The sequence below is a fragment of the Streptomyces sp. NPDC043726 genome (genome assembly GCF_056436565.1).
Map to the genome: position 1 here is coordinate 374,397 of NZ_JBWKCI010000009.1, position 56,266 is coordinate 430,662.

A 56,266-nucleotide genomic window follows, 5' to 3' on the forward strand; every position below is an offset into this window, starting at 1 on the left:
ACGAGCCGGTCGACGAGGACGAGCCGGTGGACGAGGACGAGCCCGTCGACGAGGACGAGCTGGAGGACGAGGAAGAGTACGAGGACGAGCCCGAGGACGACTACGCCGACAGCGGGAGCCGCCGATGACGGTCCCCGGCCGGCTCCCCGAGCCCTACGGTCAGGGCGGCAGCGCCAACCTCGCCGACATCCTGGAGCGCGTCCTCGACAAGGGCGTGATCATCGCGGGTGACATCCGGATCAACCTGCTCGACATCGAGCTGCTCACGATCAAACTGCGTCTGATCGTCGCCTCCGTCGACAAGGCGCGGGAGATGGGCATCGACTGGTGGGAGGACGATCCGGCGCTGTCCTCGCGGGCCCGGCGCGATGAACTCGCCCGGGAGAACGCCGAGTTGCGCGAGCGGCTGGCCCAACTGGAGCCCGGCCGCGGGCAGGAGGAGGTCTGATGCCGGGACTGCGCTATGTGTATGCCGTCTGCCGGCCCTTCCGGTCGGCCCTGCAGTCGCAGCTGACCGGGGTCGCCGGACTGCCCCCGAGGCAGCTGACCCACCACGGCCTGATCGCCGTCTACAGCGTGGTGCCGGAGCGGGACTTCGCCGAGGAGCCGCTGCGCTCCCATCTGGAGGACCTGGACTGGCTCACCGCGACGGCCAGGGCCCACCAGACGGTCATCGACGCGCTCACCGCCGTCACCACCCCGCTCCCGCTCCGGCTCGCCACCGTCTTCCGGGACGACAGCGCCCTGCGCACGATGATGGAGTCCCGCGAGGCGTACTTCCTGCGCACCCTGGACCGGCTCCAGGGCCGCGTGGAGTGGGGCGTCAAGGTCTACGTCGAGGCCGAGCCGAAGGACACCGCCGCACCCGTGGATAAGCCCGCCACGGGCCGGGACTATTTGCGCCGGCGGGCCCAGCAGACGCGTTCCCATGAGCACAACTGGCAGCAGGCCATGGAATTCGCGGGGCGGCTGCATGCGACCCTTTCCTCCTATGCGGAGGATTCCCGGCTGCACAATCCGCAGAGTTCTGAGCTTTCCGGCGCCTCGGGACAGAACGTGTTGAACGCCGCTTATCTGGTGCCCCGCGGAGAATCCGAGGAATTCGTGGAACTGGTGGACCGTACGAAGGACGAGGCCCCGGGAATGCGGGTGGAACTCACCGGCCCCTGGGCCGCGTACTCCTTCACCGGAGAAGAGACGGGGAACGAGACGGAGGGGACGGGGGAAGAGAGGCTGTGACCGTCATAGAACGCCGTGAGGTCGCCCTGGTGGACCTCCTGGACCGGCTGCTGGCCGGCGGGGTGGTCATCACGGGCGACATCACGTTGCGCATCGCCGACGTCGACCTCGTGCGCATCGACCTGAACGCGCTGATCAGCTCGGTGAACGCCAATGTGCCCTCGCCCTTCGGGGACTCGCCCGTCGGGGGGCCGCAGTGAGCCCCAGGGAGCGGCTGGACCTCGACCCCGACACCGTGGAGCGGGACCTCATCAAGCTGGTGCTGACCGTGGTGGAGCTGTTGCGCCAGCTCATGGAGCGCCAGGCGCTGCGCCGCTTCGACGAGGGCGATCTCAGCGAGGAGCAGGAGGAGCGGATCGGGCTCACCCTGATGCTGCTGGAAGACCGGATGACCGAGCTGCGGGAGCGGTACGGACTGCGGCCCGAGGACCTCAATCTGGACCTCGGGCCGCTCGGGCCGCTGCTTCCCCGGGAGTAAGCCTCCCGGGTTCGTCACCACCTGTACCAGCGGCCCCTGCCCCCGGCGGCAGTGGTGCCGCGCATCAGGAATCCCAGCAGCCAGAGGACGAGAACTGCCAGCGCAATCCACCAGAGCACTTTCACCGCAAATCCGGCACCGAACAGAATGAGTGCCAAAAGCAGAACCAGCAGAACAGGAACCATAGTGTGATACCTCCTGCTGGCCGAGTTGCCGGAATTCCTGAATTCAGGCCTCCTTGCGGCACAGAATTTCTCCGTGCAGGACGCTGAACCAGCCGTCCGCCCGCTCGCCCCAGGCCCGCCAGGCGTCCGCCACGGCGCGCAGCTCCGCCTCGGTGGCGTGGCCGCCCTCGACGGCCCGGTCCGCGTACGTAGGCCGAGGCGAGCGTGCGGTCCGCCCACAGGCCGCTCCACCAGGCCCGCTCCTCGGGGGAGGCGAAGGTCCAGGTGGCCGAGCCGGCCGTGATGTCGGTCAGGCCGGCGTCGAGCGCCCAGGACTTCAGCCGGCGGCCCGCGTCCGGCTCCCCGCCGTTGGCGCGGGCCACCCGCCGGTACAGGTCCAGCCAGTCGTCCATCCCGGGGGACGCCGGGTACCAGGTCATGGCCGAGTAGTCCGAGTCGCGGACCGCGATGAACCCGCCGGGCCTGGCCACCCGTCTCATCTCCCGCAGCGCCTGGACCGGGTCCCCGACGTGCTGGAGCACCTGATGCGCGTGGACGACGCAGAAGCTGTCGTCGGGGAAGTCCAGCGCGTGCACGTCGGCGACCGCGAAGTCGACGTTGTCCAGGCCCCGTTCGGCCACAGTTGCCCGGGCCTGCTCCAGGATGCCGGGGGCCCGGTCGACCCCGGTGACCCGGCCGTCCGGCACCAGCGCCGCCAGGTCGGCGGTGATGGTGCCGGGGCCGCATCCGATGTCCAGGATCCGCATGTGGGGCTTGAGCGAGTCCAGCAGGTAGGCCGCGGAGTTGGCGGCGGTGCGCCAGGTGTGCGAGCGCAGCACCGACTCGTGGTGCCCATGGGTGTAAACGGCGGTCTCGCGCGGCTGCGACATAGCGTTCCCCTCGTCTCGTCGTCGTGCCGCCACCGTACGCGCGCATGTCGAATAATGAGACCTGCGTTTTGCTATCTGGACTGACGGAGTGTCAGTGTCCGGGTAGCGGCCGGTACACCGTGAGCGCCTCGGGCAGCTTCTCCAGCGTCACGTCGCCGTCCACCTCGGTGACTTCGCCGTCGTAGGCGAGCAGCGAACCCGGGCCGACGTCGGCGAGGCGGAGTCGGCCGACCTGGACCGCCGCGTGGGCGGGGGAACGGGTCAGCGGGCCCGCGACGGCCGCCGCGAGCAGCCGGAGCGCGGGGCGCCGGCCGCCGTGCACCACCCGTACGTCCAGCACGCCGTCCGCGAGGTCCACCCGGCGGCCGGGTGTCAGGCCCATCCGGTGGTAGGTGCCGTTCCCGGCGAACAGGAGCCACAACGGCCTCGGTGAGCCGCCCAGTTGGGCCTCCAGGGGATGCCGGTCGGCGCGCAGGACGCGCACGGCGGCGAGCACCCCGGCCGGCCAGCCGCCGATCCGGTGCGACCAGCGGTCCCGCTCGCGCACCAGCTCCGGGTACACACCCAGGCTGCAGGTGTTGAGGAAGACGCCCCGCCGCGCACCGGAGCGGAACTGGCCGACGTCCACCCGCACCGCGTGGCCGTGCACCAGGGCCCGGGTCAGATCGCGCACGTCCTCCACGCCCAGGTCGTAGGCGAAGTGGTTGAGGGTGCCGCCGGGCAGCACCGCGAGCGGCAGCCCGTGCCGCAGGGCGACCTCGGCGGCGGCGTTCACCGTGCCGTCCCCGCCGCACACCCCGAGCACCCTCGCGTGCGCCGCCGCCTTCTCCAGTTCCGCCCGTACGTCGCCGGGCTCGCACTCCACGACCTCCGCCTCCGGCAGGACGTCCAGCAGGGTGCGCACCCGGTCGGCGGTGCCCGAGCCGGTGTTCGCCACCATGACCAGGCCCTCGCCCTCGGTCAGCGACGGGACCTCGGCGCGCGGCCGGGCCGGCGGGCGGAGCTGGGCGCGGGTGGGCACCAGGCCCCGTACGGCGTACGCGGCGCACGCGCCGAGGGCGGCGCCCGCCAGGACGTCGCTCGGGAAGTGCACCCCGGTGTAGACCCGGGACAGCGCCACCGACCAGGCGACCGGGGCCACCACGGCCCCCCAGGCCGGCGACTCCAGCGCGACACCGGTCGCGAAGGCGGCCGCCGACGCGGAGTGCCCGGACGGGAAGGAGGTGGTGATCGGCTGCCGCTTCAGCTGCCGCACATGCGGTACGGCGTCCAGGACCGGCCGCGGGCGGCGCACCGAGCGCTTGCCGAGCGTGTTGATGGTCAGCGAGGCGAGGCTCAGCGAGGCGAGTCCGCGCACGGCCGCCCGGCGGGCCCGCGGGGTGCGGGTCGCCGCGATCAGGGCGCCGGTCGCGAACCACAGCACCCCGTGGTTGGCGCTCCGGCTCAGCCGGGGCAGCACGCGCTCGGCGCCCGGCCAGTGCTGCTCGGCGGCGAACTCGAACAGCTTGGAGTCGAGGGCGAGGAGCCGGTCCCGCAGCGCGTGGCGGCCCGGTGTGGGCAGGGTGAAGTCGACATCTGGGCTCATGCCGTGACGGGTACCCTGAAGTGGCTGTTTCCTTGCCGCTCTCGTCCCCGGAGGGCCTGAATGCGTCTGCTCCTCGTCCGTCACGGCCAGACCCCCACGAACGTCGACTACCTGCTGGACACCGCCGTCCCGGGGCCGGGTCTGACCGCGCTCGGCGAGGCCCAGGCGGCCGCGCTGCCCGAGGCCCTCGCCGACGAGGACATCGAGGCCCTGTACGTCTCCACGCTGGTGCGCACGCAGCTCACGGCCGCGCCGCTGGCCGCCGCGCGCGGCCTGGAGGCGATCGTGCGGGACGGCATCCGGGAGATCTCCGCGGGTGACATGGAGATGCTGCCGGGCCACACCGAGCAGGGCGAGCTGTACATGCGCACGGCGTTCTCCTGGGCGGCCGGGGACACGGGCCTGCGGATGCCCGGCGGGGAGAGCGGCGAGGAGGTGCTCGCCCGGTTCGACGCCGTGGTCGCGGAGGCGGCGGCGAGCGGTGCCGGGACGGTCGCGATGGTCAGCCACGGCGCGGTCATCCGGACCTGGACGGCGGCCCGTGCGGACAACGTGGACATCGCCTTCGCCGCCGCGCACCGGCTGGACAACACCGGTGTGGTGGTCTTGGAGGGCTCGCCGTCCGACGGTTTCAAGGCGCTGTCGTGGGCCGGCGCGAGCGTGGCCCCGGCCGGCGAGGGCGGTCCGGCGGGCGAGCCGCTGGAGGACGCCGGATAACGGTTTGCCCTGGTCCGGGGGTGACCCGGAGAATGCCACCCCATGGGACATCTCGAAGCGGCGCACCTGGAGTACTACCTCCCCGACGGGAGGCCGCTCCTCGGCGATGTGTCCTTCCGGGTCGGCGAGGGGGCCGTGATGGCCCTGGTCGGCCCGAACGGCGCGGGCAAGACGACCCTGCTGCGGCTGATCTCCGGTGAGCTGAAGCCGCACGGCGGTTCGGTCACGGTCAGTGGCGGTCTCGGCGTGATGCGCCAGTTCGTGGGGTCCGTACGGGACGAGACGACCGTACGGGATCTGCTGGTGTCGGTCGCGCCGCCCCGGATCCGGCAGGCCGCGCAGGCCGTCGACACCGCCGAGCACGGGATCATGACGGTCGACGACGAGGCCGCGCAGCTGAGGTACGCGCAGGCCCTCGCCGACTGGGCCGAGGTGCGCGGGTACGAGGCCGAGACGCTGTGGGACATGTGCACCATGGCCGCGCTGGGGGTGCCCTACGAGAAGGCGCAGTTCCGGCAGGTACGCACGCTGTCCGGCGGTGAGCAGAAGCGGCTGGTGCTGGAGGCGCTGCTGCGCGGCACCGACGAGGTGCTGCTGCTGGACGAGCCGGACAACTATCTCGACGTGCCGGGCAAGCGGTGGCTGGAGGAGCGGCTGAAGGAGACCCGCAAGACGGTCCTGTTCGTCTCCCACGACCGGGAACTGCTCGCCCGCGCCGCGGAGAAGATCGTCTCGGTGGAGCCGTCGCCGACGGGGGCGGACGCGTGGGTGCACGGCGGGGGATTCTCGACGTACCACGACGCCCGGCGCGAGCGCTTCGCGCGGTTCGAGGAGCTGCGGCGGCGGTGGGACGAGAAGCACGCTCAGCTGAAGAAGCTGGTGCTGACGCTGCGGCAGGCGGCGGCGGTGAGCCATGAGATGGCGTCGCGGTACGCGGCGGCCCAGACGCGGCTGCGGAAGTTCGAGGAAGCGGGACCGCCGCCGGAGCCGCCGCGGGAGCAGGACATCACGATGCGCCTGAAGGGCGGCCGTACGGGCGTCCGGGCGGTGGTGTGCGAGTCCCTGGAGCTGACGGGTCTGATGAAGCCGTTCTCGCTGGAGGTCTTCTACGGCGAGCGGGTCGCGGTCCTCGGCTCCAACGGCTCCGGGAAGTCGCACTTCCTGCGCCTGCTGGCGGGGGAGGAGGTGGCGCACACCGGCGCGTGGAAGCTGGGTGCGCGGGTCGTGCCCGGGCACTTCGCGCAGACCCACGCGCACCCCGAGCTGACGGGGCGCACGCTGCTGGACATCCTGTGGAAGGAGCACGCGCAGGACAAGGGTGCCGCGATGTCGCGGCTGCGCCGCTACGAGCTGACGCAGCAGGCGGAGCAGACCTTCGACCGGCTCTCGGGCGGTCAGCAGGCGCGGTTCCAGATTCTGCTGCTGGAGCTGGAGGGCGCGACGGCGCTGCTGCTGGACGAGCCGACGGACAACCTGGACCTGGAGTCCGCGGAAGCCCTTCAGGAGGGCCTGGAGGCCTTCGACGGCACGGTCCTGGCGGTGACCCACGACCGCTGGTTCGCGCGTGCGTTCGATCGCTTTCTGGTCTTCGGCAGTGACGGCCGGGTCCGGGAGACGACGGAGCCGGTCTGGGACGAGCGGCGGGTGGAGCGGGCGCGCTAGCGGGCGCCGCCCCGCACGGAGGCCCGGGGCCCGGGATGTTCGTACAGTGGACTCAGGAACGCGAGATCCACCGTCCCTCCCGGACCTCGGTCAGGGACACGACGAGCGGGGTGCCACGATGACCGGAGTCGACCCCAGCCGGCTGGACGACCAGCAGCTCATGAAGGAGCTGGAGACCATCCACCGCACGCGCCACGACGCGCTCCTGTACGGCTCGAACGACGCACTGCGGGCCCACAACGAACGTATGGCCCAGCTGGAGGGCGAGTACCTCCGTCGCAACCCGCGCCGCCCGGTCGTCGCCGGCCGTACCCGCGAGGGTGCCCGGGACCGCGGCTCCGGAGAAGCCGCGACCCCGGACACCCCGGGTACCTGATCCTTCCGGCGCCGTCAGCGGCGCAGCGGAGCCCTGTCCCAGTGCCGGTGGGCCGCGATCGCGGCCACGAAGGTCCGGCAGAAGTCCTCGCTCGCGGTGCCCGGTGAGGTGTCGGTCACCACACCCCGATCGGCGACCACCTGGTGGAACCCGGTCGACACGTCGAGGCCCTCCGGCTCCAGCGACGACAGGATCACCACGCCCGAGCCGAGCGCGCCGACCGGCTTGCCGTGCCGGTACGCGTCCCGCACGAAGCGCAGCACGTCCGGGTCGGTCGCGGCGGGCGGTGTGCCCACCGGGCCGCCGGGCAGCAGCACCGCGTCGTACAGCACCGACGCCATGGTGGGCAGCGCCCGGTCCACGGCGAACCGCTCGCCGTCCGCGCTCGCGACGGTGCCGTCGGCGGGCGCGAGGGCCTCGACGACCGCGCCCTCGGCGGCGAGCGCCTCGCGCACCGACGTCAGCTGGTCGGCGTCGACACCGTCGGTGACGAGAGCCGCGATCCGCCGGGTGCGGATGGAGCCGTCGCCGCGCTGCCGCTCGATGCTCAGCGCCGGGGAGAGCACCTTGTTCGTGCCCTCCTCGGCCCCCGACGGCGCCGCGACCCCGACACCGCGCGCCACCTCGGACGCCAGCTCGCCGTTCACCTTGGCCAGTTGCTCCACCGTCCGGGCGCGCACCTCCCGCGCCTCCACCTTGCCGAGCTCGAACCGGAACGCGGCCACGATGTGCTGCCGCTCCCAGTCGCTCATGGAGTGCCAGAACAGCGCGGGCTGGCTGTAGTGGTCCTGGAAACTCGGGCTGCGGCGCCGGATCTTGGCCCCGTCGACGCGTTCGGCGTAGTGGGTGTAGGCGCCGGCGTCGACACCCGCGTGGGCCGGGCAGCCGCCCCCCAGCGAGTTCGGGAAGTAGTTCGTGCCCCGGTGGATCTGGCTCTGGCCGTAGCCGTCCCGCTGGTTGGTGCGGACGGGCGCGACCGGCCGGTTGACCGGCAGTTGCGCGAAGTTGGGGCCGCCGAGCCGGATCAGCTGCGTGTCCAGATACGAGAAGTTGCGGGCCTGGAGCAGCGGGTCGTTGGTGAAGTCGATGCCCGGGACGACGTTGGCCGTGTGGAAGGCGACCTGCTCGGTCTCGGCGAAGAAGTTCTCCGGGTTGCGGTTCAGCACCATCCGGCCGATCGGCCGCACCGGCACCTGCTCCTCCGGGATGATCTTCGTGGCGTCCAGCAGATCGAAGTCGAAGGCGAACTCGTCCTCCTCCGGTACCAGTTGGACACCCAGCTCCCACTCCGGGTACTCGCCCGCCTCGATCGCGTCCCACAGATCCCGCCGGTTGAAGTCCGGGTCGCGGCCCTGGCACTCCTGGGCCTCGTCCCACACCAGCGAGTGCACCCCGAGCCGCGGCTTCCAGTGGAACTTCACGAACGTGCCGCGCCCGTCGGCGGTCACGAACCGGAAGGTGTGCACGCCGAAGCCCTGCATCATGCGGTAACTGCGGGGGATCGCCCGGTCCGACATCAGCCACATGATCGCGTGCAGCGTCTCGGGCTGCAGCGACACGAAGTCCCACAGGGTGTCATGGGCGGACGCCCCGGTCGGGATCTCGTTGTGCGGCTCGGGCTTCACCGCGTGCACGAAGTCCGGGAACTTGATGCCGTCCTGGATGAAGAAGACCGGGAAGTTGTTCCCGACGAGGTCGTAATTGCCCTCGGACGTATAGAACTTGGTGGCGAAGCCGCGCACATCCCGAACGGTGTCCGCCGAGCCGCGCGGCCCCTGCACGGTCGAGAACCGCACGAACACCGGGGTCCGCACGGCCGGGTCCTGGAGGAAGGCGGCGCGGGTGAACTCGGCGCAGGACTCGTACGGTTCGAAATAGCCGTACGCCCCCGCGCCCCGCGCGTGCACGACCCGCTCCGGGATCCGCTCGTGGTCGAAACGGGTGAGCTTCTCCCGGAAGTGGAAGTCCTCCATCAGGGTCGGCCCGCGCTCACCGGCGGCCAGCGAGTCGTCGGTGTGGTCGACCGGCACGCCCTGGTCGGTGGTGAGCGGTCCGCCGGCCGGGTCGTCCGCCCGGAAGGCCTCGCGCTGTTCCTGCTTGGGGTCGCGGTCCATCAGGCCGACTCCTTCGCGAACACGTCCAGGAAGGTCTCGCAGAACGCCTTCAGGTCGTCCGGCTTGCGGCTGGTCACCAGCTTGTTGGGGCCGTGGTCGCAGACCTTGACCTGCTCGTCGACCCAGGTGCCGCCCGCGTTGCGGATGTCGGTGCGCAGGCTCGGCCAGGAGGTGAGCACCCGGCCGCGGACCACGTCCGCCTCCACCAGCGTCCACGGCGCGTGGCAGATCGCGGCGACGGGCCGGCCCTGCTCGAAGAAGGCGGCGACGAAGGCGACGGCCTTGTCGTCCATCCGCAGGAAGTCCGGGTTGGCGACCCCGCCGGGCAGCACGAGCCCGCCGAAGGAATCGGCGGAGGTCTCGCCCACGACCTCCTGCACCGGGAAGGTGTCCGCCTTGTCCAGGTGGTGGAAGGCCTGGATCTTCCCCGGCTTCGTCGACACGAGCACGGGTTCGTGACCGGCGTCCACCGCCGTCTGCCAGGGATCGGTCAGCTCCACCTGCTCGACGCCCTCGGGCGCGGTGAGAAATGCGATGCGCATGATGGTTCAGTCCTCCTTCTTCCTCTTCGCGCTTCCTCTTTCGCGCCGTCCGCCGGCACAGCAGCAACTCCTCGCCGTACGGCAGCAGCACACAGGCGCCGATCGCGGCCCGTGCCCCACATCAGCGAGGTGAGCGCCCCGAGCGGCGCGGCCTGCGGAAAGCGTGGATGTGTGGTTCGATCGGCCGGCCCTCGATCTCCGCGGCCCGGTCGCGCGGCCTGTCCTCGATCCCGCGGCCGACGCGGCGCACGGGGTCAGCCGCCCGGACTGGCGCGGCTGATGTCCGCCAGCGCCGAGTCCGGGTCGCGGGCCTCGGCGAGGTCGCCGAGGCTGACCATGCCGACCGGCAGGCCGTCCTCGACGACCGGCAGCCGGCGCACCGCGTGCCGGCGCATCAGGGCGACGGCGGCCGGCACCGGGTCCTGCGGCGCGACCACCACCGGATCGGGGCTGCACACCGACCGGACGCTCACGGTCAGCGGGTCGATGCCGTCCGCCACCGCGCGGACCGTGATGTCACGGTCGGTGAGCATCCCGACGACCCGCTGGCCGTCGGCCACCACCACGTCGCCGATGTCCTGGGCGCGCATCAGCTGTGCCGCCTCCACCAGCGACGCGTCCGGGCGGACGGCGACCACTCCCGCGGTCATGACGTCCCGGACCAGGTCAGCCATGGCGGCGGCCCCTCTCGCCGCCGGTCAGGGCCTCCGCCAGTTCCTGGACGGTGGCGTAGCGCGCCGAGCGCGGCAGGTGGTCCAGGGGCTCCACCAAGCCGTCGGGCGCGTAGCTGTGGCGCAGGGTGCCGGCCAGCTCGCGCGGGCCCGCCGGGAACGCGCTGCGGCTGAGGTACCGGGCCAGTGCCTGGCGCACGGCCGGCAAGGACACCGCGCCCACACCGGGCGTCACCGGACCACCCGCGACCTGCGGATCGTCGTCGGCGCCGGGCTCCGGGTCGTGCCACTCCTCGACGCGCGTGGGGTGGCCGGACCTGAGCAGGCCCTGGAGTTCGTGTTTCATCTCGTCGTCGCGATGGACGCTCAGGCGGTCGCTGCCTCGCTGCATGACTCCCTCCAGATCTTCGCGGGTGCGCACCGCGTACCCGAAGAGCGGCGACCGACACAGTCCGGCCGGCTTTGCCACGTTTCTTCCGCGCCCGTCCGGAGACCCGGTCCGCACCCCCCGCGCACCGCTCCGCGGAAGGACGGGTCATGTTGTTGCTCGCGGTACTCATCCCGCTGTTCATGCTCGGCGTGCTGCTGGCGCTGAGCCGCTACGAGGAGGCGCTGCTGCCGGCCGAGCCGGGCGAGGCTACTTCCGTTCCCGCCCCGGCAGGAACTCCTGCAGCTTCGCCTTGAAGCCCTGCTTGATCATCGAGCCGCGGTCCGCGTCGCCCTTCAGGATCGAGGCGGCCGTGGCCTCCATCTGGTCCCACGTCGCGTGCGGCGGGATCGGCGGAACCGCGGGGTCGGTCAGGAACTCGATCACCGCCGGGCCGTCCGCCTCGAGACCGGCCCGCCAGCCCGCCTCCACGTCCTCCGGCTTCTCCACCCGGATCCCGGTGAGGCCCAGCGAGCGGGCGAACTCGGCGTACCGCACGTCCGGGAGCTCCTGCGAGGGCAGGAAGGACGGCGCGCCCCCCATGGCCCGCAGCTCCCAGGTGACCTGGTTGAGGTCGCGGTTGTTCCACACGCCGACCACCAGACGCGGGTCCTCCCACTGATCGCGGTACTTCGCCGCCGTGATCAGCTCCGCCATCCCGTTCATCTGCATCGCGCCGTCCCCGACCAGGGCGATCGCGGGCCGGTCCGGATGCGCGAACTTCGCGCCGATCGCGTACGGCACCCCGCAGCCCATCGTGGCGAGCGTGCCGGACAGGGAGCCGCGCATGCCGGGGCGCATCGTCAGATGCCGGGCGTACCAGTTCGCCGCGGAACCCGAGTCGGAGCTGACGATCGCGTCGGCGGGCAGCAGTGGATCGAGGGCCCGGGCCACGTACTCCGGGTTGATCGGGTCGGCCGACAGATTCGCCCGCCGCTCCATGATGTCCCGCCAGTGGCTCACGTTGTCGCACACGGTGTCGTACCACTCGCGCCCGCGCCCGGCGTCGATCATCGGGATCAGCCGGGCCAGCGTCGCGCTCGCGTCACCGACGAGATTCACCTCGTACGGGAAACGCATCCCGACCATGTGCGGATCGAGGTCGATCTGCACCCCCCGCGCCTCGCCGAACTCCGGCAGGTACTGGGAGTACGGGAAGGAGGACCCGACCGTCAGCAGGGTGTCGCAGTCCCGCATCAGCTCGTACGACGCCCGCGTGCCGAGCAGGCCGATCGAGCCGGTGACATACGGCAGTTCATCGCTCAGCACGTCCTTGCCGAGCAGCGCCTTGGCCACGCCCGCGCCGAGCAGCTCGGCCATCCGCTCCACCTCGTCCCGGGCCCCGGCGGCACCCTGGCCGACCAGGATCGCCACCTTGTCACCGGAGTTGAGGATCTCCGCGGCCCGCTCGAGCGACTCCTCGGAGGGGACCGCGGTCCACGAACCGCGGTCCAGACTGGAGGGCACCATCTTGAACTCGTGCGTGGGCGGGGTGTACTCCAGCTCCTGCACATCGCCGGGGATGATGACCGCGGTCGGGCAGCGGCGCGCGTAGGCGGTGCGGATCGCCCGGTCCAGCACGTTCGGCAGCTGCTCGGGGACGGTCACCGTCTCCACGAACTCCGAGGCCACGTCCTTGAACAAGGTGTGCAGATCGACCTCCTGCTGGTACGAGCCGCCCATCGCCGTCCGGTGCGTCTGGCCGACGATCGCCACCACCGGAACATGGTCCAGCTTGGCGTCGTACAGGCCGTTCAGGACATGGATCGCGCCGGGTCCCGAGGTGGCCGCGCACACTCCGACCCGTCCGCTGTACTTCGCGTAGCCGACCGCCTGGAGCGCGGACATCTCCTCGTGCCGGGACTGGATGAAGCGCGGCCGGTTCTCCGCCCGGCCCCAGGCCGCGAGCAGGCCGTTGATGCCGTCGCCGGGGTAGCCGAAGACGTGCTCCACCCCCCATTCGCGCAGTCGCTGCAGTACGTGATCGGAGACCTTGGTGGTCATGCCGGACCTCCCGGACGAGTACGGACGGGCAGCCCTACGAGTCACCCTGCGCGACTGCCGAAAACCCTGGACGGGGTGTTTGCGGCGAGGGGGCCCGGGCAGGCGAACCCTCAGTGCTTCGGACAGGAGGCACGTCCGTGGGAGCGGCGATCCGCCGACCCGGGCCGCGTTCCGTCCGGTTCCGCCGCGCGCTCCCACGGTGACCGTCCAACCAGAGCACAGGACATAGGGAGTTGCGACGCACATGCCCACACGAGTGAGCGCGAAGCACCACCCGCACGATGACGCCCCCGACACCGCGGAGGCGTTCCGCACACTCGCCTCGCTGCCTGACGGGCCGCAGCGCGACACACTCCGCGAGAAGATCGTCGAGGCCTGGCTGCCGATGGCGGACCGGCTCGCGGGCCGCTTCCGCAGCCGCGGCGAGAGCTTCGAGGACCTGCGCCAGGTCGCGGCCCTCGGGCTGGTGAAGGCGGTCGACCGGTACGACCCCGAACGCGGCAACGCCTTCGAGAGCTACGCCGTGCCGACCATCACCGGTGAGATCAAGCGGCACTTCAGGGACCACATGTGGACGCTGCACGTGCCGCGGCGGGTGCAGGACCTGCGCAACCGGGTCCGGTTCGCCGTGCAGGACCTGCAGACCGTCTCCGGTCGCCGCCCCTCGGTGGCGGAGATCGCCGAGCACGCGGACATGACCGAGGCCGACGTCAAGGCCGGCCTGGAGGCGCTGGAGAGTTTCACGGCGCTGTCCCTGGACGCGGAACTGCCCGGCAGCGAGGACGGCTACTCCCTGAGTGACGCGCTCGGGTCCGCGGACCCGGCGCTCGACACCGTGGTGGACCGGGAAGCCGTGAAGCCGCGGCTCGCCGCCCTGCCCGAGCGGGAGCGGGCGATTCTGTACATGCGGTTCTTCGGCGACATGACGCAGAGCCGGATCGCCGAGCAGCTGGGCATCTCGCAGATGCACGTGTCCCGGCTGATCAGCCGGTGCTGCGGGCGGGTGCGGGAACAGGTGCTGCGGGACGCGGCGTAGTTTCACCCGCACGGGCGTCTTCGTCCCGCCAATGGCGTTCGGCCGCGCGCGGGGTGGTGGCAAGGAAGCTCTGATGGCTGTGGGGCGCGCGGTGGCGCGTCCCACAGCCGTCGGTTGAGGAGCCCGCGTCATGCGCCGCATCGTCCGTGTCCTGTCCGCCCTCGCCCTGGGCGGTGTCGTCCTGGGGTTCGCCGCCTCGTCGGCTCTCGCGGAACCGGCCGCGGAGGTCAGTCCGAGCAGCGTGCAACCGGGCGGGTCCGTCACCGTCTCCGTCACCTGCGATCCCCTCGGCGGGCCCGCGCCCGCCACCCTGGACGCCACCTCGCAGGCCTTCGAGGAGGGCACGGTCGCCCTGCACAAGGTCGCGGGCCAGGAGGATGCGGGTGGGCCCGCCTACCGGGGGAGCGCCCGGATCGTCCCCGCGGCGGAGCTGGAGGGTGTCGACTCCGTGGGGCCCGACACCGCCTGGACCGTCGACGGGACCTGTCCCGCCGCCCCCGGCGGGCAGGGCAAGCAGTGGAGCGCGACCTTCACCGTCGCCAAGGGCGGCGCGACGCACTCCGCGAAGCCGTGTCCCGAGCCGCACCGGGAGACCTGCCCGCCCGCGGTGATCCAGAAGGGCGTGCACGCCGGTGAGGGCGGCGCCTTCACCGACTCCGTGCCCCTGCTGGTCGCCGGCGGGGCGCTGATCGCGTGCGCGGCGGGAGGTGCCGTGTACCGGCTGCGCCGCGGGAGGCCGACGGGGGGCATCTGACCCGGCTCGCTGGGTAGGCAGAACCCCTGGGGCGCCCTGTCGCCCCGCACGCACCAGGAGGGAGTCAGGGTGGCGCGGAGGGTTCCCGAGAGCCACGGCCCCGTCCGGTACGGGCCACCGCTGCCCGGGGACGGGCTGCCGGTGCTGCCCGAGCTGGCCGCCGTGCTCGCCGCTGCCGCCGGGCGGGCCGAGAGCGAGCCCGTGGGCGGCGGAGGGGCCCTGCTCGACGCCGCCTGCGGCCACTTCGACCGGCGCGGTCTGTCCGCCGTACCGGACCGGGTGGTCGCGGCCCCAGGCGCGAACGCCCTGCTGCTCGCGCTGACCGCCGCGGTCGGCGGTGACGTCCTGGTGCCCCGGCCCTGCGCGGCCTGGTGGGCGCCGTACGCACGCCTGTTGGGAAGACCCGTCTTCCATGTCGCCACCCCGGCCGAGAGCGGCGGGGTGCCCGATCCGTACGCCCTGCTGGAGACCGTGCGCAGGGTCCGCGCCGAAGGCGGTGACCCGCGGCTGCTGGTGCTGTCGGTCGCCGACGACCCCACCGCCACCGTGGCGCCCCCGGAGCTGCTGCACGAGACCGTCGAGGCCGCCGCGGGCGAGGGCCTGCACCTGGTCAGCGACGAGACCTGGCGGGACACCCGGCACGCCCCGCACGACTCGGTGCTGCTCAGCCCCGCCGAGATGCTCCCGGAACGGGTCAGCGTCGTCACTGACCTGGCCGGGGCGCTGCTGCCCCCCGGCTGGCCCGCCGCGGTCGCCCGGTTCCCGCCGGGCGAGGCCGGAGGGGGCCTTCACGCGCGCGTGCTCGACGTGCTCACCGCGCTCGGCGCGCGGGTCGCCGGGCCGGTCGCCGCCGCGGCCGGGTACGCCCTCACCGAACCCGAGCCGGTCGCCGCGCGCCGGGCCGCCGCCGTGGCCCTGCACGCACGCCTGGCCGCCGCCCTGCACGCGGTCGTCGTCGGCGCGGGAGCCGTCGCCCGCCCGCCCCAGGCCGGGCGGCATCTCTATGTCGACCTCGGCCCCCTGCGCAGCGCGCTCGGCGCGCACGGCGTCGGCGACGCCCAGGATCTGGAGGACTTCCTCACCGCCCGGCTCGGCATGCCCGCGCCCGGCGGGCACCGCTTCGGTGACGACCTCGCGGCACCGCGCGTGCGGCTGTCCACCGGGGATCTCCTCGGCGGCACGGACGAGGAGCGCACGGAATGCCTGGGTTCACCCTCGCCGTTGGAACTGCCCCATGTGCAAAGCGCGTTCAACCATGTGAAGTCGGTCTTCGACGATCTCCGCGACCATGCTCGGCGATGGGAGTCTCCTCGATGACGCAGCAGTCCGAGTCGACCACGAAGGATTGCGACAGCGCCTCCACCGCCCCCTTTCCCCCGCTCGCCGAACCCCGCCCGCTGGGCGAGCGGCGGGTGTGGCCGCGCACCTTCCACGACCGCCTCACGGCGCCGCTGCCCGGCCTGAAGGCCATGGCCCGGTTCGCCCGCGAGGGTGCCGTCCGCCCCGGCCGCGAGGGCCTGGCCGACCTTCCGCTGCTGCCCTGCGAACCGGCCCCGCTGCCCCGCGTCGACGCCCGCACGATCGCCGTCTCCTGGGCGGGACACGCCAGTTGGGTGGTCCGGATCGGTGGCCTGACCGTCCTCACCGACCCGGTCTGGTCCCGCCGCATCATCGGCACCCCGGCCCGGATCACCCCGGTCGGGATCGACTGGGACTCGCTCCCGCCGGTGGACGCGGTCGTCATCAGCCACAACCACTACGACCACCTGGACGCCCCCACCCTGCGCCGGCTGCCGCGCGACACCCCGGTGTTCGTACCGGCGGGTCTGGCCCGCTGGTTCCACCGCCGCCGCTTCACCACCGTCACTGAACTGGACTGGTGGGAGGCGGCCGAACTGGACGGCGTCCGCTTCGACTTCGTCCCCGCCCACCACTGGTCCAAGCGCAGCCTCACCGACACCTGCCGCAGCCTGTGGGGCGGCTGGGTCCTGACGGACGAGGAGGGCCGACGACTGTACTTCGCCGGCGACACGGGCTACGGCCACTGGTTCACCCGCATCGGCCGCCGCTACCCCGGAATCGACCTGGCCCTCATGCCGATCGGCGCCTACGACCCCCGCTGGTGGCTCAGCGACGTCCACTGCGACCCGGAGGAGGCGGTGCGGGCTACCCGGGACCTGGGGGCGCGCAGGATGGCGCCCATGCACTGGGGCACGTTCGTCCTGTCGGCGGAGCCGGTGCTGGAGCCGCTGCGGAGGGTGCGGTCGGCATGGAAGGAGGCGGGGCTGCCGAGGGAGAACCTGTGGGATCTGCCGGTGGGAGGCTCGCGGGTACTGACGGCCGCCTAGGCCTCGCTCAGGCCCGGACCCGCCGCCACACACTGGGCGCCGCGCTGATCACCAGCGTCAACGCCACCGCCGCCACGACCCCTTCCCACGGCTCCGGGAACAGCGACCCACCCAGAATCCCGATCAGCTGATACGTCACGGCCCATGCCAGACAGGCCGGAAGGTTCCCCCGGGCGAACCGCCGCATGGGCCACTCGGCGATCAGACAGGCCAGCATCACCGGCAGCCGCCCGGCCGGAACCAGCCGGGACAGCACCAGCACCGCGACACCGTGCTCGGCCAGTTTCGTCTGCGCCTGGTCCAGCCGTTCCTCCGGCGCCCGGGACCGGATCGCCTTCAGCCACCGCGACCCGTTCCGGGACTTCATGCCCCGCCGCCCGAGCCAGTACAACGTCATGTCACCGAGAAACGCGGCCAGCGAGGCCGTGACGAACACCATCGCCAGGGTGAACGGCGCCGTCTGATGGAACGCCACCACCGCCGCCGTGCTCACCAGCGCACCCGTGGGTATGACCGGCACCAGCGCCCCGAGCAGGACCAGCACGAACAGCGTCGGCAGGCCGATCGCCTGCTGTGCCGACTCGGCCGACACCGTCGAGGAAGCCGTGGCGAGGAGGCTCACGCGGACACCTCCAGCCGTACGTTCTCGCCGTGCCCGAGCCGGTGCACGGCGACGCCCGGCGCACGCTCGGCGGCGAGCCGGGCGAACTCGTCACCGGGCGCATGGAACTCATGGGGGCGCACGGCGTCCATGCCGATGGGCCAGTACGTGCCGTAGTGCACCGGCACCGCGCTCCGGGGCGCGAGCCGGGCCAGTGCCTCCGCCGCCCGCCCCGCGTCGAGATGGCCCTCGCCGAGATACGGCCCCCAGCCGCCCACCGGCAGCAGCGCCACGTCGACCCGGCCGACCTCCCGCGCCATCTCGTCGAACAGACCGGTGTCCCCGGCGAAGTAGGTGCGCGCCTCGCCCTCGATGACGTAGCCGAGGGCGGGGGAGTGGTGCCGTCCCACCGGCAGGCGCCGTCCGTCGTGGCGGGCGGGCACGGCCCGCACCCGCAGAGCACCCACAGGCGTCACATCGCCGGCCCGCACCTCGACGATCCGCAGATGCGTGAGCCGGCGCAGCCCCGGCACGGCCCGGAGCGCGCCCCGGGGCACGACCAGGCGCGTGCCCTCGGCGAGCCGCGCAAGGGACGGAACATGCAGGTGGTCGGCGTGCAGATGGGAGACGAGCGCGACATCGGCATGCCAGGCGCTGGGCGGGGGGAGGGCGCCCCGGCGGCGGCGCAGATGCGCGAGCCGGCGTGCGAACAAGGGGTCGGTCAGGACGCGTACGTCCGAGTCGGCGACCGTGCAGGTGGCGTGACCCCACCAGGTGATCTCCACGGGCACCTCTTTGCCTCCATCGCGCGACTCCCCCGAAGCCTACGGGCAGGAGTAGTGTCGGCGCCTGAAACCCGGAGGTGAGGGGGACCCCATGGGACCGGTGCGGGTCACGGCGATCGCGAGTCTGACGCCGCTTGAGGAACTGGACGCCGACCCCTTCCTGGTGGATTCCCGCAGCCAGCACGCGATGTGCGCGCGGTGGGCGGCGGAGCGCGGATACACGGTGAGCCGGGAACTGCTGGTGCGCGGACTGCGGGCGGACCACTGCGTGCTGTGGGACGGCGTGCGTCCCGGAGTCGACCTGTTCGTGGTGCCCAGCCGCCGGGTGCTGGAGAGCGCCCTGTCCTCCGTCGAGGAGTTCACCGCCGAGTGCGCCCGACGCGGGGTCCGGGTGGAGACGGTGGGTTGCGAGGAGCCCCGCTACGACTCCCGGATGAAGGCCCACGTGCACCGCCGGCTGACCCTGCCGACCGCGGGCTACGACGGGCGGTAGGTCAATACAGCCAGGTCCTGCCGCGGGCAGGCGGGCAGGCGGGCAGGTGACGGCAGGGCGGCCTGGCAACGGCCCCGTGCTTCCGCGCGTCCATATGACAAGGTGGAGGCAGGCCCGCCGGACAGTCGGGTCGGGACGTGAGGTGTACGGGGCGTGGTTGGGCGGCGTTGGCGGCGGGTGGCCAGTCAGGTCGGGCGCAGCGTCGCGGTGTGGGTGGTGTCGACGCTCACCATGCTGGTGCTCGCCGGGATCCTGCCGGACTTCCAGCTCCAGTCCGCCGACGGCGACAGCGCCACCCGGATCGCGGTCACCGCGGCCTTCGGCGCCGGTGCCTTCGGTGTGCTGTCGGCCCTGGTCTGGCCGCTGCTCGTCCGGCTGCTGCTGCTCGTGCCCGCGCTCGTCCTCGGTCTGCTGGTCTTCTTCCTCAACGGCGCCCTCCTGCTCGTCGCCCTGCGGCTGAACCCCGCCGAGCGCGGCGGCGCCGCCTGGGAGACCGCCGTGGTGGTCGCCGCCGTGATGTCGGCGGTCGCCTCCGCCACCGGCGCCGCCCTCGCCGTACGCGACGACGACGCCTACCGGCGCCGGCTGTACCGCCTCGCCGACCGCCGGCGCGGCAGCGCACCGCCCTGTCCGTCCACCCCCGGAACCGTCTTCATGCAGCTCGACGGGGTCGGTCACGACGTGCTGCGGGACGCCGTCGGCAAGGGGCTCATGCCCACCCTCGCCCGCTGGACCGACGGCGACCGCCCCACCCACCGGCTGACCCCCTGGCGCACCGACTGGTCCAGCCAGACCGGCGCCAGCCAGCTCGGCATCCTGCACGGCAGCAACTTCGACGTCCCCGCCTTCCGCTGGTACGAGAAGGACAGCCGCGAGGTGATGGTCTGCAACCGCCCGACCAGCGCCGCCGAGCTGCAGCGCCGCGCCCGCGAGGCCTCCGGCGGCGGCGGACTGCTCACCGTCGACGGCGCCAGCCGCGGCAACCTGTTCAGCGGCGGCGCCGAGGAGCAGGCCCTGGTGCTGTCCATCGCGACCAGGCGCCGCAGCCGCGAGAACCGTTCCCGGGCGGGCTACTTCGCCTACTTCTCCGACCCGGCGAACGCGGTGCGCACCGCGCTGTCGTTCGTCGCCGAGGTCGGCCGGGAGATCGGCCAGTCCACCCGCGCCCGGCTGCGCAAGGCCCGCCCGCGGGTCTCGCGCGGCGGCCTCTACCCCTTCGTACGGGCCTTCGCGACCATCGTCGAACGGGACGTCGTCGTCGCCGCGGTGATGGGCGACATGCTCGCCGGCCGCACCGCCGTCTACGCCGACCTCGTCGCCTACGACGAAGTAGCCCACCACTCCGGGCCGGTCAGCCGCGACGCGGAGAAGGTCCTCCAGCGCCTCGACGAGGCGCTGGCACTGATCGAGCAGGTCGCCGAGCACGCGCCGCGGCCGTACCGGATCGTCGTGCTCTCCGACCACGGGCAGAGCCCCGGCGAGACCTTCCGTTCGCGCTACGGCCTCACCCTCGGCGATCTGGTCCGGGCCGGCTGCGGGCTGCCCGTGCCGCGCCGGGCCCGGCGCACCCACAGCGGCGCCGAGGCCCGCGCCGCCGTACGGGCCGCACTGCGGATCCCCGTCGAGGAGCACGGCGAGCGGCACCGCCCGGACCGCCACTCGGAGCCGATGGTGCTGGCCTCCGGCAACCTCGGCCTGATCTCCTTCCCGGACGTCCCGCACCGGATGACCAAGGAGGAGATCGACGCCCGCCACCCCGCGCTGCTGACCACCCTCGCCAACCACCCCGGCGTCGGCTTCCTGCTGGTGGGCAGCGAGCGGCACGGCGGGGTCGTGCTCGGCCCCTTCGGCACCGAGATCCCCCTGGACCGCCTCGACCAGGACCCGGGCCCGCTCGCCCCCTTCGGCCCCGGCGCCGCCGAGGTCGTGCGGCGCACCCACACCTTCCCGCACACCGCCGACGTCATGGTCAACTCCATGTACGACCCGGCCGACGGCGAAGTCCTCGCCTTCGAGGAGCAGATCGGCTCGCACGGCGGCCTGGGCGGCGCCCAGGGCAGGCCCTTCCTGCTCTCCCCGCTCGCCCTGTCCACGCCGGTCGAGGACGGCACGGAACTCGTCGGCGCCGAGCAGGTGCACCGCGTCCTGCGCCGCTGGCTGGACGAGTCGGGCGGGCCGCAGATGCCGGTGGAGCGGGCGGCCAAGGAGCGGGCGGAGAGGGAGCGGGCGGCAGGGGAGCGGGCGGCCTGAAAACCGGGTGCGTCAAAACGGTCGTACGCACACACTGTTCACCGTCGAACTCGCTCGAACACCCTTGAGAGGTCCCTGCTTTGCAGGCTGCTGCAACCGTCACCCCTGCCCGTCTCCCCGAACTCCTCCTCGGCCTCGCCACCGTGCGGCCGGTCTTCGTCTGGGGTGCCCCCGGCATCGGGAAGTCCTCCCTGGTGCGGGACTTCGCCGAGTCGCTGGGCCTGGAGTGCGTGAGCCTGCTCGGCACCCAGCTCGCGCCCGAGGACCTGATCGGTGTGCCGCAGATCCGGGACGGGCGGTCGGTGTTCTGCCCGCCGGAGACGATCGCCCGGGACGAGCCGTACTGCCTGTTCCTGGACGAGCTGAACGCGGCCACGCCGGATGTGCAGAAGGCGTTCTACTCGCTGATCCTGGACCGCCGTATCGGCAACTACGAGCTGCCCAAGGGGTCGATCGTCATCGGGGCCGGGAACCGCGCCACCGACAACGCCCTCGCCCGGCCCATCGCCTCCGCGCTCGTCAACCGCCTCACCCATGTCCACCTGGAGGCGTCCCCCAAGGACTGGCTGGTCTGGGCCGCGGGCAACGACGTCCACCCGTGGGTGGTGGACCACCTCACCGACCGGCCGGACCACCTGTGGTCCAAGCCGCCCAAGACCGAGGAGCCGTTCTCCACGCCCCGCTCCTGGCACATGCTCTCCGACGCGCTGCACTCCTTCGGACCCGGCCTGGACGAGGAGACCCTGAAGGTCCTCGCGCACGGCACGCTGACGCCCGCCCACGCGACGGCGTTCTGCGGCTACGTCAAGATCGTCCGCAGTCAGTTCGGCATCGAGGCCATCATCAAGGGCGACGCCCGCTGGCCGAACCGCCTCGCCGACCGCGATCTGCTCTACTACCTCGCCGACTCCTTCCGCGGACGCCTGATCAAGGAGCTGCCCGCGAGCAAGGAGCACATGTCGGCGAGCGGGCGCCAGACCGCCTACCGCGCCAAGTCGCTGCTCGTGCAGCTCGCGGAGATCTCCGTCGAGGTCGCCCAGACCGTCATCGCCTCCGACGCCGACGGCAACCCGGTGCTGCCCTCCTGGTTCCTCGTGGAGGCGGCCCGGGACATGCCCCGCCTGGTGGAGGCGCGCCGGTGAGCCGGGAGCGGCCGAAGAAGAAGCGCGACCTCGCGGGCGAGGCCTTCGCCGAGGGGATGCGGCTGGTGAAGGCCAACCCGGCGCTGGCGGCGGTGGAGTTCGACGTCTGCCGCCAGGAGAGCTGCGAGCTGGCCCCGCGCGAGGGACTCGTCCGGGTCACCTCCAGCGCCACCCTGCACGCCCACCCGGACCGCATGGCCGACCCGGCCGACTGGGCCTGGGCCCTCGCCCACGCCGTCCTCCACCTCGGCTTCGGCCATGTCCCTGCCGCCAAGGGCGAACGCACCCAGCCCGACCGCTGCGACCTCGTCGCCCGCTGTGTCGTCGTCAACCGCTTCCTGCTCGGCTTCCCCATCGGCAAGACCCCGGAACACCTGCCCGCCACCTACCCCGACGGTGACGAGGAGCAGCTCGCCGCGCGCTGGCGCCGCGACGGCATCCCGGCCGTGTACGAGCGGAGCGGCACCGCGGGCGACGCCCCCGACCTGCGGCTGGTGGAGTGGCACGGCTGGTACGGGCAGCCGCCCGACCACCAGCTGGCCTTCGCCACGGCGCTCACCCGTACCGTGTCCGCCGCGATGGACATGGCGGGCGGCCGTCGCGACAGCCTCACCGGCGAACCGGCCGCCCTGCGCCCCTGGCAGCGCGCCCTGAGCTGGTTCGTCTCCTCCTACCCGCTGCTCGCCGGGATCGCGGCCGGGATCAAGCTGGTCGCCGACGCCGAACTCGCGCGCGCCCACGGCATCTCCGTCGCCGCGGTGAACGCCGAGGCGGGCGAGATCTACATCAACCCGCTGCGCACCTTCGAGGACGAGGAGTGGCGGTTCGTCCTCGCCCACGAGATGCTGCACGCCGCCCTGCGCCACGGCGACCGCTGCGGCGCCCGCGACCCCTATCTCTTCAACGTCGCCTGCGACTACGTCATCAACGGCTGGCTCAAGGAGATGGACGTCGGCACGATGCCGGAGGGGCTCCTGTACGACGCCACGCTCGCGGGTCTGTCCGCCGAGGAGGTCTACGACCGGCTCGCCGGCGACCTGCGCCGGATGCGGCGCCTGGCCACTCTTCGCGGCAAGGGCGCCGGCGACATCCTGGGCGGCCCGCTCGGACCGCCCCGCGACTACGTCGACCTCGACGAGTTCTACCGTCGCGGCCTCCACCAGGGCCTGGACCTGCACCAGCGGCAGGAGCGCGGCTTCCTGCCCGGCGGCCTGGTCGAGGAGATCCGCACGCTCAGTCATCCGCCGCTGCCCTGGGACGCGCAACTGGCCCGCTGGTTCGACGAGTTCGTGCCCCGTCCGGAGCCGGTGCGGACGTACGCCCGCCCGGCGCGCCGCCAGGCCTCCACGCCCGACATCCCGCGCGCGGGACGGTACTTCCCGCCGGAGGAGATCGCCCGCTGCACCTTCGGCGTGGTCCTGGACACCTCCGGCTCCATGAATCGGATCCTGCTCGGCAAGGCCCTCGGCGCCATCGCCTCCTACGCCGAGGCCCGGGACGTCCCGGCCGCGAGGGTCGTGTTCTGCGACGCTGCCGCCCACGACGCGGGCTATGTGTCCGTGACGGACATCGCCGGGAGGGTGCGGGTGCACGGCCGGGGCGGCACGATCCTCCAGCCGGGCGTCGATCTCCTGCACCGCGCGGAGGACTTCCCGCCCGGGGCGCCGGTGCTGATCATCACGGACGGCTGGTGCGACGTGCTGCGGGTGAAGCGCGAGCACGCCTACCTGATCCCGCAGGGAGCCCGGCTGCCGTTCACCGCGCGTGGGCCGGTCTTCCGGGTGAGTTGAGCCGGAGTGTGATCGGATGGGGTCCACGGACCCCCGAACACGGGACCTCACCGAAGGGATTCATCGTGGCAACCACGCGCTCCGCACACACCGTGTGGGAAGGCAACCTGTTCCAGGGCAACGGCGTCGTCACCTTCGACTCCTCCGGCGCGATCGCCGCGCAGCCGGTGTCGTGGCCCTCGCGCGCCGAGGCGGCCAATGGCAAGACCAGCCCGGAGGAGCTGATCGCGGCGGCCCACTCCAGCTGCTACTGCATGGCCTTCTCCAACGGCCTGGACAAGGCCGGCACCCCGCCCACCAAGCTCGTCACCTCCGCGGACGTGACCTTCCAGCCGGGTGAGGGCATCACCGGCATCCACCTCACCGTCGAGGGCACGGTGCCCGGCATCAGCGAGGCGGACTTCCTCGCCGCCGCCGAGGACGCCAAGGCCAACTGCCCGGTCAGCCAGGCCCTGAAGGCCGTCCCGATCACCCTCACCGCGAAGCTCGCCTGAGCATCGGGCGGCGTTCGACGGTCATGGTTCGCGCAGGTCGTCCACCCGGGCGGCCTGCGCGACGTCGGTTCGGGGTATGACATGGACGCCGGTGAGTCGGAGGGACCGCGATGGTGACGGGAACGGCGGGCAGCGAGACGGTGCTTGACATCGGCTCTCGGGAAGTGACCCGGATTCTGCTGCTGTTCAGCCTCGGCTGCCGCGTGCGCCCGCCGGACCCGGCGCCGCAGGGACTCGTCGAGCGTTTCCGGTTCGGCCGCTTCGCGCCGCACCTGGAATCCGGCGAGGCGGTGCTGCCCGTACCGGTGCTGACCGAGCGGATGGCCGCCGGTGAGCTGGGACTGCCCGACGGCGACCACGGTCTGCGCCTCGCCTCCGTCGACCTCCTCGTCGTCGCCACCCCGCGCGGCGACGCCACCCTGATGCTGGACTGCGAGTTCGCCGGCGCCACCGACGCCCGTGCGGTCTCCGCCTGGCTCGCCACCACCTGCTTCGCCCGCGAGCGCCTCCAATGCGGCGACCGGCCCCTGCTGGAGGTGCTGCGTGAACGCCTGGGCCTGCCCGAGCCCCTCACCTTCGGCCTGAACGTGCACCAACTCGTCTTCCCCGGCGGCCGGTTGCGCGAGGAGCTGCTCGCCCACGGCGACGAGTCCCGGCAGTCGGCGCTGCTCAACGGGATCATCTACCGCGGCAGGATGCCGGCCGAGGCCGCCGACCGTCTCCGGGTCAGCGTGCCGCCCAACCTCAGGAACCACGGCGTCACCCTCTCCGCCCACGGCCGGGGCGTCTCCGTCCAGGCGGGCTGGGCCTTGCACGTGGAGAACGGCCTGGCCGTGGTGGCCCTCGGCATGATCTCGGCGCTGGCCGTGCTGCAGCGCACCCGGCTCGCGGCCTTCGCGATGATGAAGCAGAACGAGCAGGCGGCGACCCGCTCGGCCGCCGAGGTCCGCACCCTGATCTCCCGGCTCTCGGACGGCGTCAACGAACTCCAGCTGGACCTCGCCTTCGGAGTCGAGGCGTACGTCGACAGCCTGCTGATCCCCGAGATGCTCACGGAGAGCTTCCAGTCCTCGCTGGGCGACACCCTCGGCATCCGCGACAGCCTCGACAACTCGGCCCGCATGGTCGAGCGGCTGACCTCCGTCATCAACGCCCGCTCGGCGGCCCTGGACGCCGCCCTCGCCGACCGCGACGAGCGGCAGAACCGGGTCATCTCCGCGCTCGTCGCCGCGGCCACCCTGATAGCCCTGCCGCCCACCCTGCTGCTCGCCTTCTTCGGCGTGAACGCCACCGACGTCGACGAGGGCCGGTCCATCATCGACCTCGGCCGGTACGGCACCGCGTACGCTCTGGCCTGGCTGCCCTTCGTCATCCTGGTCGTCATCGGATACGTCCTGCTCCGCAGGGTCGGCAGACGGCCCGGCACCCTGCTGCCCGCGTCCGCCGACCCGCCCCCTCCGGTGCCCGCACCGCGTACCCCCTCCGGGAGTTGACGATCATGCCGCGACGACCCGCCGTCTCCGCCCACCGGGGCGGCTCCGAACGCGCCGGTGCCGCCACCTGGGAGGCGTACGAGGACGCGCTGCTCAGCGGCGCGGAGTACGTCGAGTTCGACATCCGGCGTACGGCCGACGGCGTCCTCGCCGTCTACCACGACGCCCGCGTCGACCACACCGGACCGCTGCTGTCAGCGATCTCCCACGCCGAGCTGAGCGAGCGCGCCGGATACCCGGTGCCGGTCGTCGACGAGGTCATGGAGCTGATCGCGGGCCGGCTCGTCGGCCACCTCGACCTCAAGGAGGCCGGCTACGAGCGCGAGGTGATCGACCGGGCCGTCGCCCTGCTCGGGGCGGACGGATTCGTCGCCACCACCCTGGAGGACCGTTCCGTCGCCGCGATCTCCGAGGCCTTCCCCGGGGTCCGTACGGCCCTCTCGCTCGGCCGCGACCGCGACGAGATCGGCTGGGCCCGGCTGGCCGGGACGCGGCTCAGCGAGCTGCTGCCCATGCGCCGGGTGCGCGCCTGCGGGGCCGGCGGGGTCGCCGTGCACCAGCAGCTCGCCCGCGCGAGCGTGCTGCGCGAGGCGACCCGGAACGGACTGTTCACCATGGTCTGGACGGTCAACGACGACACCCTGATGAAGACGTTTCTCGACCATCCGCGCGTGGACGTGCTGATCACCGACCGGCCCCGGCGGGCCGTGGCCCTGCGCGGGGAGCCGAGGGAGCCCGAGCGCACGCTTCGCTGACCCGCCCACGGGTACTGCGGCACCATTGACAAGAGCCCACTCAAGTTTTGTGCTGGAGTCCGGGAAGTGCCCTGGCGGAAGGGGACAGCGATGGGACGTGCGGTCGGTATCGATCTCGGGACCACGAACTCCGTGGTGGCCGTGCTGGAGGGCGGCGAACCCACTGTCGTCGCCAACGCGGAGGGGGCCAGGACCACACCGTCGGTCGTGGCCTTCGCCAAGAACGGCGAGGTGCTCGTCGGCGAGGTGGCCAAACGGCAGGCGGTGACCAACGTCGAGCGCACCGCCCGCTCGGTCAAGCGCTACATGGGGGACGGCGGCTGGCGCTTCCCGCAGGAGGGCTCGGTCGACGGCACCCGCTACCGCGCCCAGGAGCTGTCGGCCCGGGTGCTGCAGAAGCTGAAGCGGGACGCCGAGTCCTACCTCGGCGAGGACGTCACCGACGCGGTGATCACCGTCCCCGCCTACTTCGACGACGCCCAGCGCCAGGCCACCAAGGAGGCCGGGGAGATCGCGGGCCTGAAGGTGCTGCGGATCATCAACGAGCCGACCGCCGCCGCCCTCGCCTACGGCCTTGACCGGGGCGAGGAGCAGACCGTCCTCGTCTTCGACCTCGGCGGCGGCACCTTCGACGTCTCCCTGCTGGAGATCGGTGACGGCGTCATCGAGGTCAAGGCCACCAACGGCGACACCCACCTCGGCGGCGACGACTGGGACCAGCGGGTCGTCGAGCACCTGGTGAAGAAGTTCAAGGGGCAGTACGGCATCGACCTCGGCAACGACAAGATGGCGCTGCAACGGCTGCGCGAGGGTGCCGAGAAGGCCAAGATCGAGCTGTCGTCCTCCTCCGAGACCACGATCAACCTGCCCTACATCACCGCCTCCGCCGAGGGGCCGCTGCATCTCGACGAGAAGATGACCCGGGCCCAGTTCCAGGAGCTGACCGCCGATCTGCTGGACCGCTGCAAGACGCCCTTCCATCAGGCGGTCAAGGACGCCGGGATCAAGCTGGCCGCGGTCGACCACGTGATCCTCGTGGGCGGCTCCACCCGGATGCCGGCCGTGACGGAGCTGGTGAAGGAGCTGACCGGAAAGGACCCGCACAAGGGGGTCAACCCCGACGAGGTCGTGGCCGTCGGGGCCGCGCTCCAGGCCGGTGTGATCCGCGGTGACGTCAAGGACGTCCTGCTCCTCGACGTCACCCCGCTGTCCCTCGGTATCGAGACCAAGGGCGGCATCATGACGAAGCTCATCGAACGCAACACCACGATCCCCACCCGGCGTTCGGAGATCTTCACCACCGCCGCCGACAACCAGCCCTCGGTGGGCATCCAGGTCTACCAGGGCGAGCGGGAGATCGCCGCGTACAACAAGAAGCTCGGCGTCTTCGACCTGACGGGCCTGCCGCCCGCGCCCCGGGGCGTCCCGCAGATCGAGGTCGCCTTCGACATCGACGCCAACGGGATCATGCACGTCTCGGCGAAGGACCTGGCGACCGGTCGCGAGCAGAAGATGACGGTGACGGGTGGCTCGGCCCTCCCGAAGGACGACATCGACCGCATGATGCGGGAGGCCGAGCAGTACGCGGAGGAGGACCGCAAACGCCGGGAGGCGGCCGAGACCCGCAACCAGGCCGAGCAACTCGTGTACCAGACGGAGAAGTTCGTCCGCGACAACGAGGACAAGGTGCCTGCCGACACCAAGGCCGAGGTGGAGTCGGCGATCGGGGAAGTCAAACAACTCCTCGAACGCAACGCGGACACCGCCGAGTTGCGCACGGGAGTGGAGAAACTCGCCTCCGTCAGCCAGAAGATGGGCCAGGCCATGTATGCCCAGACCCAGCAGACTCCCTCGGAGGGAACCGAGCAGCAGACCGCGCCTCAGGACGACGAGGGTGTCGTGGACGCGGAGATCGTGGACGACGAGAAGGACCAGAAGGGCGGGGCGGCCTAGGTTTCAGGACTCGCTCGTGAAGTAGTGCCCCGCGTCCAGGTCCGGGATCAGCTCCCTGTGGGACGGCCGCCAGGCCAGCTGCTTGCGGGTCCCGTCCGCGGAGGCCGGGACGTCCAGGGCGAAGAACGGGCCCAGCCAGCCGAAGTGGTCTGCCGGGGCCGATGCCACCGGCAGACCCGTGCGGCGGCCTATCGCCTCGGCGATCTCCCGCACCGGCACCCCCTCCTCCGCCACCCCGTGCAGCCTCGCTCCCGCCGGGGCCTCCTCCAGGGCCAGGCGGAACAGCCGGGCCGCGTCCAGGCGGTGCACGGCCGACCAGCGGTTGGTGCCGTCGCCGGGGTACGCCGACACGCCCTGGGCGCGGGCGATCTCGATCAGGCGGGGGACGAAGCCGTGGTCGCCCTCGCCGTGGACCGTGGGAGGCAGCCGTACCGCCGAGACCCGTACCCCTCGGTCCGCGTACGCCAGCGCCTCCTCCGAGCCGCGCGGCGATTCCGGTGCGGCCGGGTCGTCCTCCGTGACCACCCGGCCCGGTCCGACCCCCGCGATTCCGGAGGTGACCACGAACGGCCGGCCGGAGCCTGCCAGCGTCTCGCCCAGAGCCGCTATCGCCCCTCGGTCGGTCCTCGCCGCGCCCGCGTAGTCCGAGAAGTCGTGGACGAACGCCGTGTGGATCACGCCGTCCGCCCGCGCCGCTCCCGCCCGCAGACTCGCCACGTCGTCCAGGTCGCCCCGGTGCACCTCCGCTCCCGCCGCCGTCAGCGCCGCCGCGCCGCGGTCGGAGCGGGCCAGGCCCACGACCTGATGGCCCGCGTCCAGGAGCTCACGGACGACCGCGGTACCGATGAAACCGGTGGCCCCGGTGACGAACACACGCATGATGCGACCCTTCGGTCAGAGAGAAGCGGTGACTCCCTCACCCTGCGCCCGCCGAGCGCCACGGATCAAAGATCTGTTCCGCATCAGGCAATACGCTTCAGGCATCACCGCAGGTCAAGCTAGGCTGGTCGAATGCCAGAGCCCGACCTCGACCTCCGCCTGGTCCGGTACTTCACCGTGGTCGCCGAGCACCGCCACTTCGGCCGTGCCGCCGCCGCCCTCGCCGTGGCCCAGCCGTCCCTGAGCCGGCAGATCCGGCGCCTGGAGCAGCAGCTCGGCGCGCGGCTGCTCGACCGCACCCCGCAGGGCAGCCGGCTCACCGGGGCCGGGGAGGTCTTCCTGCCGCTCGCCAAGGCGCTGCTGCGCTCGGCGGGCCAGGCCGCCGCCCGGACCCGGGCCGCCGCCGAACCCAGCCGGATCACCGTCGGCTACACGGCGAACCTGATCGTCACCCCCGCCGTCAAGGAGCTGCGCCACCGGTACCCGGACGCCGAGGTGCGGGCCCAGCACCTCGACTGGGACGACGCCCGTCAGGCGCTGCTGGACCACCGGGCGGACGCGGTGGTGACCCGGCTGCCGATCCCGGCCGAGGGCCTGCACGTCACGATCCTGTACGACGAACCCAGGGTGGTGGTGCTGCCTCTCGACCACCGGCTGGCGGGCAGGGAGTTCGTCACGCTCGACGACATCGCCGAGGAGCCGCTGCCGCGCGTACCGGGCGCCCATCCGGCCTGGGAGGCCTTCTGGCGCATCGACCCCCGCCCGGACGGCCGCCGTGCCCCCGACGGTCCCGAGATCGCCGCCCTGGAGGACAAGTTCGAGCTCATCGCCTCCGGTCAGGCGATCGCCATCACCGCCGACCCGGGCGGCCGCGGCCCGCGCCCGGACGTCACCCAGGTCCCCCTGCACGGGGTCGAGCCCAGCCATGTCGTCCTCGCGACCCGCGCCGACGACCGCGGCCGGCTCGTCACCGCCTTCCGCAGAGCCGCCCGGGCACAGCTCACCGGGCCCCCGCCGCCGTGAGCGCTCAGTACTTGGCCCGCTCCCAGCCGCGCCGCTCGGGACGGGGGCCGAGCTGTCGGGGGTCCCGGGTGCGGTAGACCACGTACGGGCGGAAGAGGTACTGGACCGGCGCGCTGAACATGTGCACCAGCCGTGTGTACGGCACCAGCGCGATCAGTGCCATGCCGATCACCGCGTGGACCTGGTACAGCACCGGGACGCCTTCCATCCGGGCCGTGTCCGGGCTCAGGGTGAACAGGCTGCGCGCCCAAGGCGCCATGGACTGACGGTAGTCGTAGCCGTCGCCCGAGGAGTGGCTCAGCTTGGCGACCATGCCCATCACGATCGCCGCGACCAGCACCAGGTACATCAGCTTGTCGTTGGCGGTGGTCGCGCGGAACACCGGCGCCCGGGTGCGGCGGCGGTAGACCAGCAGCGCGATCCCGGCGACCGTGACGATCCCGGCCGCGGTGCCGCCGATGAGGGAGAACAGGTGGTAGGTGCGCTCGCTCACTCCGAGGGCGTCCGTCCAGGACTCCGGGACGAACAGGCCGATGAGGTGGCCGACCAGCACGAAGAGGATGCCGTAGTGGAAGGCGGGCGAGGCGATGTTCAGCAGCCTGGACTCGTAGATCTGCGAGGAGCGGGTGGTCCAGCCGAACTTGTCGTAGCGGTGGCGCCAGATCAGTCCGGCGACGAGCAGGGCGAAGGCGACGTACGGCAGGACGCCCCAGAGGAGTGTGGTCATCGGCGCACCCCGGTGCGTGCGGTCGGCAGCGTGGCGCACACGGCGTCCAGGACGGCGGCGTACGGTGTGCCGAAGTCGGTGAGCCGGGAGCGGAGTCGCTCCAGGCCGTCGCGGTGCTCGGTGAGCAGGTCGGTGTTGCCGGTGCGGGCGGCGAACTCCAGCACCGCGGGCAGGAAGTCGGGCAGCTCCTCGCCGCTGAACTCCAGGCCCGCCTCGCGGTAGACCTCCTTGAAGCGCACCAGCGACATGCCGCGCCGCCGCGTGTCGCCGTCCCGCCACCAGCTCAGGTAGAGGCTGTGCCGGTTCTTGAAGTCGAAGACCTGCACATAGTGCGCGGCCAGCTCCTGGGGATCGGTGACCGCCGCGTGGTCGGTGAACTCCCGCAGCTGCGGGGCCGCTTCACGCAGCAGCGGCAGCCGGGCGATGAAGTCGTCGTCGGGGTAGGTCAGGCAGAGCGCAGCCGCCTGGTACAGCACCGCGTCCGAGGGCATCAGGTCGTCTCCTCCGCGTCGTCCGAGGTCTGCCGTCTGCGCAGTACGTGGAAGTTCTCCACCGACACCAGCGGCAGCAGCTTGCGGCCCGAGTCCTGGCCGAACGGTCCGTCGCCGCCCATGCCGGGACCGCCGTCGTAGTCGAGGGAGCAGTCCTGCGGCAGCGCGGACTCCTCCAGCCGGCGTGCGTCGCCCACGGCGGCCGTCGGGATCACGTACCGGTCCTCGTACTTGGCGATGGCCAGCAGCCGGTACATCTCCTCGATCTCCTCCGGCCTCATGCCCACGGCGGCCGGCACCGACGGGTCGGGGACCTCGCCGAGGTTCAGGGCCCGCATGTGGGAGCGCATCGCGGCGAGCTTCTCCAGCGAGGCCCGCACCGGAGCGGTGTCACCGGCGGTGAAGACCTCCGCCAGGTACTCCAGCGGGATGCGCAGCGTGTCGATCGCGCCGAACAGGTTCCCCGCGTCCTCGCCGTCGTGCCCGGTCTCCGACAGTGCGTCCACCACCGGCGACAGCGGCGGGATGTACCAGACCATCGGCATCGTGCGGTACTCCGGGTGCAGCGGAAGCGCCACCCGGTACTTGCTGATCAGCGTGTGCACCGGGGAGCGCCGGGCCGCCTCCAGCCAGTCGTACGGGATCCCCGCCGCCTCCGCCGCCCGCCGCACCTCCTCGTCCCCGGGATCGAGGAAGACCCCCAACTGGGCCTCGTACAGCGCCTTCTCGTCCTTCTCGGACGCGGCGGCGGTCACCTTGTCGGCGTCGTAGAGCACGACCCCGAGGTAGCGCAGCCGGCCGACGCAGGTCTCCGAGCAGACCGTCGGCAGCCCCACCTCCAGGCGCGGATAGCACAGGGTGCACTTCTCGGCCTTGCCGGTGCGGTGGTTGAAGTAGACCTTCTTGTACGGGCATCCCGTCACGCACATCCGCCAGCCCCGGCAGTGGTCCTGGTCGACGAGGACGATGCCGTCCTCCGCCCGCTTGTACATCGCGCCGGACGGACAGGACGCCACACAGGACGGGTTCAGGCAGTGCTCGCAGATGCGCGGCAGATAGAACATGAAGGTCTGCTCGAACTCGAACCGCACCTTGTCCGAGGCCTGTTGCCGGGTGCGCTCGACCATGGGGTCGAGGTCGCCGTACGCGGGAGCGCCCGCGAGGTTGTCGTCCCAGTTCGACGACCACTCGATCTTCATCGGCTTGCCGTCGAGCTGCGAGACGGGCCGGGCGACCGGGTAGTCGTCGCCGAGCGGGGCGTCGGTGAGGTTCTTGTAGTCGTACGTCCAGGGCTCGTAGTAGTCCTTGATCTCCGGGAGTTCGGGGTTGGAGAAGATCCCGGCGAGCTTGCGCAGCCGCCCGCCCGCCTTCAGCTTCAGCGCGCCCCGCCGGTTCAGCTCCCAGCCGCCGCGCCAGCGCTCCTGGTCCTCGTAGCGGCGCGGATAGCCCTGCCCCGGGCGGGTCTCGACGTTGTTGAACCAGACGTACTCCATGCCCTGGCGGTTGGTCCACGCCTGCTTGCAGGTGACCGAGCAGGTGTGGCAGCCGATGCACTTGTCGAGGTTCATCACCATGGCGATCTGGGCCATCGGACGCATCAGTACTCGACCTCCTGGCCGCGACGGCGGATCACCGTCACCTCGTCACGCTGGTTGCCCGTAGGGCCCAGGTAGTTGAAGGCCCAGGACAACTGGGCGTAGCCGCCGATGAGATGGGACGGCTTGAGGATCAGCCGGGTGAGGGAGTTGTGGATGCCGCCGCGCGCGCCGGTGGCCTCGGTCTTCGGCACGTTCACCGTGCGCTCCTGGGCGTGGTGCAGGTAGACCGTGCCGGCCGGCATCCGGTGCGAGACGACCGCGCGGGCCACGACCACGCCGTTGCGGTTGACCGCCTCGATCCAGTCGTTGTCGACGACGCCGATCGCCTCCGCGTCCTGCGGGGACATCCAGATGTTCTGGCCGCCGCGGGAGAGCGCCAGCATGAACAGGTTGTCCTGGTACTCGGAGTGGATGGACCACTTGTTGTGCGGAGTGAGGTAGCGGACCGTCACCTCCTTGGTGCCGTCCGGGCCCAGGCGCGGTTCGCCGAACAGCCGGTGCATGTCCAGGGGCGGCCGGTACACCGGCAGCGCCTCGCCCAGCTCGTGGATCCAGTCGTGGTCCAGGAAGAAGTGCTGGCGTCCGGTGAGGGTGTGCCAGGGCTTGAGGTGCTCGGTGTTGAGCGTGAACGCCGTGTAGCGGCGCCCGCCCGCCTCGCTGCCCGACCACTCCGGCGAGGTGATCACCGGCACCGGTGCCGCCTGGGTGTCGGCGTAGGTGACGCGCCTGCCCTCGTGATCGGCGGCGAGGTGGGCCATCTCCTGGCCGGTGCGTGCCTCCAGGGTGCGGAACCCCTGGGTGGCCAGGCGGCCGTTGGTGGTGCCGGACAGGGCGAGGATGGTGTTCGCCGCCTTCACGGCCGTGTCGAGGGACGGGCGGTCGTCGAACGCGACGCCGTTGAGCCGCCGCAGGTGCTCGACCTCCTCGTCCGGCTGCAGCGCGATCCCCTTGGCGGGCAGGCCCAGCCGCTCGACCAGGGGGCCGAGGGCGGAGAACTTCGCGCCGATCCTCGTGTAGTCGCGCTCCACGACCGTCAGGTTCGGCAGGGTCCTGCCGGGCACGGGGTCGCACTCACCGCGCTTCCAGTCCCGTACGACACCGCCCGGCTGGGCGATCTCGCCCGGGGTGTCGTGCTGGAGGGGCGAGGCCACCAGGTCCTTGCGCACCCCGAGATGGCCCTCGGCCAGCTCGCTCAGCCGCTCGGCCAGGGCCTTGAAGGTGTCGAAGTCGGTGCGCGCCTGCCACGGCGGGTCCACGGCCGGGGTGAAGGAGTGCACGTAGGGGTGCATGTCCGTGCTGGACAGATCGTGCTTCTCGTACCAGGTCGCGGCGGGCAGGACGACGTCGGAGAGCAGCGTGGAGGACGTCTGCCGGAAGTCCAGCGACAGCAGCAGGTCGAGCTTGCCCTCGGGCGCCTCCTCCCGCCACGTCACATCGCGCGGACGCTCCTCGGGCCGCGCCTCCTCGGCGCTCAGCGACGACTGCGTGCCCAGGAGGTGCTTGGTGAAGTACTCGGCGCCTTTCGCCGAGGAACCGAGCAGATTGGCCCGCCACAGGGTCAGCACCCGCGGCCAGTTCTCCGGCGCGTCCGGGTCCTCGCAGGCGAACTTGAGGGTGCCCGCGCGGAGTTCGGCCACCGCCTTCGCCACCGGGTCGCCGAACGCCTCGCCCAGCTCCAGCGGATTGCGGTCGAACGTCGGGTACGACGGCATCCACCCCGAACGCGCCGACAGCGCCAGGCAGTCCGCGCCCGTCATTCCCTCGAACCGGCCCTCGCCGAGCGGTGAGGCCAGCACGTCGGCGGTGAAGCGGTCGTAGCGCCACTGGTCGGTGTTGAGGAACCAGTACGCGGTGCCGATCATCTGGCGCGGCGGGCGGGACCAGTCCGAACCGGCCGCGAGGGTGGCCCAGCCGGTCACCGGGCGGCACTTCTCCTGGCCGACGTAGTGCGCCCAGCCGCCGCCGTTGCGGCCCTGGCAGCCGGTGAGCTGGAGCAGGGCGAGGAAGGCGCGGTAGATCGTCTCGGAGTGGAACCAGTGGTTCGTGCCCGCGCCCATGAGGATCATGCAGCGGCCCTTGGACCGCTCGGCGGTCCGCGCGAACTCCCGCGCGATCTTGACGCACTTGGCGGCCGGGACGGAGGTGTGCACCTCCTGCCAGGCGGGGGTGCCGGGCGCGTCCGCGTCCTCGTAGGAGGCGGGCCAGCTGCCGGGCAGGCCGGGCCGGAAGACGCCGTACTGGGCGAGGAGGAGGTCGTGGACCGTCGTCACCAGGGGGCCGTCCTGGCCGCCGAGACGGGTGGCGGGGACGCCTCTGCGCAGGACGTCTCCCCGGCCCTGTTCGGTGTCGAAGCGCGGGAGCAGCACCTCGACACCGGCCGCGATGGCGCTGCCGTACAGGCTCAACCGCGGCTTGATCGCACCGAGTCCGAGGTTCCAGTCGCCCTTGCCGGAATCCGTCCAGCGGAAGCCCAGGGAGCCCTTGGGGACGACCGCGCGTCCGGTGACCTCGTCGAGGACGACCGTCTTCCATTCGGCGCCCTCGCCGCTCTGGCCGAGGTCGGAGGCGCGCAGGAACTTGCCGGGGACGAGGGAGCCGTCCCGTTCGGTGAGCGTGACCAGGAAGGGCAGGTCGGTGAACCGCCGGACGTAGTCGGTGAAGAACGGCGTCTCGCGGTCGACGAAGAACTCCTTGAGGACGACATGGCCCATCGCGAGCGCCAGCGCGCCGTCCGTGCCGGGGTGCGGGTGCAGCCACTCGTCGGCGAACTTCGCGTTGTCCGCGTAGTCGGGGGCGACCACCACGACCTTCTGGCCGCGATAACGGGCCTCCGCCATCCAGTGGGCGTCCGGAGTGCGGGTGACGGGGACGTTCGAACCCCACATCATCAGGTAGGCCGCGTCCCACCAGTCGCCCGACTCCGGTACGTCGGTCTGGTCGCCGAAGACCTGCGGGGAGGCGACGGGAAGGTCCGCGTACCAGTCGTAGAACGACAGCATCGGGGCGCCGATCAGGGAGTGGAAGCGGGCGCCCGCCGCGTGGCTGACCATCGACATCGCGGGGATGGGGGAGAAGCCGGCGATGCGGTCGGGGCCGTACGCCTTGATCGTGTGGACCTGGGCGGCGGCCACGATCTCCACGGCCTCGTCCCAACTCGCCCGCACCAGGCCGCCCTTGCCGCGTGCCCGCTGGTAGCGGCGGCGCCGCTCGGGGTCGCCCTGGATGTCGGCCCAGGCGAGGACGGGGTCCTTCAGGCGCTGCTTGGCCTCCCGGTACAGCTCCAGCAGCACGCCCCGGACGTAGGGGTAGCGCACACGGGTGGGGGAGTAGGTGTACCAGGAGAACGCGGCCCCGCGCGGGCAGCCGCGGGGCTCGTACTCCGGGCGGTCCGGGCCGACGCTCGGGTAGTCCGTCTGCTGGGTCTCCCAGGTGATGATGCCGTCCTTGACGTACACCTTCCAGCGGCAGGAGCCGGTGCAGTTCACGCCGTGCGTGGAGTTCACGACCTTGTCGTGGCTCCAGCGGTCCCGGTAGAAGGCGTCCGCCTCGCGCCCGCCGGTCAGCGCGACGCTGTGCAGGTCCGGCGCGGGAGTGCCGGGCCGGAAGAACCGCCCGGCCTTCAGCAGCGCCGCCCCGGGCTCCGTGGGCGGTGTCTGGGTGTCGGTCACGTGCGCTCCCTTGCTTGCCCGTGATCTCGAACCTAGGGCGGCACCGGGGAGCGCACCTGCTGACGGCACCCGTACGGGTCAGGGCACGGGTGCGGGGACGGCTCAGAAGTCCGCGCGGCGCTCCCTCAGGAGCTTCCTGGTGCGGTCGGCGGAGGCGGCGCCCGTGGACATGTGGTCCAGGACCTCCAGATGGGCCGCGACCTCCGTGCGGGAGTCCAGGTACAGCGCGCCGGTCAGATACTCGGTGAACACCATGTCCGGCAGCTCGGGCTCGCCGAACCGGAAGAGGGTGAAGGGCGCGTACGTGCCGGGGTGCGGGCCGCGGGCGAACTCGGCTATCTGCAGCGTGATCCGGTCCCGCTCGGCGAACTCCAGCAGCTTGTCGAGCTGTTCGCGCATCACCGAGGGATGGATGCTCACCGGCCGCCGCAGCACCGTCTCGTCCATGATCACCCACAGGTGCGGCCGGTCCGGGCTCTCCAGCAGGCGCTGCCGCTCCATCCGCAGCGACACATGCCGCTCGATCATCTCCGGCCCGGTCTGCCCGATGGTGCCGGCCTCCAGCACGGCGCGCGCGTAGTCCTCGGTCTGGAGCAGGCCCGGGACGAAGTGGGGCTCGTACGAGCGGATGATCCGCGCCGCGCCCTCGAGGCTCACATACAGGCTGAACCAGTCCGGCAGGACGTCGTGGTACCGCTGCCACCAGCCCGGCTGGTTCGCCTCCTCGGCCAGCGAGACGAAGGCGGCCGCCTCCTCCTCGGGCACGCCGTACGTCTCCAGCAGCACCTGTACGTACGGGATCTTCAGGGAGACCTCGGCCATCTCCATCCGGCGGACCGTCGCCGAGGCCACCCGCAGGACCTTCGCGGCCTCCTCGCGTTTGAGCCCGGCCGCTTCCCGCAGCTCCTGCAACCGCTTGCCCAGCACCACCTGACCCACGGTCGGCGCAGGCCGCCGCTCACTCACGCCACGCCTCCCCTACGCGCCGAAGTACCCGTGCAGTCTGCCACGTTCCGCTTCCGCTCTCACGGGTTCGCCGGTGAGGCGCTCGCCACTGCCGGGACCGGCATTACCCGGGAGGTAATCGACCAGGTCGGGCGGGCGCGCGATCGTTGGGTCACCGGGCTCCGGGTCGGCGCACTCCGACCCGGGACCCGGGTTCCCGTACCGGCTCCTGTCCGACAGCTCCTACCCGACGGAGGGTGATTCGTCATGTCCGCGCACCAGATCGCCGTGCTCGCCCGGACCTCCGACCCGCAAGCCGTGCTGCGCCGCTTCCTCGCCCTCGACGCGGTGGTGACCGGCGGCAACGCCCTTGCCTACCTCGCCCTTTCCGGGCCGCTCGGGCGGCTGCTCGGGGTGGACTCCGCGCTGCTGCTCGGACTCGGCGCGTTCCTCGCCGTGTACGCCGGTGGCGTTGGCCTGCTCGCCTCGCGCGAGCGGCCCGGCACCCTTCCCGTGCGGGTCGTCGTCGAGGCCAACTTCGGCTGGGCCGCGCTCAGTCTGCTCGCCCTCGCTTTGTGGCTGTCGCCGACCGCGACCGGCGCGGTGTGGACCGTGCTCCAGGCGCTCACCGTGGCCGGGTTCGCCGTGCTGCAGCACATGGCGCTGAGGAACCGTCAGGGCAGCAGCGTCTGAAGGTATTTGACCGTCGCCGGGTCGGCCGGGAGCAGCGTCTCGATGGCCAGCTCGGCGACCGTCACGTCCATCGGGGTGTTGAAGGTGGAGATCGAGGAGATGAAGGACAGCGTCCGGCCCTCGTGCTCGATCTGCAACGGCAGCGCGAAGTACGGCACGGGTTCCTCCGGTTCGCTGCCCGCCCCGGTCTCCGGCACCGGGTATCCGGCCACCTCCTCGTACAGCTCGCGCAGCGGCTCCGAGCGGTGCAGCGCGATCTGCCGTTCCATCTGGGCGAGCAGATGGCCGCGCCACTCGCGCAGGTTGCGGATGCGCGGGGCCAGTCCCTCCGGGTGCAGGGTCAGGCGCATCGCGTTCAGCGGGGGAGCCAGCAGGTGCTCGGGGACGCCGTCGAGGAGCATGAGGATGCCCCGGTTGGCCGCCCGCACGTTGTACATCGCGTCCACCACGATGGCCGGATACGGCTCATAGCCCTGGATCAGCCGCTCCATGCCCGCGCGCACGGCGTCCAGCGCCGGGTCGTCCAGCGGGGTCTCCGGGTAGCGCGGGGCGTAACCCGCCGCCAGCAGCAGGGCGTTGCGCTCCCGGACCGGCACGTCGAGATGCTCGGCGAGCCGCAGGACCATCTCCTCGCTCGGCCGGGAACGGCCCGTCTCGATGAAGCTGATGTGCCGCGCCGAGGAGTCGGCGCGCAGGGCCAGCTCCAGCTGACTGACCCGGCGCTGCTCCCGCCAGGCCCGCAGGAGGGGGCCGACGCCCCGGTCGGTGGAAGTGACGGTCATATGACGACCGTAGACGAAGGAGCGCCGCATCCGGGCGGACCTCCGCGAAGGCACCCCTTCTGACCAGGGCTTCGGCCCTCGCTCTGTGGCAGTCTGGGAGCAAAGCCCGCAGCCCAGGAAGGAGCGGCGTCATGGCCGTCGAACCGTTGTCGCAGAAGGAGATCGAGGACCGGCTCGCGGAGTTGCCGGGCTGGTCGCTCGACGGTGACCGCATCGCCCGTTCCTACCGGCTGTCCTCGCACTTCGCGGCGGCCGCGATGGTCGTCCACATCGCCCGGGTCCAGGAGGAGCTCGACCACCACTCCGACCTCACGCTCGGCTACCACAGCGTCTCCCTCACCGTGAACACCCACAGCGTGGGCGGCGCGGTGACCGAGAAGGACTTCGAGCTGGCACGCCGGGTCCAGGAGCTGGCCGCGGGGCACGGGGCCGAGTGAGGGGCGCGTGCTCGACTACGACAAGGAAGCCGACGCCTACGACCTGACGCGCGGCGGCGAACCCCGGGCCGCCGCCGCGGCCGAGGCGGTGCTCGGGCTGCTTCCCGAGGGTGCCCGCAGCCTCCTCGACGTGGCCTGCGGCACCGGGATCGTCACCCGGCGGCTCGCGGCGGCGCGGCCCGCGCTGCGGGTGACCGGCGCGGATCTGACGTACGGGATGGCCCGGATGGCCGCGGCCCGGCTGCCCGGCGCGGTCGTGCTGGCCGACAGCCGCCGGCTGCCCTTCGCCGACGGGACCTTCGACGCGGTGACCAGTGTGTGGCTGCTACACCTGCTCGACCGGGGCGACGACATGGGTGCCGTGGTCGCCGAGTGCGCCCGGGTGCTGCGGCCGGGCGGGGTCTATGTGACCACCGTCGACAAGGCGGCCGCCCACGACGTCGGCAGCGACATCGACACCGTCCTCGCACCGCGCCCGCGCCGCGGCGCCCCCGACGCCGCGGCCCGGGTCGAGGCACGCGCCGCCGAGCACGGCCTGGAAGCCGTCGGCAGCGCGCGTTTCGCGGGCGTGGGCCAGGGCCGCAGCCCCCGTGGCACCGCGGCCGACCTGCGGCGCGGCTGGTTCACCCAGCTCGCGCCCGGCGACCCGCTCACCGAGCGCTTCGCCGCCGCCCTGGAAACCCTCCCCGACCCGGAGCTCCGCCGCCCCGACCCCGTGTTCAGCCTGCGGGCGTTCCGGAAGGCCGGGTGAAGTCCATGACCCAGTTGGTCAGCCAGGTCGCTCCGCCGTCGAGGGAGAACGCCTGCTCCCAGCGGGCGGCGGCCGGGGAGACACCCGACCAGACGAACCGCGCGCGCACGTCCTTGTTGTCGTGGGTGTCGTCGCCGTAGAACTCGCCCCGGTCACCGTCGAAGTGGCCGACGACCGGCGGGAAGAGCTTGCCGCTGCGGCTGGAGGACCAGTTCAGGGACCACTGCCGGGTCTCCCGGTCGAACAGGCGCAGAGTCAGCCCCTTCGCGCCCAGGTGCGGCATGTCGATCTCGTCGATGTTCGCGGCCCCGTCGAACAGGCTCCAGCAGCGCGAGGCGCCCGGGAACTCCTCCCAGTCGCCGGCCGGGTCGAGGAAGTCGGTGCGGCGGCGGTGGTGGACCACCCAGTCGCCGTGGAAGAAGTCGAAGTCGTGCGCGGTGCTCATGAGCGCCCTCCCGTGGTTCCCTCGGGCATCGAATCGGTCAAGTAGGCCTCCAGATCAGGGACTTCGGGTGCCAGCAGGTGCCGTATCCAGGCGTCCCGTTCGTGCTGGACCGGGGGCAGCTCCCAGACGCAGCCGATCCAGGGCCGGCCCGTCGGGACGAAGTGGGCGGGGTCCTGGTCCGGGCAGCCCAGCACCGGCTGGCCGGCCGCCGCGCCCCGGAAGTGCAGCACGTTGTCCCACACCCAGCTGTAGGCGTTGAGGTAGGCGCCGGTGTCCCCGCCCCGGTGCAGCACCACGAAGGTCGCGGGCGGGGTGTCGTCGGGCCCCGGCAGCAGCTTCGGCAGGATCGCGTACGCCGCCTCGGCGACCTCCGGCGCGATGCCGGCGGGGTCGGTGGTGACGTGGTAGCGCTTGATGCGGCGTCCCGCCACCTCGATCGGCGGTGGCACGGTCAACAGTTTCTCCGTGAAGGGCATGTGGGCACGTTAGGAGGGCTTCACTGACATCCTGTGTCAGTGAAGTCCAGCCGTCTCGTCTCGATCCTCCTGCTGCTCCAGACTCGGGGCCGGATGACCGCCGCCCAGCTCGCCGACGAGCTGGAGGTCTCCGTCCGCACGGTCTACCGGGACGTGGAGGCGCTGAGCGCGGCCGGAGTGCCGCTGTACGGCGACGCCGGGCACGCGGGCGGCTACCGCCTGCTAGACGGCTACCGCACCCGTCTCACCGGCTTGACCGCCGACGAGGCCGAGGCCCTCTTCCTCGCCGGGGTGCCGGGTCCGGCCGCCGAGCTGGGCCTCGGGTCGGTGCTGGCCGCCGCCGAGCTGAAGGTGCGCGCCGCGCTCCCGGTGCAGGCCGACCGGATCAGCAGCCGCTTCCACCTCGACGCCCCGGGCTGGTACACCGACGGCGACGAGACCCCGTTCCTCCCGGCCGTCGCCGACGCCGTCTGGAACAGCCGGGTGCTGAACGTGCTGTACCGCCGCTGGCGCGAGCCCACCGACGTCGAGCGCCGCCTCGAACCGTACGGCCTGGTCCTGAAGGCGGGCCGCTGGTACGTGGTGGCCGGGCCAGGGCCGCGCACCTTCCGGGTCGACCAGATCCTCGAACTGCACGCCTCCGACGAGGAGTTCGGCCGTCCCGACGACTTCGACCTCGCCGCCTACTGGGACCGCTACCAGCGCGGCTTCCAGGACCGCCTGTACCGGAGCGAGGCGGTGGTCCGGCTGGCGCCGGGCCGGACCCTCCCGAGGGCCCGTGACCTGCGGACCGAGCCCGACGGCTGGACGCGCGCCACCGTCCCGATCGAGTCCGTCGACCACGCCCACGGCGACTTCCTGCGCCTCGGCACGGACGTCGAGGTGCTCCAGCCCGCCGAACTGCGCACGAGGATCGCGCGTACGGTCGCCGAACTGGCCGAGAAGTACGGCAACTTCACGGCCTACGGCGGCGACTGAGGGGGAACGGAACCCGTCCGTCCTCCCAGGAGGTACGTCTCGTGCAGCACCCGCACAAGCACCGCAGACGCAGGGCCGTCCTGTCCGCGCTCGGCGCCACGGCCGCGCTCGTCGCCGCCGGGCTGACCGCGTTCACCGGCGCCACCCCGGCCGAGGCCGCCACCGCCCGCCAGGTGGAGGCGCTCGACCGGGGTGTCGTCAGCGTCCACACCGGCAGCGGCAACCTGGTCAGCTGGCGCTGGCTCGGCACCGACCCCGACAGCGTCTCCTTCAACCTCTACCGCGCCGGTACGAAGGTCAACGCGACGCCGGTCACCGGCTCCACCAACTACTTCCACTCCGGCGCCCCCGCGCACGCCGACTACACGGTCCGCGCGATCGTGAACGGCGTGGAGCAGGGCGACTCCGTCCACGCGATCCAGTTCCGCACCGGCTACAAGGACGTCCCGATCAGCCCGCCGGCGGGCGGCACCACCCCGGACGGCGTGGCCTACACCTACGAGGCCAACGACGCCTCCGTCGGCGACCTCGACGGTGACGGTGCCCTGGACCTGGTGCTGAAGTGGCAGCCCACCAACGCCAAGGACAACTCGCAGTCCGGCTACACCGGCAACACGATCGTCGACGGCGTCAGGCTCGACGGCACCCGGCTGTGGCGGATCGACCTGGGCCGCAACATCCGCTCCGGCGCCCACTACACGCAGTTCCAGGTCTACGACTACGACGGCGACCGCAAGGCCGAGGTCGCGATGAAGACGGCGGACGGCACGGTCGACGGCGGCGGCACGGTGATCGGCAGCGCCTCGGCCGACCACCGCAACTCCAGTGGATACGTCCTCTCCGGCCCCGAGTACCTGACCATGTTCAACGGGCAGACGGGCCGAGCGATGCAGTCCGTCGACTATGTCCCGGCGCGCGGCACGGTGTCGTCGTGGGGCGACTCCTACGGCAACCGCGTCGACCGGTTCCTGGCGGGCACGGCGTACCTGGACGGCGTCCGGCCCTCCCTGATCATGGCGCGCGGCTACTACACGCGGAGCGTCATCGCCGCCTGGGACTGGCGCAACGGCGCCTTCACCCGCCGCTGGACCTTCGACACCAGCTCCTCCACCAACGCCGGCAAGGGGTACGACGGCCAGGGCTCGCACAGCCTGTCCGTGGGGGACGTCGACAACGACGGCAAGGACGAGATCGTCTACGGCTCGATGGCCGTCGACGACAACGGCGCCGGTCTGTGGACCGCGAGGACCGGCCACGGAGACGCCCAGCACCTCGGCGACCTCGACCCCTCGACCTCGGGCCTGGAGTACTTCAAGGTCTCCGAGTCCACCTCGCAGCCGGCCGAGCTGTACCTCAACCCCGCGAACGGCAGCGTCCGCTGGCAGCTCGCCGCCTGCTGCGACAACGGGCGGGGTGTGGCCGGGGACGTGTACGCCGGGAACGACGGGGCCGAGATGTGGTCCGCGTCGGACACGAGCATCCGGGACGAGGCCGGGGCCACCAAGGGCCGTGAGCCGTCCTCCGTCAACTTCCTGTCCTGGTGGGACGGGGACCCGGTGCGGGAACTCCTCGACGGCACCCGCATCGACAAGTACGGCACCTCGTCGGACACCCGGCTGCTGACCGGCGCCTCGGTCCACTCCAACAACGGCACCAAGGCCACGCCGTCCCTGTCCGGCGACATCCTCGGCGACTGGCGCGAGGAGGTCATCTGGCCGACCAGCGACAACACGGCCCTGCGGATCTACTCGACGCCGTACGAGACCGGCACCAGGATCACGACCCTGCTGCACGACACGATGTACCGCACGGGTCTCGCTTGGCAAAATACGGCCTACAACCAGCCGCCGCATCCGAGCTTCTTCCTCGGCAACGGCATGCCCACGGCACCGCGTCCGGCGGTGTACGCGCCCTGAGCCCTCGGCGTCCTGCCCTCGTTGGGGGCAGGACGCCCTCCCATCAGCACGTTTTCATCACGAGGGCTCCACATTCCCCCCTTCACCAGGCAAGATTCAGTTCTCAACAGCAATTCCCTGGGGGGATCATGAGTCAGCAGTTCACGCCGCCGCCCATGCCCGGATACGGGCCGCCGGTCGCGCCCCCGCCGCAGAAGCCGCAGAACGGTTCGCGTACGGCCCTGATCGCCACGGCCGCCGCCGTGGTCGCCGCGGTGCTCGCCTCCGCCGTCACGGCCGGGGTCAGCGGCGGCGACAGCGAGGCCAAGCCCGCGCCCACGGTCACCGTCACCAAGACGGCTCCCGCCGCCGAGTCCGAGTCCGAGTCCGACGCGGACGCCGGGTCCGAGGAGCCGGCCGCCGAGGAGGCCGGCAGCGGCGACTCCTACAGCCTGAACGACACCGTCGCGTACGAGAACGACGTCGAGGTCAGCCTCTCCGGGTTCGGGCGCGGGGTGTCCAGCGAGTACGCGGCCCCGGAGAACACGCCCTACGTGAAGTTCACCATCAAGGTGGTCAACAACTCCGACGCGACCGTCGACGCCAACGAGATGACCGTCAACTGCGTCTACGGCGACCAGGGCAAGGAGGGCGAGGCCATCTACGACGAGGGCCTCGACGGTCTCCCCGACAGCAAGATCCTGGCCGGCCGGTCCCTCTCCGTCCCGTGGGCCTGCGAACTCCCGAAGAAGGAGACCTTCCTCCAGGTCGAGGTCGCGCCCGACTGGGACTCGGAGGAGTCCGTCTTCGCCGGTGACGTGAAGTGATGTAGCGACAGCGGAAAGGGCGCGCGCCGACGTACGGCACGCGCCCCTTCGGGCCGGTCAGTTCACCGTGCAGGACTGGTCGCCGACCTTGAAGGCGGTCGGTCTGCCGTTCGTGCCGGTCCAGTTGCCGGTGAAGCCGAAGCTCACCGAGGAACCGGCCGCCACGTTCGCGTTCCAGCCGACGTTCTTCGCCGTGACCGCCGAGCCGGACTGGGAGTGCTCGGCGTTCCACATCTGCGAGATCGTCTGGCCGTTCGGGAACGACCAGCCCAGGGCCCAGCCCGACCAGGCGCCGGTGCCGTTATTGGTCAGCTGGACGTCCGCCTGGAAACCGCCCTGCCACTGATTGGTGATCTTGTACGTCACCGCACAGGCGCCGGTCGGCGTCGGGTCGGGGCCGGGATCCGTGCCGCCTCCGCCGTCGGAGGAGTCGCCGTAGATGATCCCCCGGCCGTTGGTCGCGACATAGACCCGGCCGTAGACCCTCGGGTCACCGGTGATCGCCGCACCCGTCCAACCCCACTGGTGGGCGTCGTCGTTGATGCGGGTCCAGGTGGCGCCCTGGTCGGTGGAGCGGAAGATGCCGCGCACCCCGCCGATCTTCGCGCTGGTGTAGAGCGTCTGGTACGACGCCCCCGTGGCCGCCTTGCCGAAGCCGATGGTGTCGGCCTGCTCGACATTGGCCAGCTTGGTGAAGCTGGTACCGCCGTTCGTCGAGTGCCACAGCCCGTACGCCCCATCGCTCGCGCCGCCCGCCAGCCACACATCGCCCTTGCCGCCGGGCAGGGCCTTGAAGCGGACGCTGTCGCCGCTTGGCAGGCCGGTCGCGGCGGAGGCGGTGAAGGTCGCGCCGCCGTCCGTACTGACGTAGAACTTGCCGGACTTGAATCCGTAGAAGACGTTCTTGTCGACCCGGTCGGACTCGACGATCGCCCCCGCCGGAATCCCGGAGGAGGCGGTCCAGGAGGTGCCGAAGCCGGTCGCGTAGTGCACGCCCGCGCCCTGCGGGCTCCACACGAAGCGGCTGCCGTCGGACGCCGCCGCGACCGTGCCGCCGCCGCTGACGCCCGAAGGGTCCGTACCCGCGAACCAGTTGGCGCCGTTGTCGGTGGAGAACGCGATGTGCGGGCCGGAGTCCAGGTTGCCCACCCGCACGACCGTGTTCGGGTGGGACTCCGCGAAGTCCAGACTGGTCGTCGTGGTGAAGTTCGGCTGGGTGAACATCATCGACGGGACCTTGGTGAGATCGGTGTGCCGGAAGCCGCCGATGTCACCGAGGGCGCTGAGCAGCGGGGCGCCCGACGGGGGCGAGGCCAGGTCCTGGACCGCTGTCTCCTCCAGGCCCTGCACCATCGGCTTGATGGTGAACTGGCTTCCGCTGTCCCAGTTGGTGAGGTTCTCGGTGCCGTAGATCGTCGCGCCGGTGCCGTACATCATGCGGCCGGAGTCGAACGGGTCGATCTCCAACGCCTCCGTCATCCAGCCGAGTTTGGGTGTCTGCTCGGGCGGGCTGGGAGTGGCGTTCCAGGTCAGCCAGGGGGAGGAGGAGACGTCCATGGTGTAGCGGTTGGCGCGGTTGGGGTACGAGGTGTAGTCCCAGGCCTTCGTCCAGGTGGCGCCGGAGTCGGTGGAGCGGAAGATCTGGGTGTCGGGCCACCAGGAGCTGTACGCCGTGGCCATCACCGTGCCGGGGTCCTGCCGGTCGACGGTCAGCCCGCTGAAGCCGTAGTAGGTGTCCGCCTCCGCCACCGGGCTGATGTTCGTCCAGGTGCCCGTCGCCGTCGCGTACCGCCACAACTGGCCCTTGCCGCCGTCGTAGGGACCGCCCTTGTCGCTGTACGACAGATAGAGGTGGCCGTTGGTCGCGTCCAGCACGCCCTTGTGGGCCAGTTGGCCGGTCGGCTGCCCGGCGACCCGGGACCAGGTCGCGCCGGCGTCCGTCGAGCGGTACACCGAGTTCTGGAGGTCGGCGACCCCGACGTAGATCGTCCGCGTCGCGCTCCCGGAGGTGCCCGTGGACTCGTCGAAGGTGACCCAGACGATGCCCTGGTTGTCGGAGGCGTAGCCGCTGGTGTCGCTCGGATCCTGGGCGTAGTTCCCGACGTTGGGGAAGTTCGTCACCTGCGACCAGCTCGCGCCGGAGTCCGTCGACCGCCACAGGCCCTTGCCGCTCGGCGCGCCCAGATACAGCACGCTGTTCCTGTTCGGGTCGACCGCGAGCCGCTCGCCCATGCCCCGGCCCGGCATGTTGCCGCCCAGCTTGAACGGCAGGTCCGCCTTCCGCCAGCTCGCGCCCCGGTCCGCGGAGCGCAGCACGGCTCCGTTGCCCGGGTCCCAGCTGTTGGTGTACGTGCCGACGGCCGCGTACACCCGGTCCGGGTCGACCGAGTCGGAGGCGAGGCTGATGACACCGGTGTGGCCCCAGTCGTCCCAGCCCACCGAGTCGAGCAGCGGGGTCCAGGTCTTGGAGGACTCGACCCAGCGGTAGGCGCCGCCGATGTCGGTTCGGGCGTAGGCGAGGTTCTTCTCGGTGCGGTTGAAGACGATGCCGGGGACGAATCCGCCGCCGTCGATCCGGGCGTTCTTCCAGGTGTAGGTGTCGGCGGCGATCGACACCGGCGACTCGTCGGGCTCGGCCGCCAGCGCGGGCGGCGTGCCCGCGAGCAGGCCGGCCGCCAGCGCGAACACGGCCGTGAGGATGCGGGTTCTTCGCACGGGAGTCCTTCCGATGGGGGTGGATGGACGCGGGTAGGTGGGCAAGCGCTTTCCATGCAGAGTGAGAGGTGCCGGGCGACCCTCAGTGCGGGTGAGGGCCGCCCGGCCGGTAGGCCCCGCCGTCAGGTGGCGGGACCACGTACGCGGAACTCCTGGCAGGGGCGGGCTATTCGAGCAGCTCCGCGTACGAACCCATGGCCAGGGCGATGTCCGCCTGGGCCCAGAAGCGGTGGTACGTGAAGGACGGGACCGCGCCGCCGGCCAGGTAGGCCTCGATCTTCGACCAGGCCGGGTCGTCCTCGTAGAAGGTGCGGATGGAGTCGAACGTCGACGAGGAGTTGATCGCGTCGCCGTTCGGCATCGTGCCGGTCCAGCCGCTCGGGATGTAGACCGGGTCGTCGAAGCGGTTGTAGTCGGCGCGGTTCTCCGGGACGGCGATGCCGAGGGCGTCCTGGTGGTTGTCCCACATGCCGTCCAGCAGGGCCTTCGCCGTCGTCGCCGCCTGGGTGTCACCCGAGCGGTCGGCGTAGTACGTCAGGGTCTTGGCGTACGCGGCCGCCACCCCGACGTCGTTGGTGTAGTCGGCGACGGTGACGTGAAGTCCCGTGTTGGCACCGGGACTCGTGGCGTTCCAGGTGTCGGGCTGGCCCGACCACTGCAGCGTCGACGGGATCCGGTACGTGCCGTCCGGGTTGATCGTGGTGTGCGCGAGCGCCCAGTCGACCCACTTGTCGAGGACCGCCTTGGCGGACGCGTTGCCCGTCTGCTGGTAGTACTCGGCCACCCGCTCCATCGACCACGCCTGGAAGCCGAACCACTGGTTGGACGGCGGGTCGTGGTAGACGGGCTGCTGGTCGTAGTACATGCCGTAGAAGGTCGACTTCCCGGCCGGCGGAGTCGCGTAGCGGCCCGCCCAGCTGTTGGTCGCCCCGCCCGCGATCGCGCCCTCGCTGGACTGCAGCCAGCGGTAGAACTCGATCTGCCGCTCCAGGGACTTGGCCCAGTCCGCCTGTCCCGTCGCCGACTTCGGCTTCAGGTCGGCGTAACTCGCGAGCGCGTAGGCGGCCATCGGGTTCTGGTAGCCGCCGTGCGTGTGGCTGGAGCCGATGCGCCAGGCCCAGCCCGCCGAGGCGTCGGTGGCACCGCCCCAGGCGTAGTACCAGGAGAGCAGGTAGTGCGAGGAGTCCTTGCCGGTACCGGCCGGACAGGCCGCCGGACCGACGCAGTTGCCCACCTTCTTGAAGTACTTGTCGTACATCGCGTACCGCAGGTAGTCGCCCATCTTCGCGGCCTTGGCGACGGTCGCGGAGATGTCCCCGCCCTTGCCCTGCGCGTCCGCCCACTTGTCGGCCCAGTACGCGGCCTGCACCGCACGGGCGTCGGCGTCCGGGGCGTTGGTGAACTTCCACTGCTTGGCGTAGGAGGCGTCACCGGTGAACAGGTCCAGGTACCCGTTCTTGCCACCGTACTTGAACTGGTCGCAGGTCGGCTGCGGCACCGTCTCCCACACCGACTCCTGCACGCCGCGCTGGAAGGTGTTGATGTACGAGGGACCGGTGTCGGCCGGCCCCGCCTCGCACTTGCCGGGCGAGTTGCCGTAGCCGTAGACGTTGTCCACGTCCTGGAGCCAGTGCATGCCGTACACGTCGTCCGTGCCGTACGCGCTCTTCAGCTCGGCCGCGATCGGGTCCGGGCCGACCGACACCGAGGTGTCGAGCTTGGCCGGGTACTCGTTCGGGGTGTCCAGCTCCGGCGCGTAGGTCGCGGGTTTGGAGGCGTTGTAGAACGAGTTCGTCGGCTGGTCGGCGTGGGTCGGGATCATGTACTTCTCCATGATCTCCCAGGCCCCGTTGAACTTGGACCAGTCACCCGTGACCTTGCCGTACATGGCCTGCAGCCACAGGAGGTAGCTGTACGCCTCCGACGTGGTCTCGTGGCCGTGGTCCGGTGCCTCGACGATCAACGTCTCGACCGAGTGGTAGGGGATGCCCTCGGGGGAGAAGTAGCCGTTCGCCGGGTTGGTGATCTTCCCGTACAGCTCCAGGAAGCGGGCGTCGTACTCGCCCGACGCCTCGATCTGGGTGACGGTCACCGCGGCCTTGGCATGGCCGTTCGCGGTCGACTCGAAGGTCGCCGCGCCGGTCCCGGAGGAGTCGGCGGTGATGGTCACGCGCTGCGCCGTGTTCCAGTTCGACGGGGTGAAGACGAGCGAGGCACCGCCCGTCACCGACAGACCGGTGTTGCCGCTCGCGCGGGCGGTCGTGACGGTCACGTTGGCCGACGGCTGCGTCGACAGCTTGATGTCGTACGTGCCCGTCTCGCCCTGCTGCACGGCGAGTTGGTTGGTGGAGGCCACCACGGCCGGTCCCGAGGCGACCGTGATGCCGACCGGCGTCGACTCCGCGGACGCGCCCAGGCTGTCGTAGGCCTTCGCCAGCAGAGAGTGACTGCCCACGGTCAAGCTGGAGACGGAGAGCGAGTAGGGCGCGCTCGTGTCCGTGCCCAGCAGGGTGGTGTCGTCGTAGAACTCGACCTTGCTGATGGTGGCGTTGTCGGCCGCCGCGGCGGTGGCCGCGAGCGGTACCGCGTCGCCCTGCGAGTAGACCGCGCCCGCGGCCGGGCTGGTCAGCACCGTGATCGGGGGCTGGTGGGCGCCCGTGCAGGTGGTGCCGTTGATCGCGAAGGAGCTCGGTGCGGCGTTGGTGCCGCTGTAGCTGAACTGCGCCCCGGTGGAGACCGCGGCGCCGGCGGCGATCCGGCCGTTGTACGGGGCGTTCTTCACGGTGATGCTCTGGCCGGACTGCGACCAGGTGCCGTTCCAGCCGTTGCTGAGCCTCTGGTTGCCCGTGTAGGCGTACGTCAGGGTCCAGCCGTCGATCACGTCGGTGCCGCGGTTGGTGATCGTCACGTCCGTGGTGAAGCCGGAGCCCCAGTCGTTCGTCTTGTAGTCCACGCTGCACTGGAGCGGGGCCGCCTGGGCGGGGGTCGTGCCCGTCGCGAGCAGCGTGAACGGAAGTGCCAGAGCGGCGACGACGGCCGTCCAGGCGCGCCTCACCACTCTTCGTCTCCGGGGTGGGGGATGCATGTGCTGGTTCCTCCTTGCGGCTCGGAGAAGTCAAGGCTTGAACCAGTGGGAGCGCTCCCATAGTGAGGACGGGGGTGCAAGGGGTCAAGATGCTTGAAGAGTCGAAAAGATTCGACAGGCGGGCTTGGGCAAAAGTCGGCAACTCCCCTGTCCTTTGCCCTCACTTGGCGCTAACTTCGTTGACACCAGTGGGAGCGGTTCCATCACTCGGCGCGTCCGTCATGACGCGTCTGAGCTGCAAGGAGTCGCTCATGCGAGACATCCCGCGTTCAGAACTTTGAGCCGTTGCGTGAGCGTTCGAGCTTGTCACGAGCATGACCATCTCGACGCAAAGGGAACCCGCACTCATGAGTCGTACCAGAACAGCGATGCTCGCCGCCCTGGCACTGGTCGCCGGGGCCTCCGGGACCGCGCTGGCCGCCGTGCCGGCCGACGACGTCGGTCCCGCCGCCGTGCCCTGCACCGTCGACTACAAGGTGCAGAACCAGTGGGGCACCGGCTTCACCACCGCCGTCACGGTCACCAACAACGGCGCCGCCAAGAGCAGTTGGGCGGTGAAGTGGTCGTACGCCGGAAACCAGCAGATCACCAACGGCTGGAACGCCAGGATCAGCCAGAGCGGTACCGCCGTCACCGCGGCCAACGAGTCCTACAACGGCACCCTGGCCACCGGCGGTTCGGTCAGCTTCGGCTTCAACGCCTCCTACAGCGGCACCAACGCCCTCCCGACGACCTTCACGCTGGACGGCGTGACCTGCAACGTCGACGACGGTGGCGGCGGCACCGACCCGGACCCGGACCCGCAGCCGGGCACGCGGGTGGACAACCCGTACGCCGGGGCCAAGGTCTATGTGAACCCCGAGTGGTCGGCGAAGGCCGCCGCCGAGCCGGGCGGCAGCCGGATCTCCAACCAGCCGACCGGTGTATGGCTGGACCGGATCGCCGCCATCAACGGCGTCAACGGCGGCATGGGTCTGCGCGACCACCTCGACGCGGCCCTGACCCAGAAGGGCAGCGGCGAACTCGTCGTCCAGCTGGTGATCTACAACCTGCCCGGACGCGACTGCGCCGCCCTCGCCTCCAACGGTGAACTCGGCCCGACCGAGATCGACCGGTACAAGACCGCCTACATCGACCCGATCGCCGCGATCCTCGCCGACCCGAAGTACGCCGGGCTGCGGATCGTCACCACCGTCGAGATCGACTCGCTGCCCAACCTCGTCACCAACACCGGAAGCCGTCCCACGGCCACCCCGCAGTGCGACGTGATGAAGGCCAACGGCAACTACGTCAAGGGCGTCGGCTACGCGCTCAGCGAGCTGGGCGACGTGCCCAACGTCTACAACTACGTGGACGCCGGGCACCACGGCTGGATCGGCTGGGACGACAACTTCGCGCCGTCCGCCCAGCTCTTCAAGGAGGCCGCGACCGCCGAGGGCGCCACGGTCAACGACGTGCACGGATTCATCACCAACACGGCCAACTACAGCGCCCTGAAGGAGAACAACTTCACCATCAACGACAACGTGGCGGGCAAGTCCGTCCGTGAGTCCAAGTGGGTCGACTGGAACCGGTACGTGGACGAGCTGTCCTTCGCGCAGGCCTTCCGCAACCAGCTCGTCTCGGTCGGCTTCAACTCCGGCATCGGCATGCTGATCGACACCTCCCGCAACGGCTGGGGCGGCAGCGCCCGGCCCGCCGGTCCGGGTGCTACGACCTCGGTCGACACCTACGTCGACGGTGGCCGCTACGACCGCCGGATCCACATCGGCAACTGGTGCAACCAGTCCGGAGCCGGCCTCGGCGAGCGTCCGCAGGCCGCCCCGGCCGCCGGGATCGACGCCTACGTGTGGATGAAGCCGCCGGGTGAGTCCGACGGGTCCAGCTCCGCCATCCCGAACGACGAGGGCAAGGGCTTCGACCGCATGTGCGATCCGACGTACACGGGCAACCCGCGCAACGGCAACAACCTGTCCGGCGCCCTGCCGAACTCGCCGCTGTCCGGGCACTGGTTCTCCGCCCAGTTCCAGCAGCTGATGCAGAACGCCTACCCGCCGCTGTCGTAGGCGGCTGACGCCGGGACCCGGCCACGGCCGGGCCCCGGCACCTTCTCCTTTTGCGGTGACGGCAACAGCGTTTGCCTCCCTCCGGTGCGTCGGCGCACGCTGGCGGAATCCGGAGGAGAGGCTGACCCCCATGGCGCACGAGTACGCACCCGAGCACGGCAGGCACGGGCAGCACCACCACCACGACCACACGGACATCGACTGGGCCGCGATGGCCGAGCACCTCGAGACCCAGGCCGAGCTGTACACCCCGCTGACCGAGCACGCGCTCGCCTGGCTGGGCGGAAAGCAGTCCGAGCCGGGACTGATTGTCGACGCGGGCAGTGGACCCGGCGTCGTCTCCTGCCTGCTCGCGGACGCCTTCCCCGGCGCCCGGGTCGTCGCCGTCGACGGCTCCGGACCACTGCTGGAGCGGGCCCGCGCCCGGGCCGAGCGGCTCGGTGTCGCCGACCGCTTCTCGACGCTGACCGGAGATCTCCCGGACGTCATGGCGGAACTGGACTACCCCGCCGATCTGATCTGGGCGAGCTACAGCCTGCACCACCTCGGCGACCAGCAGGCGGCCATCGCCGCGTACGCCTCGCGGCTGGCGGTCGGCGGCACGCTGGCCCTCGTGGAGGGCGGGCTGCCGACCCGTTTCCTGCCGCGTGACTCCGGTGTCGGACGGCCGGGTCTGGAGGCGCGGATCGACGCGATGCAGGAGGACTGGTTCGCGGAGATGCGGGCGTCCCTGCCGGGGAGTGTCGCGGTGACGGAGGACTGGCGGGCACTGATGACTGCGGCCGGTCTGAGGCCGACGGGTACGCGGACGTTTCTGCTGGACCTCCCGGCCCCCGCGCCCGACCGGGCACGGGCGGTCGCCGCGGCTGCGTTCGGGCGCATCCGGGAGATCTTCCAGGACTCGCTCGACGCGGCGGATCGAGCTGCGCTCGACAGGCTTCTCGACCCTGACGACGAGGCGAGCGTGTACCAGCGGTCGGACTTGTTCGTGCTGGCTGCTCGTACTGTGCACACCGCGGTGCGTACGTCGTGATTCGCCGCGGTTCGTTCGTCCTCATCCGCGGCGCCGTCGTGGCTGGTCGCGCAGTTCCCCGCGCCCCTTTCGGGGCGCTCAACAGCCCTTTGTTCGCGCGTAGACGGTGATGCGCGCGCCCTGCAGAGCCTGGGTTTCGCACTCCACGAAGTAGCGGGCCAGTACCCGGCGCTTCGTCTGTTCCTCTGCGGTTTCGTCGACAGGCTGACCTGCCGGATCCCGGAGCGCTACGACCCGTTCCGCCGCCATCAGCCGGTCTCTGATCTCCGCTGCCGAAAGCTCCGTGCCGTACAGCGTGTGGGAGTCGGTCGGGGAGGCTCTCAGGGCCAGGTCTTGTTTGCCCTGGAGCGAGGTCGGGTCGGTGAGCGTCCATACCCTGCGGCGGGACGGCATGAAGAGGATCGCGTCGGCGTCCGAGTTCTCGATCGCCGTCGCTATCGCCGTGACGTCGTCCGTGCGGCTCTCGGGGGTGCGCAGGTGCAGGGTCGTCGGGAGCAGAAGCGGGACCACCAGAGCCGCCCACAGCACGCGGTGCGCGCGGAGCAGGCGGTCCAGGGCGGCCCCGAGCAGCAGGGCCGTGCCCAGGTGGCCGTAGAGGACGTAGCGGTCGACGTACAGCGGCCGGATCAGGGAGAGCAGGAGGAGGAGCAGGGCCGGGAGGGCGAGCAGGGGCAGGGCGAGGCGGGGGAGGGGGCCCTTGATCAGTGCGGTGCAGGCGATGCCGAGCAGGGTCACTCCGGCGAAGCCGAGGAGTGCTCCGGCGTCGGCTCCGCCGATCCAGGACACCTGTTCCGACTGGCGCGTGCTCAGCAGGGCCAGGGGGGTGAGGCCCGCGGCGACCGCGCAGAGCGTCGTGGCTCCGGCCCGGCGGGCGGACCGGGGCAGCCACACCAGGTGGGCCAGGGCCGCCAGGACCGCGAACTCGTGCAGCAGACACGCGGTCAGCAGTACGGCGCCGTAGCCGGCCCAGGCCCGGCGGCTCCCCTCGCGCACCGCGCCGAGCAGCAGGTAGGTCGCCCAGGCGACCAGCGCGCACACCAGCGCGTAGCTCCGGCCCTCCTGCGCGTACCGCTGCACCGGCGGGAGCAGGGCGAATACGAGCCCGGCGAGCAGCCCGGCCCGGGGTCCGGCCAGCCGCTGCCCGAGCAGAGCGACGAAGCCGGTCGCCGCGGCGGCCGCCAGCACCGAGGGCAGTCGGAGCACGAGCAGCGGGTCCAGGTCACCGGTCAGCCGGAACAGGCCGTGCAGGAACAGGTAGTACAGGCCGTGCACGGCATCGGCCTGGGTGAGCGTCGCCAGCAGGTCGGGCAGGTCGCGCCGCGCCATGTCGTACGACACCGCCTCGTCCCGCCACAGGCTGCCGCCGCGTCTCAGCCCCCACAGACCGAGGGCGAGGCAGAGGGCGACCGGCGGGAGGACCGGGCCGGCGGAGGGGCGCGGGGCGGTCCGTACGACGCGGACGCGCGGGGGCTCGTCGGGCAGGAGGACGGGCTCGGGTACGTGTGCGGTGGCGATGGCCGGCTCCGGTGCGGTGAGGGGAAGGTGCACCGACGAGTCCAGGCGCCGGGGGATTGTTGGGCAGCCCCGATCCGCGGTGCCCAACAATGCGCCGGGGGCCGGTTGTTAGCTTTGTCGTGCCGGCGAACGGGGGAGACGCGGATGGGACGCAGGGAGAAACCGCTCGACCCGGGGGAGGGGCCGGTCCAGCGGTTCGCGTTCGAACTGCGCAAGCTGCGTGACGAGGCGGGCGGTCTGACCTACCGCGCGATGGCGCAGCGCGCGGGCTATTCGGCGCCCACCCTGGCCGCCGCGGCGGGCGGTGAGCGGCTGCCGTCGCCGGCGGTGCTCACGGCGTACGTCCGCGCTTGCGGCGGCGAACCGGAGGAGTGGGCGCGGCGGTTGCGGGAGGCGCTCGCCGAGACGCGGGTCCCGGACGACCCCGACGAGGGGGGCTCGCCCTATCCGGGCCTCGCCCGCTTCGGGACCGGC

51 protein-coding genes and 1 pseudogene (2 of these 52 only partly in view) are annotated in these 56,266 nt (G+C 71.6%); 30 read left to right on the forward strand and 22 right to left on the reverse strand.

The genetic code is table 11. The annotated features are described in order from the left end of the window. The 5 genes in view from AC068Z_RS27110 to AC068Z_RS27130 are tightly spaced (each overlapping or abutting the next) and all read left to right on the forward strand, a layout consistent with a single transcriptional unit that may run on beyond the window. On the forward strand, positions 1–128 hold the end of the coding sequence (locus tag AC068Z_RS27110; RefSeq protein WP_478560751.1) for an SRPBCC family protein. The gene continues 1,003 nt to the left of window position 1, outside the view; only the last 128 of its 1,131 coding nucleotides appear in the window; the start codon falls outside the window, past its left edge; its stop codon occupies positions 126–128. Further along, positions 125–448, forward strand: coding sequence for a gas vesicle protein (locus AC068Z_RS27115; RefSeq protein WP_478560754.1), 324 nt, complete (start codon positions 125–127; stop codon positions 446–448). The genes AC068Z_RS27110 and AC068Z_RS27115 overlap by 4 nt, the downstream gene beginning before the upstream one ends. Next, the gene (locus AC068Z_RS27120) at positions 448–1,239 is read left to right on the forward strand and encodes a GvpL/GvpF family gas vesicle protein (protein ID WP_478560757.1); all 792 of its coding nucleotides are present in this window, start codon (positions 448–450) and stop codon (positions 1,237–1,239) included. Before AC068Z_RS27115 ends, AC068Z_RS27120 begins: the two co-directional genes overlap by 1 nt. Continuing rightward, positions 1,236–1,439, forward strand: coding sequence for a gas vesicle protein (locus AC068Z_RS27125; protein ID WP_478560760.1), 204 nt, complete (start codon positions 1,236–1,238; stop codon positions 1,437–1,439). The genes AC068Z_RS27120 and AC068Z_RS27125 overlap by 4 nt, the downstream gene beginning before the upstream one ends. Continuing rightward, on the forward strand, positions 1,436–1,717 hold the full coding sequence (locus tag AC068Z_RS27130) for a gas vesicle protein K (protein ID WP_478560763.1): 282 nt from the start codon (positions 1,436–1,438) through the stop codon (positions 1,715–1,717). Before AC068Z_RS27125 ends, AC068Z_RS27130 begins: the two co-directional genes overlap by 4 nt. A 14-nt stretch (positions 1,718–1,731) precedes the next feature. On the opposite strand, the gene AC068Z_RS27135 is transcribed toward AC068Z_RS27130, so the two are convergent. The 3 genes and pseudogenes from AC068Z_RS27135 to AC068Z_RS27145 form a co-directional block, all read right to left on the reverse strand. Then, positions 1,732–1,902 carry a hydrophobic protein gene (locus AC068Z_RS27135; protein WP_451725026.1) on the reverse strand — a complete coding sequence of 57 codons (171 nt, stop codon included), beginning with the start codon at positions 1,900–1,902 and terminating at the stop codon, positions 1,732–1,734. A 43-nt stretch (positions 1,903–1,945) separates the two neighbouring features. Further along, positions 1,946–2,771, reverse strand: a pseudogene (locus tag AC068Z_RS27140) (methyltransferase domain-containing protein). A gap of 91 nt (positions 2,772–2,862) precedes the next feature. Next, entirely contained in the window at positions 2,863–4,356 is a 1,494-nt protein-coding gene (locus tag AC068Z_RS27145) for a phosphatase PAP2 family protein (RefSeq protein WP_478560766.1), read from the reverse strand. A gap of 60 nt (positions 4,357–4,416) precedes the next feature. Between AC068Z_RS27145 and AC068Z_RS27150 the strand changes: the two genes are divergently transcribed. The 3 genes from AC068Z_RS27150 (at position 4,417) to AC068Z_RS27160 (ending at position 7,111) form a co-directional block, all read left to right on the forward strand. Further along, positions 4,417–5,073, forward strand: a complete 657-nt coding sequence (locus AC068Z_RS27150) for a histidine phosphatase family protein (RefSeq protein WP_478560769.1) — start codon at positions 4,417–4,419, stop codon at positions 5,071–5,073. Positions 5,074–5,115: 42 nt separating this feature from the next. Then, positions 5,116–6,735 (forward strand): ABC-F family ATP-binding cassette domain-containing protein, encoded by a 1,620-nt coding sequence (locus tag AC068Z_RS27155; protein ID WP_478560772.1) that lies wholly within the window; start codon positions 5,116–5,118, stop codon positions 6,733–6,735. Between the two features lie 118 nt (positions 6,736–6,853). Beyond that, on the forward strand, positions 6,854–7,111 hold the full coding sequence (locus AC068Z_RS27160; protein WP_478560774.1) for a DUF6158 family protein: 258 nt from the start codon (positions 6,854–6,856) through the stop codon (positions 7,109–7,111). Positions 7,112–7,125: 14 nt separating this feature from the next. On the opposite strand, the gene AC068Z_RS27165 is transcribed toward AC068Z_RS27160, so the two are convergent. The 5 genes from AC068Z_RS27165 to AC068Z_RS27185 form a co-directional block, all read right to left on the reverse strand. Further along, positions 7,126–9,225, reverse strand: a complete 2,100-nt coding sequence (locus tag AC068Z_RS27165; RefSeq protein ID WP_478560777.1) for a catalase — start codon at positions 9,223–9,225, stop codon at positions 7,126–7,128. Then, positions 9,225–9,767, reverse strand: a complete 543-nt coding sequence (locus AC068Z_RS27170; protein ID WP_478560779.1) for a type 1 glutamine amidotransferase domain-containing protein — start codon at positions 9,765–9,767, stop codon at positions 9,225–9,227. The genes AC068Z_RS27165 and AC068Z_RS27170 overlap by 1 nt, the downstream gene beginning before the upstream one ends. Positions 9,768–10,021: 254 nt before the next feature. Then, on the reverse strand, positions 10,022–10,441 hold the full coding sequence (locus AC068Z_RS27175) for a CBS domain-containing protein (protein WP_478560782.1): 420 nt from the start codon (positions 10,439–10,441) through the stop codon (positions 10,022–10,024). After that, positions 10,434–10,829, reverse strand: a complete 396-nt coding sequence (locus tag AC068Z_RS27180) for a DUF2795 domain-containing protein (protein ID WP_478560785.1) — start codon at positions 10,827–10,829, stop codon at positions 10,434–10,436. The genes AC068Z_RS27175 and AC068Z_RS27180 overlap by 8 nt, the downstream gene beginning before the upstream one ends. Positions 10,830–11,075: 246 nt before the next feature. Next, complete coding sequence (locus tag AC068Z_RS27185; RefSeq protein ID WP_478560788.1) at positions 11,076–12,869, reverse strand: thiamine pyrophosphate-requiring protein; 1,794 nt, start codon at positions 12,867–12,869, stop codon at positions 11,076–11,078. A 244-nt stretch (positions 12,870–13,113) separates the two neighbouring features. Here AC068Z_RS27185 and AC068Z_RS27190 point away from each other — a divergent pair, with 244 nt between their 5' ends. The 4 genes from AC068Z_RS27190 (at position 13,114) to AC068Z_RS27205 (ending at position 17,007) form a co-directional block, all read left to right on the forward strand. Continuing rightward, positions 13,114–13,905, forward strand: a complete 792-nt coding sequence (locus tag AC068Z_RS27190; RefSeq protein ID WP_478560791.1) for an RNA polymerase sigma factor SigF — start codon at positions 13,114–13,116, stop codon at positions 13,903–13,905. Between the two features lie 130 nt (positions 13,906–14,035). Further along, on the forward strand, positions 14,036–14,659 hold the full coding sequence (locus AC068Z_RS27195; RefSeq protein ID WP_478560794.1) for a hypothetical protein: 624 nt from the start codon (positions 14,036–14,038) through the stop codon (positions 14,657–14,659). A 69-nt stretch (positions 14,660–14,728) separates the two neighbouring features. Then, a complete protein-coding gene (locus AC068Z_RS27200) occupies positions 14,729–15,976 on the forward strand; it encodes an aminotransferase class I/II-fold pyridoxal phosphate-dependent enzyme (RefSeq protein WP_478560797.1) in 1,248 nt (415 codons plus the stop codon). Further along, positions 15,973–17,007 (forward strand): MBL fold metallo-hydrolase, encoded by a 1,035-nt coding sequence (locus tag AC068Z_RS27205; RefSeq protein ID WP_478560800.1) that lies wholly within the window; start codon positions 15,973–15,975, stop codon positions 17,005–17,007. The genes AC068Z_RS27200 and AC068Z_RS27205 overlap by 4 nt, the downstream gene beginning before the upstream one ends. A 7-nt stretch (positions 17,008–17,014) precedes the next feature. Here AC068Z_RS27205 and AC068Z_RS27210 read toward each other — a convergent pair whose 3' ends face one another. Together AC068Z_RS27210 and AC068Z_RS27215 are read right to left on the reverse strand one after the other, a co-directional pair. After that, positions 17,015–17,629: a DedA family protein gene (locus AC068Z_RS27210; RefSeq protein ID WP_478560803.1), complete on the reverse strand. Its 615-nt coding sequence runs from the start codon at positions 17,627–17,629 to the stop codon at positions 17,015–17,017. Next, on the reverse strand, positions 17,626–18,399 hold the full coding sequence (locus tag AC068Z_RS27215) for an MBL fold metallo-hydrolase (protein WP_478560806.1): 774 nt from the start codon (positions 18,397–18,399) through the stop codon (positions 17,626–17,628). Before AC068Z_RS27215 ends, AC068Z_RS27210 begins: the two co-directional genes overlap by 4 nt. An 85-nt stretch (positions 18,400–18,484) precedes the next feature. Between AC068Z_RS27215 and AC068Z_RS27220 the strand changes: the two genes are divergently transcribed. The 8 genes from AC068Z_RS27220 to dnaK all read left to right on the forward strand — a co-directional run bounded on the left by AC068Z_RS27220 (position 18,485) and on the right by dnaK (position 28,763). After that, the gene (locus AC068Z_RS27220; protein ID WP_478560809.1) at positions 18,485–18,886 is read left to right on the forward strand and encodes a hypothetical protein; all 402 of its coding nucleotides are present in this window, start codon (positions 18,485–18,487) and stop codon (positions 18,884–18,886) included. A gap of 153 nt (positions 18,887–19,039) precedes the next feature. Next, positions 19,040–21,136: a phage holin family protein gene (locus AC068Z_RS27225; protein WP_478560812.1), complete on the forward strand. Its 2,097-nt coding sequence runs from the start codon at positions 19,040–19,042 to the stop codon at positions 21,134–21,136. A gap of 80 nt (positions 21,137–21,216) precedes the next feature. Further along, positions 21,217–22,278, forward strand: coding sequence for an ATP-binding protein (locus AC068Z_RS27230; protein WP_478560815.1), 1,062 nt, complete (start codon positions 21,217–21,219; stop codon positions 22,276–22,278). A gap of 56 nt (positions 22,279–22,334) precedes the next feature. After that, the gene (locus AC068Z_RS27235) at positions 22,335–24,068 is read left to right on the forward strand and encodes a vWA domain-containing protein (protein WP_478561017.1); all 1,734 of its coding nucleotides are present in this window, start codon (positions 22,335–22,337) and stop codon (positions 24,066–24,068) included. Positions 24,069–24,133: 65 nt separating this feature from the next. After that, the gene (locus AC068Z_RS27240) at positions 24,134–24,562 is read left to right on the forward strand and encodes an OsmC family protein (RefSeq protein ID WP_478560818.1); all 429 of its coding nucleotides are present in this window, start codon (positions 24,134–24,136) and stop codon (positions 24,560–24,562) included. Between the two features lie 110 nt (positions 24,563–24,672). Next, complete coding sequence (locus AC068Z_RS27245; RefSeq protein ID WP_478560821.1) at positions 24,673–26,055, forward strand: CorA family divalent cation transporter; 1,383 nt, start codon at positions 24,673–24,675, stop codon at positions 26,053–26,055. A gap of 5 nt (positions 26,056–26,060) precedes the next feature. Continuing rightward, positions 26,061–26,810 carry a glycerophosphodiester phosphodiesterase family protein gene (locus AC068Z_RS27250; protein ID WP_478560823.1) on the forward strand — a complete coding sequence of 250 codons (750 nt, stop codon included), beginning with the start codon at positions 26,061–26,063 and terminating at the stop codon, positions 26,808–26,810. A gap of 90 nt (positions 26,811–26,900) precedes the next feature. After that, complete coding sequence (gene dnaK / locus AC068Z_RS27255) at positions 26,901–28,763, forward strand: molecular chaperone DnaK (protein ID WP_478560826.1); 1,863 nt, start codon at positions 26,901–26,903, stop codon at positions 28,761–28,763. Between the two features lie 3 nt (positions 28,764–28,766). Here the strand turns inward: dnaK and AC068Z_RS27260 are convergent, their stop codons facing one another. Further along, positions 28,767–29,642, reverse strand: a complete 876-nt coding sequence (locus tag AC068Z_RS27260; protein WP_478560829.1) for an SDR family oxidoreductase — start codon at positions 29,640–29,642, stop codon at positions 28,767–28,769. A 132-nt stretch (positions 29,643–29,774) separates the two neighbouring features. On the opposite strand from AC068Z_RS27260, the gene AC068Z_RS27265 reads away from it, so the two are divergent. Continuing rightward, positions 29,775–30,665, forward strand: a complete 891-nt coding sequence (locus AC068Z_RS27265) for a LysR family transcriptional regulator (protein WP_478560832.1) — start codon at positions 29,775–29,777, stop codon at positions 30,663–30,665. Positions 30,666–30,669: 4 nt separating this feature from the next. Here the strand turns inward: AC068Z_RS27265 and narI are convergent, their stop codons facing one another. The 5 genes from narI to AC068Z_RS27290 form a co-directional block, all read right to left on the reverse strand. Next, entirely contained in the window at positions 30,670–31,392 is a 723-nt protein-coding gene (narI, locus tag AC068Z_RS27270) for a respiratory nitrate reductase subunit gamma (RefSeq protein WP_478560835.1), read from the reverse strand. Further along, positions 31,389–31,883 (reverse strand): nitrate reductase molybdenum cofactor assembly chaperone, encoded by a 495-nt coding sequence (gene narJ / locus AC068Z_RS27275; protein WP_478560838.1) that lies wholly within the window; start codon positions 31,881–31,883, stop codon positions 31,389–31,391. Before narJ ends, narI begins: the two co-directional genes overlap by 4 nt. Then, positions 31,883–33,481: a nitrate reductase subunit beta gene (gene narH, locus AC068Z_RS27280; RefSeq protein WP_478560841.1), complete on the reverse strand. Its 1,599-nt coding sequence runs from the start codon at positions 33,479–33,481 to the stop codon at positions 31,883–31,885. Before narH ends, narJ begins: the two co-directional genes overlap by 1 nt. Then, complete coding sequence (locus tag AC068Z_RS27285) at positions 33,481–37,149, reverse strand: nitrate reductase subunit alpha (RefSeq protein ID WP_478560844.1); 3,669 nt, start codon at positions 37,147–37,149, stop codon at positions 33,481–33,483. The genes narH and AC068Z_RS27285 overlap by 1 nt, the downstream gene beginning before the upstream one ends. 102 nt (positions 37,150–37,251) lie before the next feature. Further along, a complete protein-coding gene (locus AC068Z_RS27290) occupies positions 37,252–38,115 on the reverse strand; it encodes a helix-turn-helix domain-containing protein (RefSeq protein ID WP_478560847.1) in 864 nt (287 codons plus the stop codon). Between the two features lie 246 nt (positions 38,116–38,361). On the opposite strand from AC068Z_RS27290, the gene AC068Z_RS27295 reads away from it, so the two are divergent. After that, positions 38,362–38,787 (forward strand): hypothetical protein, encoded by a 426-nt coding sequence (locus tag AC068Z_RS27295; protein ID WP_478560849.1) that lies wholly within the window; start codon positions 38,362–38,364, stop codon positions 38,785–38,787. Here AC068Z_RS27295 and AC068Z_RS27300 read toward each other — a convergent pair. Then, the gene (locus AC068Z_RS27300; RefSeq protein ID WP_478560852.1) at positions 38,769–39,569 is read right to left on the reverse strand and encodes a helix-turn-helix domain-containing protein; all 801 of its coding nucleotides are present in this window, start codon (positions 39,567–39,569) and stop codon (positions 38,769–38,771) included. The two genes, AC068Z_RS27295 and AC068Z_RS27300, sit on opposite strands and share 19 nt — an antisense overlap. Positions 39,570–39,700: 131 nt before the next feature. Between AC068Z_RS27300 and AC068Z_RS27305 the strand changes: the two genes are divergently transcribed. Then, complete coding sequence (locus tag AC068Z_RS27305) at positions 39,701–40,006, forward strand: 4a-hydroxytetrahydrobiopterin dehydratase (RefSeq protein ID WP_478560854.1); 306 nt, start codon at positions 39,701–39,703, stop codon at positions 40,004–40,006. Positions 40,007–40,013: 7 nt separating this feature from the next. After that, positions 40,014–40,757, forward strand: coding sequence for a class I SAM-dependent methyltransferase (locus tag AC068Z_RS27310; protein ID WP_478560857.1), 744 nt, complete (start codon positions 40,014–40,016; stop codon positions 40,755–40,757). On the opposite strand, the gene AC068Z_RS27315 is transcribed toward AC068Z_RS27310, so the two are convergent. Both AC068Z_RS27315 and AC068Z_RS27320 read right to left on the reverse strand, forming a co-directional pair. Beyond that, a complete protein-coding gene (locus AC068Z_RS27315) occupies positions 40,726–41,202 on the reverse strand; it encodes a hypothetical protein (protein ID WP_478560860.1) in 477 nt (158 codons plus the stop codon). The genes AC068Z_RS27310 and AC068Z_RS27315 overlap by 32 nt on opposite strands. Then, positions 41,199–41,678: a hypothetical protein gene (locus AC068Z_RS27320; protein ID WP_478560862.1), complete on the reverse strand. Its 480-nt coding sequence runs from the start codon at positions 41,676–41,678 to the stop codon at positions 41,199–41,201. Before AC068Z_RS27320 ends, AC068Z_RS27315 begins: the two co-directional genes overlap by 4 nt. A gap of 39 nt (positions 41,679–41,717) precedes the next feature. Here AC068Z_RS27320 and AC068Z_RS27325 point away from each other — a divergent pair, with 39 nt between their 5' ends. From AC068Z_RS27325 to AC068Z_RS27335, 3 genes are all read left to right on the forward strand, one after another. Then, positions 41,718–42,656, forward strand: a complete 939-nt coding sequence (locus AC068Z_RS27325; protein WP_478560865.1) for a helix-turn-helix transcriptional regulator — start codon at positions 41,718–41,720, stop codon at positions 42,654–42,656. 41 nt (positions 42,657–42,697) lie between these two features. After that, the gene (locus AC068Z_RS27330) at positions 42,698–44,572 is read left to right on the forward strand and encodes a rhamnogalacturonan lyase (RefSeq protein WP_478560868.1); all 1,875 of its coding nucleotides are present in this window, start codon (positions 42,698–42,700) and stop codon (positions 44,570–44,572) included. Positions 44,573–44,700: 128 nt separating this feature from the next. Continuing rightward, positions 44,701–45,378: a hypothetical protein gene (locus tag AC068Z_RS27335; protein WP_478560871.1), complete on the forward strand. Its 678-nt coding sequence runs from the start codon at positions 44,701–44,703 to the stop codon at positions 45,376–45,378. A 57-nt stretch (positions 45,379–45,435) separates the two neighbouring features. On the opposite strand, the gene AC068Z_RS27340 is transcribed toward AC068Z_RS27335, so the two are convergent. Beyond that, the gene (locus tag AC068Z_RS27340; RefSeq protein ID WP_478560874.1) at positions 45,436–48,093 is read right to left on the reverse strand and encodes a cellulose binding domain-containing protein; all 2,658 of its coding nucleotides are present in this window, start codon (positions 48,091–48,093) and stop codon (positions 45,436–45,438) included. Positions 48,094–48,259: 166 nt separating this feature from the next. Continuing rightward, entirely contained in the window at positions 48,260–51,178 is a 2,919-nt protein-coding gene (locus AC068Z_RS27345; RefSeq protein ID WP_478560877.1) for a glycoside hydrolase family 48 protein, read from the reverse strand. Between the two features lie 347 nt (positions 51,179–51,525). Here AC068Z_RS27345 and AC068Z_RS27350 point away from each other — a divergent pair, with 347 nt between their 5' ends. Together AC068Z_RS27350 and AC068Z_RS27355 are read left to right on the forward strand one after the other, a co-directional pair. After that, on the forward strand, positions 51,526–53,244 hold the full coding sequence (locus AC068Z_RS27350) for a glycoside hydrolase family 6 protein (RefSeq protein ID WP_478560880.1): 1,719 nt from the start codon (positions 51,526–51,528) through the stop codon (positions 53,242–53,244). A 130-nt stretch (positions 53,245–53,374) separates the two neighbouring features. After that, complete coding sequence (locus tag AC068Z_RS27355; protein ID WP_478560883.1) at positions 53,375–54,277, forward strand: class I SAM-dependent methyltransferase; 903 nt, start codon at positions 53,375–53,377, stop codon at positions 54,275–54,277. Between the two features lie 78 nt (positions 54,278–54,355). Here the strand turns inward: AC068Z_RS27355 and AC068Z_RS27360 are convergent, their stop codons facing one another. After that, positions 54,356–55,825, reverse strand: coding sequence for a glycosyltransferase family 39 protein (locus AC068Z_RS27360; RefSeq protein ID WP_478560886.1), 1,470 nt, complete (start codon positions 55,823–55,825; stop codon positions 54,356–54,358). A gap of 111 nt (positions 55,826–55,936) precedes the next feature. Between AC068Z_RS27360 and AC068Z_RS27365 the strand changes: the two genes are divergently transcribed. Further along, a protein-coding gene (locus tag AC068Z_RS27365) for an nSTAND1 domain-containing NTPase (RefSeq protein ID WP_478560888.1) crosses the window boundary here: on the forward strand, positions 55,937–56,266 show its 5' portion. Its footprint extends 3,021 nt past the window's final position; the window shows 330 of its 3,351 coding nt (coding positions 1–330); its start codon is at positions 55,937–55,939; its stop codon lies off the right edge, out of view.

Bases quoted from the DNA above. Each gene is read 5' to 3' on its own strand.
- AC068Z_RS27115 (WP_478560754.1), top strand. From the start codon at position 125: ATGACGGTCCCCGGCCGGCTCCCCGAGCCCTACGGTCAGGGCGGCAGC.
- AC068Z_RS27120 (WP_478560757.1), top strand. From the start codon at position 448: ATGCCGGGACTGCGCTATGTGTATGCCGTCTGCCGGCCCTTCCGGTCG.
- AC068Z_RS27135 (WP_451725026.1), bottom strand. From the start codon at position 1,902: ATGGTTCCTGTTCTGCTGGTTCTGCTTTTGGCACTCATTCTGTTCGGT.
- AC068Z_RS27145 (WP_478560766.1), bottom strand. From the start codon at position 4,356: ATGAGCCCAGATGTCGACTTCACCCTGCCCACACCGGGCCGCCACGCG.
- AC068Z_RS27150 (WP_478560769.1), top strand. From the start codon at position 4,417: ATGCGTCTGCTCCTCGTCCGTCACGGCCAGACCCCCACGAACGTCGAC.
- AC068Z_RS27155 (WP_478560772.1), top strand. From the start codon at position 5,116: ATGGGACATCTCGAAGCGGCGCACCTGGAGTACTACCTCCCCGACGGG.
- AC068Z_RS27160 (WP_478560774.1), top strand. From the start codon at position 6,854: ATGACCGGAGTCGACCCCAGCCGGCTGGACGACCAGCAGCTCATGAAG.
- AC068Z_RS27165 (WP_478560777.1), bottom strand. From the start codon at position 9,225: ATGGACCGCGACCCCAAGCAGGAACAGCGCGAGGCCTTCCGGGCGGAC.
- AC068Z_RS27170 (WP_478560779.1), bottom strand. From the start codon at position 9,767: ATGCGCATCGCATTTCTCACCGCGCCCGAGGGCGTCGAGCAGGTGGAG.
- AC068Z_RS27175 (WP_478560782.1), bottom strand. From the start codon at position 10,441: ATGGCTGACCTGGTCCGGGACGTCATGACCGCGGGAGTGGTCGCCGTC.
- AC068Z_RS27180 (WP_478560785.1), bottom strand. From the start codon at position 10,829: ATGCAGCGAGGCAGCGACCGCCTGAGCGTCCATCGCGACGACGAGATG.
- AC068Z_RS27185 (WP_478560788.1), bottom strand. From the start codon at position 12,869: ATGACCACCAAGGTCTCCGATCACGTACTGCAGCGACTGCGCGAATGG.
- AC068Z_RS27190 (WP_478560791.1), top strand. From the start codon at position 13,114: ATGCCCACACGAGTGAGCGCGAAGCACCACCCGCACGATGACGCCCCC.
- AC068Z_RS27195 (WP_478560794.1), top strand. From the start codon at position 14,036: ATGCGCCGCATCGTCCGTGTCCTGTCCGCCCTCGCCCTGGGCGGTGTC.
- AC068Z_RS27205 (WP_478560800.1), top strand. From the start codon at position 15,973: ATGACGCAGCAGTCCGAGTCGACCACGAAGGATTGCGACAGCGCCTCC.
- AC068Z_RS27220 (WP_478560809.1), top strand. From the start codon at position 18,485: ATGGGACCGGTGCGGGTCACGGCGATCGCGAGTCTGACGCCGCTTGAG.
- AC068Z_RS27235 (WP_478561017.1), top strand. From the start codon at position 22,335: ATGCGGCTGGTGAAGGCCAACCCGGCGCTGGCGGCGGTGGAGTTCGAC.
- AC068Z_RS27245 (WP_478560821.1), top strand. From the start codon at position 24,673: ATGGTGACGGGAACGGCGGGCAGCGAGACGGTGCTTGACATCGGCTCT.
- AC068Z_RS27250 (WP_478560823.1), top strand. From the start codon at position 26,061: ATGCCGCGACGACCCGCCGTCTCCGCCCACCGGGGCGGCTCCGAACGC.
- dnaK (WP_478560826.1), top strand. From the start codon at position 26,901: ATGGGACGTGCGGTCGGTATCGATCTCGGGACCACGAACTCCGTGGTG.
- AC068Z_RS27260 (WP_478560829.1), bottom strand. From the start codon at position 29,642: ATGCGTGTGTTCGTCACCGGGGCCACCGGTTTCATCGGTACCGCGGTC.
- AC068Z_RS27265 (WP_478560832.1), top strand. From the start codon at position 29,775: ATGCCAGAGCCCGACCTCGACCTCCGCCTGGTCCGGTACTTCACCGTG.
- narI (WP_478560835.1), bottom strand. From the start codon at position 31,392: ATGACCACACTCCTCTGGGGCGTCCTGCCGTACGTCGCCTTCGCCCTG.
- narJ (WP_478560838.1), bottom strand. From the start codon at position 31,883: ATGCCCTCGGACGCGGTGCTGTACCAGGCGGCTGCGCTCTGCCTGACC.
- narH (WP_478560841.1), bottom strand. From the start codon at position 33,481: ATGCGTCCGATGGCCCAGATCGCCATGGTGATGAACCTCGACAAGTGC.
- AC068Z_RS27295 (WP_478560849.1), top strand. From the start codon at position 38,362: ATGTCCGCGCACCAGATCGCCGTGCTCGCCCGGACCTCCGACCCGCAA.
- AC068Z_RS27300 (WP_478560852.1), bottom strand. From the start codon at position 39,569: ATGACCGTCACTTCCACCGACCGGGGCGTCGGCCCCCTCCTGCGGGCC.
- AC068Z_RS27305 (WP_478560854.1), top strand. From the start codon at position 39,701: ATGGCCGTCGAACCGTTGTCGCAGAAGGAGATCGAGGACCGGCTCGCG.
- AC068Z_RS27315 (WP_478560860.1), bottom strand. From the start codon at position 41,202: ATGAGCACCGCGCACGACTTCGACTTCTTCCACGGCGACTGGGTGGTC.
- AC068Z_RS27320 (WP_478560862.1), bottom strand. From the start codon at position 41,678: ATGCCCTTCACGGAGAAACTGTTGACCGTGCCACCGCCGATCGAGGTG.
- AC068Z_RS27335 (WP_478560871.1), top strand. From the start codon at position 44,701: ATGAGTCAGCAGTTCACGCCGCCGCCCATGCCCGGATACGGGCCGCCG.
- AC068Z_RS27345 (WP_478560877.1), bottom strand. From the start codon at position 51,178: ATGCATCCCCCACCCCGGAGACGAAGAGTGGTGAGGCGCGCCTGGACG.
- AC068Z_RS27350 (WP_478560880.1), top strand. From the start codon at position 51,526: ATGAGTCGTACCAGAACAGCGATGCTCGCCGCCCTGGCACTGGTCGCC.
- AC068Z_RS27355 (WP_478560883.1), top strand. From the start codon at position 53,375: ATGGCGCACGAGTACGCACCCGAGCACGGCAGGCACGGGCAGCACCAC.